Origin of the sequence: Rhodococcus sp. IEGM 1372 (assembly GCF_030056835.1) — a bacterium.
In the GTDB taxonomy this organism is placed as follows: domain Bacteria; phylum Actinomycetota; class Actinomycetes; order Mycobacteriales; family Mycobacteriaceae; genus Rhodococcoides.
In genome coordinates this window covers 1-55,673 of the sequence record NZ_JASHKS010000031.1, presented here as the reverse complement: position 1 = coordinate 55,673, position 55,673 = coordinate 1, and the positions used below count along the sequence as shown (strand labels likewise).

The window sequence follows — 55,673 nt, the reverse complement described above, 5'->3', positions numbered from 1 at the left end:
CGAAACGATCCGGCCACATCGCCTACCCCAACCCACCCGACAACCTTGAGCCCGACAACCACGAGACCGGACGCCACGAGGACACGAAGCCACCGTTCTAGAAGGTCAGCGCTGGCGGCGCAACAACTGTCCGGTCGACAACTCCGAGCCCGCGATCCACGACCGTCGCACCACACCCGATAGGCCCAGTCGATCGTAAGCAGTCACCGGGTTACGGTGGTACAACTGCGCAACGTCGACGCTGAACTCCTCCTCGGGTGCGAACACCACAAGGTCTGCAGCGCAACCGATTTCGATGCGTCCACGATCTGCCATACCCACCTGATCAGCCGTGTTCGTGGCCATCCACCGCACGATGTCGGTCAGCGCGAACCCACGGGCACGCGCCTCAGTCCACACCGCTGCAAGTGACACCTGCAGCGACGCAATCCCACCCCACGCATCGCCGAAGTCTCCGGTGTCGAACCGCTTCAGGTCGGGCGTACAGGGGGAGTGATCGGTGACAATGGTGTCGATCGTGCCGTCGGACAGACCCTGCCACAACAACTCACGGTTACCGGCCTCGCGGATCGGCGGGCAGCACTTGAACTGAGTCGCCCCGGCCGGAACAGCCTCGGCGTCGAAACACAGATAGTGCGGACAGGTTTCGACCGTCACCCGAACACCGTCCCGCTTGGCCGCCGCAATCATCGGCAACGCATCCGCGCTCGACAGGTGCAGAATGTGCACCCGACACCCCGTCCGCCGAGACAGCTCGATCACCTGCTCGATGGCCCGGTTCTCGGCCGCACGCGGACGCGATTCCAGAAATCCCGAGTACTCGCGGCCCGACGCGGACGGTGCCTCGGCGATCACCTCTGCGTTCTCCGCATGGACGATCATCAGCCCGTCGAACGATGCGATCTCGATCAGAGCCTTCTCGAGCTCCGGAATCGTCAGCGGCGGAAATTCGTCCACGCCCGACGCCAGCAGGAAGCACTTGAAGCCGAATACGCCTGCATCGTGCAGTGGCCGCAGCTGATCGACGTTCCCCGGCACGGCACCGCCCCAGAACCCGACGTTCACGACCGACTGATCCGCTGCCACCCGCCGCTTGATTTCCAGAGCTGCTACGTCGACAGTCGGCGGAATGCTGTTGAGCGGCATATCGACAATGGTCGTGATGCCACCCGCCGCGGCAGCCCGGGTGGCGCTCGCGAACCCTTCCCATTCGGTGCGCCCCGGCTCGTTGACGTGAACATGCGTGTCCACCAAACCCGGCAGCAACACCTCGTCCGAGCCGAGCTCGACCACGATGCCGGAGAGCACCGAAGCACCAGCATCATAGGAGTCGATCGCCACGATCCGGCCGTCCACCACCGAGACCGAAGCGGCGACCTCCCGTCCGCCGATCACCGCTCGCGAAGCGCGGACAACGAGATCCGCCGAATCAGACTGCACTGGAGGCACTCTGAAGCTCGGACGACTTCCACGCAACATCTGCCGCATCGAGAGCCTCGGCGTCGAGTTCACCGAACAATCTCAATCGGGACAGTCCGCCGTCGGGGTACACGTCCAATCGCAGGTGCGTGTACGCGTCGAACTCGTTCAGCAGGAAGCGATGACGCGTATCCGGCTGAACGGCGGTGCGGGGCAGAATCTCGCTCCATGCCGTCGGGTCCGTGATGTGTCGACGACGAGAATCGATGGCGCTGAGTCGAATCCACCCCGGCGCGTTTCCGACGTAGTAGCTGGTGTCGACCTCCACGTGCCGCGGAACACCGGGTGAAGCGAGGGCGAAGACTGCGAAGTCGTTGCCGCCGTTGCGTCGTCGCGAGTTTTCCCAACCTTCACCCATGTTGCGTGCCCGCCCGGGCAGGATGATGTTGGCCGGGGAGGAGTAGAACGCGTCGGAGCAGTCGATCAGCCGAGCTCCGTTCTCGGCGGCCAGCAGATCGACGGTGCCGGCGAGGAACCGCGGATCCTGCACCACCTGGCCGTGCACACGGAACCGGGCAACGCCGCCGTCGGGGTAGATCGACAGACGCACATGCGTCCACCGGTGCCGATCGTCCACCGCATACATGTTCGCAGTGTCACCGGCTGCGGGGGACTTGTCGACGATGCTGTGCCATTCCGCATTCTGCACGTCCTCGATGGACGGGTAGCCCTCGATCGATGCAGCCTCGACGGAGACGAACGGCGGGTAGTTCCCAGTGAAGTGAGCGGTGTCGACCACGACTCCGTGCACGATGCCGGGGGCTCCAAGTCGCACGATCGCCCAGTCGTGACCGCCTTCGTCGCGGCGACGCCGAGTCTCCCAGCCGTCGTACACCTTTCCCTTGTGCCCGAAGTCCTCGGGATCGAACAGCGGAGCGTCCGGCTTGATCAAGTTCTCGCGCTGGGCGAACAGCTCGTCGTTCGCTGCGGAGACGCTGCCGCCGAGCGCCCGAGAAGCAAGGTCGGTCAGCGTGGTGAAATCGGTTCCGGTCATGAAGTTCCTTCCAAAATGTGTGTGGTGGCCAACGTTCGACCTACCTCGTGCAACAACCGAGCCGCGTCACGCATGGAGATCTGCGGGTCCGGCTCCAGGTCGGTCAGCGAATAGGACGCGGTGATACCGAAGGGGCGCAATCGATCCAAGCCGACGACGCTGCGTCCCGCCACGGTGATCACCGAGACCCCCGCCGCGCGCGCTGCATGAGCGACTCCGATCGGTGCCTTTCCGTGCAGGCTCTGCTCGTCCAGCGAACCCTCACCGGTGACGACAAGGTCGGCCGACGCCAGAGCGCTGCCGAAGTCGATCAGCTCGAGCACGGTGTCGATCCCCGGCTTGGCCGCAGCACCGAGTACAGCCATGGCACCGAAGGCGGTTCCGCCGGCCGCCCCGGTGCCGGCGAGACCGCTCATGTCGCGACCGATTGCGTTGCGTACCAAATGCGCCCACTGCCGCATCCCGTGTTCCAGATACAGCAACTCCTGCGGCCCGGCACCCTTCTGTGGGCCGTAGACAGCCGCGGCTCCGGTGACACCGAGCAACGGATTATCGACGTCACAAGCCAGCTCGAACACCGCATTCCGAGCCGACGGCATTAGACCGCTCAGGTCGAGGTGGACTGCACCCCGCAGCGGACCGCCGCCGAGCGCAACGTCGTTGCCGTCGGCATCGAGGATGCGGGCACCGAGCGCGCTGAGCATTCCGGCACCGCCGTCGGTGGATGCGCTGCCCCCGAGTCCGACGACGAGATGCCGCGCACCTCCCTCCAGAGCGTGCCCGATGACGGTACCGAGACCGAACGTACTGGCCCCCAGCGCATCCGGCTGTCCATTCGGCAGCAGCTCGAGCCCTACCGCCGAGGCCAACTCGACGACCGCAGTATCACCACGACGGGCATACGACGTATCGACCGGCTCACCGGTCGGCCCCGAGCAGGTCACTGCCACTCGATCCCACCCGGCGGTGACGGCAGCATCGACGGTGCCGTCACCGCCGTCGGCGACGGGTAGGCACACCGTTTCGAGCGACGAGTCGACCGAGAGCATCCCCTCGGCCACCGCCTGCGCGACCTCCGCTGCCGACAGCGAGCCCTTGAACTTGTCGGGAGCGAGCAGAATGCGCGTCATCTCTAGTCCAGCAGGAGCAGCGCAGTGGGGGCATCGGCCGATGTGTTGGCCAGCTCCTCGAACTCGCCGACGTTGTCGATTTCGGTGCCCATCGAGATGTTCGTGACCCGCTCGAGAATGATCTCCACCACGACGGGGACCTTGTGCTCGTTCGCCAACGTCCTGGCCCGCACCAACGTCTCGCCGATGAGGTCGGGCTCGGTGACTCGAAGCGCTTTGCAGCCCAGCCCTTCTGCCACCTGCACGTGGTCGACGCCGTAGCCCTTCGGGATACCGGGCTGAGCGTCCAAGGTCTCCTGGTGGTTGATGTTGTCGAATCCGAGCTGCACGCAGAAGTCCATGTCGAAGGCGCGCTGCGCCTGCCGGATCAGCCCGAGGTACGAGTTGTTCACCACCACGTGCACGTACGGCAGGTTGAACTGCGCACCGACGGCCAACTCCTCGATCATGAATTGGAAGTCGTAATCACCGGACAGTGCAACGACATTCGCCGACGGATCGGCAGCCACTGCTCCCAGTGCCGCGGGAATGGTCCAGCCCAGTGGGCCGGCCTGACCGCAGTTGATCCAGTTGCGGGGAGAGTAGACGTGCAGGAACTGCCCGCCCGCGATCTGCGAGAGTCCGATGGTGCTGATGTAGCGGGTGTCGCGGTCGAAGACCTTGTTCATCTCCTCGTACACGCGCTGCGGTTTGATCGGCACGTTGTCGAAGTGCGTGCGCCGATGCATCGTGCGCTTACGCGTCGCGCAGTCATCCACCCAGCCCGAGAGATCACGCAGCGTGCCTGCCGCACGACGCTCCTCGGCGACGGCGACGAACTGCTCGAGGGCCGCCTTGGCGTCGGAGATGATGCCGTAGTCGGGTGCGAAGACACGTCCGATCTGGGTCGGCTCGATGTCGACGTGGACGAACTTGCGTCCCTTGCGGTAGGTCTCCAGCCCGCCGGTATGCCGATTGGCCCAACGGTTTCCGATGCCGAGTACGAAGTCCGAGGCCAACATCGTTGCGTTGCCGTAGCGGTGGGCGGTCTGCAAGCCGACCATGCCTGCGGCGAGACGGTGATCGTCGGGGATGGTGCCCCAGCCCATCAGGGTCGGGATGACCGGAACGTCGAGAATCTCGGCGAGCTGCACGAGCAGGTCGGAGGCGTCGGCGTTGATGATGCCGCCGCCGGCCACGATCAACGGGCGCTCGGCAGCCAGGAGCATGTCGATGGCCTTCTCTGCCTGAGCGCGCGAGGCAACGGGCTTGTGCACGGGCAGCGACTGGTAGGTGTCGGGATCGAAGTCGATCTCGGCCAGCTGCACGTCGATGGGCAGATCGATCAGCACCGGGCCGGGCCGTCCTGAGCGCATCAGGTGGAACGCCTGCGCGAAGGCACCGGGAACCTGGGCCGGTTCGAGCACCGTCATCGCCATCTTGGTCACCGGTGCGGCGATCGACGCGATGTCGACGGCCTGGAAGTCTTCCTTGTGCAACCTCGCGACGGGGGCCTGTCCGGTGATGGCGAGGATCGGAATCGAGTCGGCCATGGCCGAATACAGCCCGGTGATCATGTCGGTTCCGGCCGGGCCGGAGGTTCCGATGCAGATGCCGATGTTGCCCGGAGCAGCCCGGGTGAATCCCTCGGCCATGTGCGAGGCACCTTCGACGTGGCGGGCCAGCACGTGGCGGATCCCCCCGTGGTTGCGCATCGCCGCGTAGAACGGGTTGATCGCGGCACCGGGCAAACCGAATGCCGTTGTTGCACCTTCGAGTTCGAGGATCTTCACTGCGGCATCGGCCGCGCGCATCTTGGCCATGTCAGTTGTCCTTGCTCGAGATCGCGGAGCCCGAGAGCCGAGCGACACCGCGGTACAGCGCCGAATGGTCGAGACCGCCATCGCCGTTGGCGCGGGCCGAGGCCATCAGCTGCGCCAACACGGCACCCATCGGAATCACGACGCCCGCCTCACGTGCAGCGGAGGTGACGATGCCCAGATCCTTGTGGTGCAGGTCGATGCGGAAGCCGGGCTCGAACGAGCGGTCCAGCATCTTCTGCGCCTTCTGATTGAGCACGGCCGAACCGGCGAGGCCTCCGCCGAGAACCTCGACCGACGCTGCCAGATCGACGCCGTAGGCCTCGAGGAACGCGATCGCCTCGGCCAGCACCTGAATGTTGCCGGCCACGATCAGCTGGTTGGCTGCCTTGACCGTCTGCCCGGAGCCACTGGGGCCCACATGAGCGACGGTCTTGCCCACGACGTCGAGAATCGGCTTGGCAGTGGCGAAGTCGTCCGCGCTGCCGCCGACCATGATCGACAGCGTCGCGTTCTCGGCACCGGCCTGGCCGCCGGAGACCGGAGCGTCGAGGATACGGAAGCCGCGCGAGATCGCGTCGGCAGCCAACGTGGCGGTGACGTCGGGACGGATGCTGGAGAAGTCGATGATCAGCGCGTCGCGTCGAGCATTGTCGAACACCCCGCCCTCACCGGCGAGAACCTCCTGCACATCCGGAGAATCGGGGACCATGATCGCGATGACGTCTGCGTCGTGAACGGCCTTGGCGATGGAATCGGCAGCAGTGCCGCCTGCCTCGACCAAAGGACCTGTGCGATCTGGGGTCAGGTTGTAGCCGACCACCTGATGGCCCGCCTTGGCGAGATGAACGGACATGGGGCTGCCCATGATTCCGAGGCCGATGAATGCAATGGTGCTCATGAAAAATCCCTACTTGGTAGTGGTGGCCAGTTCGAGCCACGCGAACGGATCCGGCTGGGTGGCTTTGTATTCGAGTCCGACGTAACCGTCGTAACCCCGTTCGGCGAGGCCGGCGAGTTGTCCGCCGAGGTCGAGTGAGCCGGTACCCGGTTCTCCGCGGCCCGGTGAGTCGGCGATCTGCACGTGCCCGATCAGATCGTGGTGGGCATCGAGCGCCGCGGGCACGTCGTCTCCGTTGACGGCGAGGTGGTACAGGTCGGCAAGCAGACGCAGGTTGTGTACGTCCTGTTCACGCGCGACGCGGAGGATGGTGGCGACGGCACCGGCAGCAGACTTGATCGGGTAGGCGGGCGCGCCGCTGACGGGTTCCACCAGCACGACGGCACCGATCCTCGCTGCGGCCTTCCCTGCTGCCGCCAGGTTCTCGATCGCGACCTCGTCCTGGTCGAGCGGGTCGACGCCGTCGATACGATTTCCGTAGAGGGCGTTGAACGCGGTGGTGCCGAGTTGTTCGCCGATGCCGACCGTGGCGTCGATGTTGTCGCGGAACGCCTGCTTCTGCGCTGGATCGGACAGAATCCCGCGATCGCCTGAGGGCATGTCGCCGGCGGCGAAGTTCAGTCCCGTCAGCTGCACCCCGGCATCACGGACCGAAGACACGAACGCGGTGACATCGGCGTTGGACGGCACCGGATTCGAGAACGGCCACCAGAATTCGACGGCATCGAAGCCGGCATCGCGGGCTCGCTGCGGTCGATCGAGCAACGGAACATCGGTGAAGAGAATGGAACAGTTGACGGTGTAGTGGAGCCGAGAGTCAGCGAAAGTGTTCATGCACGGTGCCTTTCAGTTCTGAGGTTGCGGTAGTCCGCGGTAGCGACGCCAACTGCCGGCATAGGTGATGTCGGTCAACTCGTCCGGTTGCGCATCGAGCACCCCTGGCCGCAGGCCGACGCCCAGGACCGACCGCCCGTCCTCGAGCGCCACCACGGTGAGCTCGAGCTCCGGCGGTTCGTCCGGCAGGAAGGCCGTCCGGATGTCGTCGAGCGGAATGTCGTACAGCTCGCCTTCGATGGCCGCACCGGCAGTGTGATCGAGCAACAGCGCCGGGAATTCGTCCCGTACCGAGAAGAAGCGGTAATTCGGGGTGGTGCGCACCGTCCCCACGAACGGGTGGGACGAGACGTTGTGGTGCAGGCTGCCGCCACGCATCGCACCACCGTTGCAGAAAAGCTCCGTCATGAAGTCGTTCCTCTCGGGCTCGAAGGGCAGGACTAAAAGTCCGTATGGTGGAATATGTATTCCGGTCGATGGACCGAGTGTGGCGTGCACCACGTGGATCTGTCAAGACCCGAGTGCACGGTCCGCGCGACCGCAGTGTCCAATACCGCAGTGCAGCAACGCCGAACGGATCGACGTGGATGCCTCGAGATCGACCCTTGACACTGCATGTGATCGGTGTCACGCTCATTTGGTGGAATCAACATTTCGTATTGCGGAATCGGATACGGTCGCTGACTTGAACACGGCCTCCGAGGCCGACGCGGCACGCACACTCTCGCTGTGCCTCGACGTGCCCCGCTGGGTTCGGGAAGTTCTGAACGCCCGGCCGTTCACCGACGTGCAGGCCCTGCGCCACGCCATCCATCGCGCTGCCACACCATTGACAGCCGATGAGGTTCACCGCACACTCGCCGTACATCCGCGCATCGGCGAGACACCCGACGGAGACGACGCAAGCGCTCGGCACGCGAGTAACGAGCAATCCGGCGTCGACGTCTCGGATGAGGGCGTCGAACAGCGGCTGAGAGCAGGAAATCTGGCCTACGAGAACCGGTTCGGGCAGGTGTTTCTGATCAGGGCCGCCGGCCGGGATGCCCACGCAGTTCTCGACGCTCTGCACAGCAGGCTCGGCAACGACCCCGCGACTGAGGCCGTCGTCGTCGAGCACGAACTGCGGGAGATAGCCGAGATTCGTGCAACAGGAAGCCTCGGCGATGTCTGACCCGAGAAGCCATGTGACCGCTCACGTGCTCGACGCGGCGAGAGGCGTTCCTGCGCAGGGTGTCTCGGTAGTCCTCGCCGATCATCACGGTATCCACGTTGCCGACGCCGTCACCGATGAGCAGGGCCGGGTCGGGACGCTCGGCCCCGCCGAACTGGAACCGGGTACCTACCGACTCACCTTCGCCACCGGTGCGTACTTCGCGGCCCAGCACACCGAGTGCTTTCACCCCGAGGTCGTCGTCACCTTCGAGATCACCGCACCCGACCAGCACTACCACATCCCACTTCTGTTGAGCCCATTCGCTTTCACCACCTATCGAGGGAGCTAGAACCCATGACCATCGTGCTCGGAGCAAACCAGTACGGCAAAGCCGAATGCAGACTCGTCCGCATCGACCGCGAGACTCCTCGCCACCGCATCACCGACGTCAGTGTCACCTCGCAGCTGCGCGGCGACCTCGAGGCCGTCCACACCGAGGGCGACAACGCCCACGTCGTCGCGACCGACACCCAGAAGAACACCGTGTACGCCTTCGCACGGGACGGCATCGGCGCGATCGAGAGTTTCGCACTTCGTCTCGGGAAACACTTCACCGGCAACTTCGACTGGATCACCGGTGGACGCTGGGAGATCGAGCAGTATCAGTGGTCGCGGATCGCGAACGGTGAGGACGGACGCGACCACTCGTTCGTCAAGGCCGGCGACGAGAAGCGGAACACGATCGTCACGATCGACGGAGAAGACATCTCCATCGTCTCGGGCATCAGCGACCTCGTCGTGCTCAATTCGACGGCGTCGGAGTTCTGGGGTTACCCGAAGGACCGGTACACCACACTGAAGGAGACCACGGACCGCATCCTGGCCACGTCGGTCAGCGCCCGCTGGCGGTACCTCACCACCGAGCTGGACTTCGACAAGACCTTCGACGACGTCCGTTCCATCATGCTCGACGCCTTCGCGTCCACTCACTCTCTTGCGTTGCAGCAGAGCTTGTTCCAGATGGGTAAGCAGGTTCTCGAAGCCCACCCGGAGATCGGCGAGATCAAGTTCTCGATGCCCAACATCCATCACTTCCTCGTCGACCTCGAGCCCTTCGGACTCGACAACCCCGGTGAGGTCTTCTACGTCGCGGATCGCCCCTACGGTCTGATCGAGGCCACGGTGGAACGCGACGATGCCCCGGACGCGGGCCGCGCCTGGGATACCGTGCCCGGATTCTGCTAGGAGCGAGGCAACATGAAGCTGACGAAGCGCAAGCCGAACAACAACCGTGCGCCGCATGACCCCGCCCGTCCCGAGGACGAGCGTTTGTCGATCGGCAGGTCGTATGTCTATGGATTGCAGCACATCCTGACGATGTACGGCGGAGTCATCGCACCGCCCCTGATCGTGGGCGGCGCAGCGGGACTGACCGGAACCGAGATCGCGCTGCTGGTCTCGGCCGCGTTGTTCGTCAGCGGAGCGGCCACCTTGCTGCAAACCCTGGGAGTGCCTTATTTCGGGGCGAAGTTGCCGCTGGTGCAGGGTATTTCGTTCGCGTCGGTGTCGACGATGGTGGCCATCGCGAGCGGGCCGGGTGGCTTGAACTCGGTGTTCGGTGCCATCATCGCTGCCGGTGCCATCGGGATCCTCATCACCCCGTTCTTCAGCAAGATCGTGCGATTCTTCCCACCGGTGGTGACCGGCACGATCATCACCGTCATCGGTATATCGCTACTGCCCGTTGCGGTTCGGTGGGCGATGGGCGGTGATCAGCAGGCCGCCGACTGGGGCTCGATGTCCAACATCGGGCTTGCGGCCTTCAGCCTCGTGGTGGTGCTGCTGGTGAGCAGGCTGGTGCAGGGCACTCTCTCGCGCTTGTCGATCCTGATCGGCATCATCGTCGGCACGCTGTTCGCCGTTCTCGTCGGCAAGGCCGATTTCTCCGGAGTGGGCGACGGTGCCATCTTCAGCCTCCCCGAGCCGTTCGCGTTCGGAGCCCCGACCTTCCAGATCGCGGCGATCCTGTCGATGGTGGTGGTCATTCTCGTCATCATGACCGAGACCACCGCGGACATCCTGGCCGTGGGCGAGATCGTCGGCACCGATGTCGATGCTCGACGCGTCGGCGACGGACTGCGAGCGGACATGGTCGCCACCACCATCGCTCCCGTGTTCGGCACCTTCCCGGCCAGTGCGTTCGCCCAGAACGTCGGTCTCGTGGCCGTCACCGGAATCAAGAGTCGTTACGTCGTCGCGGCCGGCGGCTCGGTACTGCTGTTCCTCGGGCTCTTCCCCGTCCTCGGACTGGTGGTCGCCTCGGTGCCGCTGCCGGTACTCGGCGGTGCGGGCATCGTGCTGTTCGGCTCGGTGGCAGCCAGCGGCATCCGGACGCTGTCCAAGGTGGAATTCGAGGGCAACCTGAACCTCGTCATCGTGGCGGTGGCCATCGGCTTCGGCGTCATCCCCATCGCGGTGCCGGGCTTCTACGCGGCATTCCCGGACTGGGTCCACGTGGTGCTCGACTCCGGCATCAGCGCCGCGAGCATCGTCGCCGTCGTGCTGAACATCCTGTTCAACGTCATCACCATGGGTCAGAAACCCTCGCCCTCGGTGGTCACCGCTGCACCGCCGGTGGCGACGCGGCATCACCAGTAGTGTTCTATCGAGATCGGTAGAAGCTACGAGCATGCGAGGTGGGACTGTGGCGGCAGGTGGCGGGGTGCAGTCCGTGGAGCGTGCGTTCGAGTTGCTCGACATCATGGCTGCCTCGGGCGGATCCATCGGGATCAGCGAACTGGCCGAGGGTACCGATCTGCCGATGCCGACGGTGCACCGACTGATCGGAACCCTCGTCTCGCTCGGCTACGTCCGCCGGCTGCCGTCCCGCCGATACGCACTGGGCACCAAGCTCATTCGGCTGGGCGACAGCGCCTCGAAGTTGATCGGCGGATGGGCCAAGCCGTATCTGGCGGAACTGGTCCGGATCACGCACGAGACGTCGAACATGGCGTTTCTCGAGGACGACATGGCGGTGTACGTCGCGCAAGTCCCGTCCGAACACGCGATGCGGATGTTCAACGAGGTGGGTCAGCGCGTGTTGCCGCATTCCACCGGCGTCGGCAAGGCGCTGCTCTCGCAGTTGGACGACGACGCTGTCCGTGCGATCGTCGGCCGCCTCGGCATGGCTCCCCGCACCGTCAACACCATCACCACGCTCGACGCGTTGCTCGAGGACCTCGTGGTGATCCGCGAACGCGGCTATGCCATCGACGACGGCGAGCAGGAAGTGGGCGTCCGCTGCTTCGCCGTACCGGTACTCGGTGCCCCGACCCTCACTGCGATGTCGATCGCCGGACCGACTGCGCGCGTCACCCTCGAATCGGCCGAGCAGTTCGTGCCCCTGCTGATCTCGGCCGCCGAGCGACTGGCGAAAGACCTCGCGAGCAACAACCCAGCACCTTGATGTTGCAGCGCCCTAATCCCGCAACACTTTCGCATCACGCGCGAAGGACTGCACTTCCTCCGTCAACCACACGTGCGCCGGAACAGCGCCACCGAGAAGCTCCCGAGCCAGAGACGGCGAATCCCCGATCGGCACATCGCTGCCCGCAATGATGATGTTGCCGTAGCGCCTGCCCTTGAGCATCGCCGGATCCGCGACGATCGCGAGGTGCGGAAAGACACTGCGAAGAGTCGACGCCTCCTGCTTCGCGAGCGACAGATCCCGGCGGTCACCGCAATTGATGACGTACATGCCGCCGGGCGAGAGGACGCGTCGAACATGCTCGGTGAACTCGGCCGTGAGCAGCGGCTCCGGAGTTGTTGCTCCCGCGAACACATCTCGCACGATGAGGTCGCGACTGTTCTCGCTGAGCGTCTCGGTGACCGCCCGAGCTTCGCCGACGCGGATGCGCAGCAGCGGTGCTCGTGGCAGGTCGAACCATTCGCGCACCAGCTCTGAAAGCTTGCCGTCGAGCTCCACCACCACCTGACGCGCCCCGGGATATTCCGCGGTGAACGAGCGCGCCAGGGTGCACGCCCCGCCCCCGAGGTGCAGCGCCCGCAGCGGAAAGCTCGAATCCCACTGCGCACGAACGAGGCCCGAGATCCAGCGCATGTACTCGAACTCGAGCACCGTGGGGTCGTTCATGTCGATGTGCGAACTCGGGACGTCGTTGACGTTGACGACCCACCCGTCGTCCGAGAACGCGTCACGGACCAATTCACATGTGCCCGAATCGATTTGGAACACTCCGGGTTTCAGGGAGCCGGCCGGTGCCGATGCCCGCTTCCTACCCACGTTGGCCCTCGAGTCTGAAGTCCTCGAAATCGAATCCCGGGGTGACGGTGCAGCTGACCAGGCTCGGTTCGTTGCCCACCGGCCGAGCGCGCTGCCACACGGACGGCGGCACGATTTGCTGCGGAGATTCCGGCCCGACCAGCAGCGAAGTCACTTCACCCGGCTCGGTCCCTGAGCCGCCGAGATCGAGCTGCACCGGACTACCCCGGTGGTACAGCCACATCTCGGTGCCGCGGACGGTATGCCACGCCGGCTGCTGACCGGGCATGAGCAGGAACAGGATTGCCGTGCCTGCGGCGCGCGGGCCGGGATAACCGTCGGGCAGAGATGTCTGTGGAATCGTGACCTCGCTGCGCCAGGTCTCCCGGAACCAACCACCCTCGGGGTGGGGTGCGAGGTCGAGGGCCTGAGCCCAGTCGGGCAGCGACGTCATGTACGCAACCCTAGTCAGTCGAAACCTGAACCCGGAACCTGTCGCGTTCGGTGTGCAGGCTCCACAGCTGCTCGGCGAGTGCCTCGGGGCTCTTCTTCGGATCCTTGCCGTCGATGGCGCCACCGATGATCAACTGCGACACCTGGATTCCTTCGCCCGCCAACTCCTCGTTGAGCAGCTGCGCGTATGCGGCCTGGCCTGCGAACGCGATGGAGGTGCCGGTGACCGTACGCCCGGGCTTCACCGCAGAGCCGCCGTTGACGAACAGAATCGTGCCCTTGTTCTCGCCGAGGAACCGCATGCCCGGCAACACCTGATGGACGGCGGCGATCGGTCCGTAGATGGAGAACTCGACCGGCCCGACCATGTCGGCCGGGGTGGTCTCGAGCACGGGCCGCATGAAGTCCTTCTGCGGCAGCGGGCTGTACTGCAGCACCTCGATGGGTCCGAGTGTTTCGGTGACCTGCTCCAAGGCTGCGGCGATCGAGGCCGGATCGCGCACATCGGCGACGAAGCCCTTCGCGGACACGCCGTCGGCGACCAGCTGATCGGCGAGTGCGTCGACGCGGGACTGATTACGAGAGATGAGGCCGACCGAGAAGCCCTGCGCGCCGAACTTGCGCGCGACTGCTGCTCCGAGACCTGCACCTGCTCCGACTATTGCTATCGATGTCATGTCGAATGCAAGGACCGAGGCTCGAAGACTATTCCGACGACCGTCTCGAGCAGGGCCTCCGCAGTCCGATGCAACGCGGTGACATCCCCGGTCCAGCCGAGTACCCGCAGAGCGGCCTCGGCGATTCCGGCCGCGTCCGCCGTCGCGTCCCGGCGGCCGTTCTCCCGATCGGCTCGCGCGTTCACCACGGTCTCCACCAGGCGAAACGGTAGGTCCTCGGTACCCGGCCTGCGCTCGGAATCGAGCTGGACCAACGTGTCCGACGCAATGTCCGCATACAAGCTCATCAGCGTGTACCGATGGTCGCGGAAGGTCTCGAAGCGCTCGCTGCGCAGTTCGGGCAGTAGATAGAGCGCGCCGAGATTCCAGGTGGACGCACCGAGCTGTCCGGCGTCGAAGTAGGCCAGCGCGTACATCTGGGTCGCCGCCTCGGCTCCCGACTGCCGAATGCGCAGCGCGACGGCCAGCGGCGCATCGACCGTGCCGCTGAGCAGCGCGTCGAGTATGTCGTCCTTGGTGGCGAAGTGGTGATAGAGCGAGGCCTGACGCAAACCGACGGCGTCGGCTATGACGCGGGTGGAGGTATTTGTGAATCCGCGAGTGGTGAAGAGCTCGGCCGAGGCGTCGAGAATTTCCTCGCGAGCGGTGTCGCCCGGCCGCTTCTTCGTGCTCAGCCTTGGCCTGCCTGCTCCGGTCATGACTGCATCTTGTCAGGTCGACGTGACGGTGAGATTTCTGTCATCTGATCGAAATAGACGAAACGAGGTTGTTTCACGACGGACACCGCCAGGGAACGGCGGTGCCGAAAACTATCAACTGACAGAAACCCGCCTCGGCGATGCAGCGGGCGGTCACTCACCACCCACCTCGCCCGTAGGAGACTTCCATGAGCTCGACAACACTGCCGGCCCCGGGCTCGGGTTCGGAACCCTCGCCCACCACCGACCATTCCGATCTGGCTTCCCTCGGCTACGACCAGCAGCTGCACCGCAGCCTCGGCAAGTACGCGTCCTTCGCCGCCGGCTTCTCGTTCGTCTCGATTCTCACCACCATCTTCCAGCTCTTCGGACTCGGCTTCAGCTTCGGTGGCCCGGCCTTCTTCCTCACCTGGCCGCTCGTGTTTCTCGGGCAGTTCATGGTGGCCCTGAACTTCGCCGAACTCGCTGCCCGCTATCCCATCTCGGGCGCGATCTACCACTGGTCCAGGCGTATGGGCGGTGAGCTGGTCGGGTGGTTCGCCGGCTGGTTCATGATCATCGCGCAGATCGTCACCGCCTCCGCCGCCGCGATCGCACTGCAGGTCGTTCTCCCCAGCATCTGGGGCGGCTTCCAGCTGATCGGCGAGGACACCGCGCTCACCTCGCCGAGCGGAGCCGCGAATGCCGTTGTGCTGGGCTCGATTCTGCTGGTGCTCACCACCACGATCAACTGCATCGGCGTGAACTGGATGTCGCGCATCAACAGCATCGGCGTCACCTGCGAGATCGTCGGCGTCATCGCGCTGGTGCTGGTGTTCTTCACGCACGCCGAGCGCGGACCACAGGTGGTGTTCGATACCGGAAGTGCCGGAGCCGATCCCGGCTACATCGGTGCCTGGATCGTCTCGGGCCTGATGGCGGCCTACGTCATGGTCGGCTTCGGCTCGGCAGGCGAACTCGCCGAGGAAACCCGCAATCCCCGACGCGTCGCGCCGCGCACCATCCGTCTGGCCCTCTCCGCATCGGCACTGGGCGGTGGCCTGATGATCGTCGGCGCACTGATGGCCGCACCGAGCCTCACCGACGGTCAGCTCGCAACCCAGGGGCTTCCGTACGTCATCGACTCGATCCTCACCTCACCGTGGGGCAAGGTCCTGCTGGTCGACGTCGCCATCGCGGTGTTCATCTGCACCCTCGCCATCCAGACCGCGGCATCGCGGCTGATGTTCTCCATGGCCCGCGACGGACGCCTGCCCGCCTCGACGGCTCTCGCGAAGGTCAACTCGCGCACCGGAACTCCCATCGCACCCTCGGTCCTGATCGGTCTGGCCTGCGTGGCGATCCTGGCCGTCAACGTCGGCAACTCCGCGATCTTCACCACGCTCTCCAGCGTCTGCATCGTGCTGATCTACCTCGCGTACATGATGGTCACCGTCCCGCTGCTGATCCAGCGACTCAAGGGCTGGCCGCACGGCGGCGTGCAACACGACTCCGACGGCCAGAAGCTCTTCACCCTCGGACGCCTCGGCCTGCCGGTCAACATCGCCGCAGTTCTCTACGGCGGCCTGATGGTGGTCAACCTGTCGTGGCCGCGGGCCGAGATCTTCGACCCCACCGGCGAATTCCCACTGCTGCGCTGGGCCGCACCCCTGACCGTCCTAGCCGTGATCGTCGTAGGTATCGCCTGCCTACCCCGCGGCAAAGCCCACCCCAAGCCCGTCACGATCGGAGCCTGAACCAGTATGAGCACGGCAACTGCAACCACCCACTCCGCCAAGGAACACGCACGCTCCCAGGCGACGGTCGCACCGGCACCCACTGCACCGGAGGGCATCTCGGAGCTCACTTGGGCAGAATCGGTCCCCGGCGGCAGCTACACCACCAAGGTCCTCGCTCGCGGAACCCGGCTACGCCTCGTCGACGTCGACGGTGATGCCTGCGCCAATCTGCTGCTCTACCGCGCCGACGCCCCGTGGGAGCGACTCAACACCGCCGACACCGTCAAGGTGCCGTGGCAGGCGTATCTGAGTGCCGGCCATCCTCTGCTCTCGGATCAGGGGCGCGTGCTGGCGACCATCGTCGACGACACCTCCGGCCACCACGACGCCCTGTGCGGCACCACCTCCACCGCTACCAACACCGCGAAATACGGAGTCAGCGGACCACATTCGTCCGCTCCCGCAGGCCGCGAACTGTTCACCCTGGCCGCGGCGAAGCACGGACTGGAACCACGCGACGTCGCACCGTCCCTGTCGTTCTTCCACGGCGTGAGAGTCGACGCCGACGGGGCTCTTGTCGGCACCGGCTCGGCGGGAGCGGGGAAGTCGGTGGACCTGCTGATCCACCTGCCGGTGATCGTGTTGCTGGCCAACACCGCTCACCCGCTCGACCCGAGGTCCGAGTTCCCTACGACGGCCCTCGACGTGCTGGCGTGGCGAGCACCCGAGGAACTACTCACCCTCGACAACACCGAACCGGAATACCAGCGCGCAGTACAGAACACCGAGAACGCATGGAAGGCAGCGCAATGACCGCCAGCACCCTCGAGACCACGATCGTTCGTGACGAGATCGCCCCCGCATTCGGCCCGTGGTCCGCCGTCGTCGAAGCCGGTGACGTACTGACGATCGTCGATCTGTACGGCAATCAAGCCGTCGACACCCTGATGTACGGCGCGCACGATCACTCGATCCGTTACTCCGCCCCCGCCACCGTCACCGCTCAGCAGAACCTGTTCCTGACCACCGGAACCGTTCTGCGCAGCGATGATTCGACTCCGATCATGACGATCGTCGACGACGAGGTCGGCAACCACGACACCGTCGGAGGTGCGTGCTCCAAGGAATCGAACACCCTGCGCTACGGCCACCACACTCAGCATCAGCACGCGTGCGTCGAGAACTTCCTCATCGAGGGATCCAAGTGGGGACTCGGCAAACGGGACCTGGTGCCCAACATCAACTTCTTCATGAACGTCCCCGTCGACGCCGACGGCACGCTCGGCATCGTCGACGGTCTGTCGGCTCCCGGCAAGAAGCTCTCCTTGCGTGCCGAGATCGACACGCTGGTACTGGTGTCCAACTGCCCCCAGATCAACAACCCCTGCAACGGATTCGACCCCACCGCGGTGCGGATGATCGTGACGCGAGAGCCGGGCGGTCGAGCATGAACGCGACCAAGATGACCGTCCAGCGACCCGGCATGATCACCACCGTGCAGGACTGGCCGGGTCGCATCGGGTACTGGAAGGTGGGCGTACCGCCGTCGGGGCCGATGGACGACCTGTCGTTCCGGCTCGGCAACGTCGCGCTCGGCAACCCCGAGGGTGCCCCGGGCCTCGAATCCACCATGGCCGGGCCGGCATTGACGTTCGACGCCGACACCTACGTCTGCGTCACCGGCGCAGCGGTACCGGTTCGCATCGACGGCCGATCGGCCGCGCAGTGGAAGCCGGTGCTGGTTCCCGCCGGCGCCACCCTCGATGTCGGCACCACCACCGGGCACGGGCTACGGGTCTACGTTCTGATCCAGGGCAGCCTCGAGGTCGACGACTATCTCGGCAGCGCAGCAACGTTCACTCTCGGTAAGTTCGGTGGACATCGCGGCGGCACCCTCGGTGAGGGCGACGTCATCGGCCTGGCCGGACGCTCGGACAACTCCGAGATTCTCGGTCCGATACCGATGGAACACCTGCCGGTGCTGACGTCGAACTGGGACATCGCCGTCACCGAGGGCCCCCACGGCGCACCGGAGTTCTTCACCCGCGAGGACATCGACACCCTCTACGCCACCCGCTACGAGGTGCACTTCAACTCCGATCGCACCGGGGTCCGGCTCATCGGGCCGAAGCCGCAGTGGGCTAGGACCGACGGCGGCGAAGCCGGACTGCACCCGTCCAACATTCACGACAACGCCTACAGCGTCGGCGCACTGGACTTCACCGGCGACACCCCGATCCTGCTCGGACCGGACGGCCCGAGTCTGGGCGGATTCGTCTGCCCCGTCACCGTTATCGCCGCCGAGCGGTGGAAGCTCGGCCAGCTCCGCCCCGGGGACACCATCCGCTTCGTACCGGTGCGAGCCGCGGCCACCGCGCCGTTGGGATCACTCGGACTCGCTCGGCGCGCTTCTCTGCCTGCAGTGTTCTCCGCAGGCGGCGACGGGGACGACGGCGTCCTCGCTCGACGCGACGCCGATACGTGCGTCACCTACCGGCGCTCGGGAGACGACAACGTCCTCGTCGAGTACGGCGACATGAAACTCGACCTGGCCCTGCGTGCCCGAGTCCACGCCCTGCACCAGCGCGTCGAGGCACTCGCCCCGCGCGGGTTGGTGGACCTGACCCCGGGCATCCGCTCGTTGCAGGTGAAGGTGAATCCCGATGTGCTGTCCATCGACTCGTTGATGGGTCTGCTGTCCGAGGTGGAGGACGATCTTCCCGCGGCCTCGGAGCTCGTGGTTCCCAGCCGCCAGGTTCGGCTTCCGCTCTCGTGGGACGACCCCTCGACCCGCGAGGCGATCCAGCGGTACATGCACGGTGTGCGCGCCGACGCTCCATGGTGCCCCTGGAACATCGAGTTCATTCGGCGCATGAACGGACTCGACTCGGTGGCAGACGTGTTCGACACCGTCTTCGCCGCCGACTACATGGTGCTCGGACTCGGCGACGTGTATCTGGGCGCTCCGGTGGCGACACCACTCGATCCGCGACACCGCCTGGTGACGACGAAGTACAACCCGGCGCGAACCTGGACGCCGGAGAACGCCGTCGGCATCGGTGGGGCATACCTGTGCATCTACGGCATGGAGGGTCCCGGCGGATACCAGTTCGTGGGTCGCACCACACAGGTGTGGAACCACAGCGCCGCCTACAGTGACGGCCCGTTCGAGGAGGGCACCCCGTGGTTGCTCCGGTTCTTCGACCGAATCTCCTGGTACTCGGTCGAACCCGAGGAACTGATGGATCTGCGCGCCGATCTGGCGGCCGGCCGCGGCGGCGGCGTGGACATCACCGACGGTGAATTCTCGCTGGCCGAGCACGAGAACTTCCTGGAGACCAACGCGGACTCCATCGCCGAGTTCCGCGCGACGCAAGCCGTTGCCTTCGGTGCCGAGCGCGATGCGTGGTCGGCAGCAGGCGAATTCGATACGACGAAGGGCAAGACCGATGCAGCCTGAGGTGCGAGAGCGAGTTCTGCAGGCCTACAAGCGGATCGCCGAGGTGGATCGGCCCGAGGTCTGGATCACCCTGCGTGACGAGAACGACGTGCTGGCCGAGGCAGTCGCCCTCGAGGAGGCGCTCGCGGCCGGTGCGGAGCTACCGCTCGCGGGCACACTGGTCGCGGTCAAGGACAACATCGACGTGGCCGGTCTGCCCACCACCGCGGCCTGCCCCGAGTTCGCCTACACCCCTTCGGCATCTGCTGTCGCCATCGAACGACTGACCAGCCAGGGCGCACTGATACTGGGCAAGACCAACCTCGACCAGTTCGCCACCGGATTGGTCGGCACTCGCAGCCCCTACGGCGCGGTGCGGTGTGCCTGGGATCCCACGCTGGTCTCGGGAGGCTCGAGTTCCGGGTCCGCCGTCGCGGTGGCACTGGGCATCGCGGACATCGGAATCGGAACCGACACAGCAGGATCGGGTCGAGTACCCGCAGCCTTCCACGGAATCGTGGGCATCAAGACCTCACTGGGTATCGTGCCGAACACCGGTGTCGTTCCCGCCTGCGCCGACTACGACTGCGTCACCGTCCTCGCCCGTGATCTCGACAGTGCCACTGCGGCCATGAAAGTCATGACCGGCCCGACTGCCACCGATTCCCGCAGCCGGGCCTGGCCCGCCGACGTCGGACTGGCCGCATCCCCGCAGCCCCGTGTGGCCGTCCCACGAGGTGAGGATCTGACGTCGCTCAGCCCGGCGTACCGTCGAGCATTCGAGGAGACGGTCGCCGGCCTGGCCGACAAGGGAATGTCCTACGCCGAGGTCGACATCTCGGCGCTGCTCGACGCGGCGACACTGCTGTACGACGGAGCGATTGTGGCGCAGCGCTATTCGGCCGTGGGGGAGTTCCTCGACACCGCGCCTGCCGGTGCCGATCCCACGGTGGCCGCGATCGTCCGCTCGGCCGCAGGGCCGTCCGCGCACCGATACGTGGATGATCTCGACACCCTTGCGCGAACGAAGACAGCAGCCCGCACATTCCTCAGCGAGTTCGACGGCCTGCTGTTACCCACCACCACCGAACATCCCACTATTGCAGCGGTGCAGTCGGATCCGATGAGCATCAACCGGCGACTGGGTACGTTCACCAACTTCTGCAACCTGCTCGACATGGCCGCAGTCGCCGTTCCCGGAGCTCCGACGGCGGACGGCACTCCGTTCGGAGTCATGGTCGTCGTACCCGCGTTCGAGGATCAGATCGCAATCGACCTGGCGGCACAGTTGAGCGGAATCGAGTCACCGTCGTTGATCGACGACGGCATCGAGGTACTGGCCGTCGGCGCACATCTGCGCGGTTTTCCGGTGCATCACCAGTTGACCGATCGCGGTGCGCGATTCAGCGGCGAGGTGACGACCACGGCGGACTACCGGCTGGTGGATCTGCACACCACCCCGCCCAAGCCCGGCCTGATACGGCGGGCAGGCGACGGCGCTCCCATCTCCGGAGAGCTCTATCGCATGTCCGCTGCGGCGCTCGGGACCTTCCTCGCGGGGTTGCCCGCGCCGATGGGTCTGGGTCCGGTCGAATTGTCCGACGGTCGCTGGGTCACCGGATTCTGCTGTGCGCACGACGCGGCCGAGGCGGGAACCGACATCACCGAATTCGGCGGCTGGCGCGCGTACAGAGCTCACGCCGGGACCGGTTTGCCCCCGTCGGTCGCCACTCGTACCGCGAGCAGCCCGAGCACCGTGCCCATGACGTAGCGCTGCACCCGCAGCCACGTCGGGCGAACGGCGAGGAACCGCGCGATCGATCCGGCGAGCACCACGATCGCCAGGTTGACCGCTACGGCCACGGCGATCTGCACCCCGCCGAGCGTGAATCCCTGCAGCAGAATGTGTCCCGCTGCAGGGTCGACGAATTGCGGGATGACCGAGATGTACATGATCGCGATCTTCGGATTCAGCAGGTTGGTCACCAAGCCCGTCGTGAACAGCCGGCGGTTCGAATCCTGTTGCAGCTCGGTCGGTTCGAATGCCGACACCGTCCCGCGCACGGCCTGCACCGCCAACCAGGCGAGGTAGGCCGCGCCGGCGAGCTTGACCGCCGTGTACAGGGCGGGCACGGCCGTGAACACCGCGGCCAGGCCGAGATTGGTGGCCGTCAGATAGATCAGGAATCCGATCGCGACGCCGGCCAGCGATACGAATCCCGCCCGTCGGCCCTGCGAAATACTGCGCGAGACAAGGTAGATCATGTTCGGCCCCGGCGTCAGAACCAACGCGAGAGCCACTGCGAACACACCGAGAACTGCGGAGTACGAGACCATGCGGTCAAGACTTCACGTCTACCGGCCTGCAGGAGAAGAGCCAGTTACGGTGTCGTGGTTCCCTTATCCGGCACGCACTGCCGAGGCCACCGCGGCACCGATCGCCGCCATTCCCGCCGCCGTCGGATGCAGGGGTGCCGCAGGATTCTGCGGGACGACCCCCTCGAAGTACCGCTGATCGGCAGCCACGCACACGTCGTGGCCGACACTCAACGGCTCGGTGTCGACGAACTCTGCACCGTGTTCTTCGGCCTGGGTCTGCAGGGCGTCGTTCATGGCGGTGATGCTGCCCTGGATGTAGTCGGCGTCCTCGGGCAGCATGGGTTGAGTGGGGAAGCAGCCGCCGTCCGGCAGATAGGTGCCGTAGCCGACGACCAGAATTCGAGCATCGGGCGCACGCTCGCCCACCGCGTCGAGCATGGCACCCCAGCTGGGGGCCTTGTCTTCGATGGCAGCGGCGACGGTATCCACGCCACCTGCGGTGAGCCGGTCCTTGCAGACGTTGGCGGCGGAGGTGTCCGCGAAGGTGAGGCATTGCACGGCTGTCGAGACCAGCCCGATGTCGTTGCCGCCGATCGTGACGGTCACCAGATCGGTTTCAGGGGTCAACGCGTCGAGTTGCACAGGAACCTCACCGCTGGAGGTTTCCTGCGGAGTGGAGAGGATGTTCTCGGTGACGGCACCCGAGCAGGTGACGTCGACGAACGAGCCGACCGCCAGATCCTCGGCGAGTACGTGCGGGTAGTTGGCATCGGACTGCTGGCATCCCGGTACGCCGACCTGGTTGGGGATTCGCGGGCCCGATGCGGCCGAGTCACCCAACGCGACGTAGTTCACCGAAACCGGGGCCTCCGACGGCTGAGCGGGCGCTTCCGATACCGAAGACTCCGACGAACAGCCCGCCAGTACGCAGGCGGACACAGCAAGACCGACGAGAATTCCCTGGCTCCTCACAGCTTCGACGCTACAGCTGCCGGTAACCTCGACCGGGTTGTCCAGGACAGAGCGTCCATCGCATCGAACAGAGGAATTTTCATGATCACCGCGTTCATCAACCAGATCCTCGGCGGCTTCGGCTCCATTTCCGCTGGCAGCAGCGGCTTCGAGCTGGCACCGGGAACGCTGCCCTTCGGGCTGTAGAGACCTCCGGAACGCCCGCCCGTGCGGGGCCGACGATTGCATCGGTTCCGCGCGGGTACCCCGGGGTCATGACTACCCACAACAACGACTCGAAGAACGACGACACCGCTCCCGACGCCAAGGAAGACGTGACCTCCGATCCGGCCGCGGCGGCGGAAGACAACGATTGGTCGAGCGAAGGCGGAGCAATCGAAACCGGTCCCGCGACCGACGACGAGCGAACCGACAGCAACTAACCGATCAGACGGCGGGGAGCGGCCCGCAACGTGCGGACGTCGCCGTCGGCGACTATATGCTCCACCGTCTCGCCTCGGGTGCGCATCGACTCGCCGACGGTGAAGCTCACGCGAGCGTCACCGAGCCAATCGACGCCGACGACGATTCCCACGGTCCCTTTGGGAATTCCGCTACGCCATCGCACATGTCCCAGGTTGCGGACCGTGATCACGGTCTCGCCGATCTCGAAGTGCCCCACACGCCCCCCCGGCTCGATTCTTACCGACCAGTAGACCTCGAGTGAACGCCCTGTTCAAGCGGTAGATCCGCGCTTACATCGACCGCTGGCCGCCTCGATGCCAGTCGGCACGATCACAATTCGGCACTAGGCCGGGTATGGGCGTTCGATCCCGTCGTGCGGTATTTTTCGATTCCACCATTTGCTGTTGTGGCAAGTTTTCTTGCCAACTGTTGGGCTGTGTCGGACACTCTCCCCATGACTACAGACACCGATCGACACACTCCGGTCGACGCGATCATCGTCGGCGGCGGAGTCGCCGGACTCAGCGCCGCCGTGGCCCTCGGCCGTTCCCGACGATCCGTCGCGATCATCGACGCGGGCGATCCCCGCAACGCTCCGGCAGCGCATTCACACAACTACCTCACCCGCGACGGCGAGTCGCCTCTCGAGCTGGTTCGCCTCGGCCGAGACGAGGCGCTCCACTACGGCGCACGCATCGTCGAGGGTGTCGCGACGTCCGCGAGTCGAACCGAAGCCGGGTTCGAGGTGACTCTCGCCGACGGTTCCGTCGTCCGCGGACGCCGCCTCCTGGTCACCACCGGCCTCACCGATGTACTGCCCGACATCCCCGGCCTCGCCGATCGGTGGGGGCGCGACGTACTGCACTGCCCGTATTGCCATGGCTGGGAGGTACGCGATCGCAGGATCGGCATCATCGGCAGCGCCATGATCGGACATCAGGCACAGATGTGGCGTCAGCTCACCGAGCACGTCACGGTGTTCGCCCACACGGCAACACGATCGGCCACCCAAGAACGCGAGCGACTTGCCGCACGTGGCATCGAGGTCGTCGACGGGGAGATCGCTCGGGTCGATGTCGAGGGCGACGCGATCGTCGGAGTGACGCTCGCGAGCGGCACGCAGATCCCGGTCGACGCATTGGTCGTCGGACCCAACTTCACCTCCCGCGCAGACGTCCTGTTGTCGCTGGGGCTGGCCACGACCGAGATGGTCATGAACGACCATGTTCTCGGCACGTACGTCGAGGCCGACCCCGTCGGTGCCACATCCGTGCCCGGCGTGTGGGTTGCGGGCAACGTGTCTGCACCGATGGACACCGTCGTGGCGGCGTCCGCGGCCGGAGTCAAGGCAGGCGCGGCGATCAACGGTGACCTGATCGAGGAGGAGGTTCGCCTCGCCGTCGAACAGGCGAAGGCCATCGCCTCCTGAATGCCCGGAGACTGGCGCCTGTGCGCTGTCACAACATCTGTTGAGCTTCTCCGGCCTCCGGGTCGTCTTCGGCCCCGTGTGCGCTGCGCAAAGACGTATATTCACCCATGGAGGCGCCGCGAACAGGCACGCGAACGCTACGAGCGAGAAGGAAGTAGGTCCTTCGATGAATACGAAGGTCGCTGCGCCCTTCGCCATGCACACCGTACGAACCGTCGGCCTGGGTGCAGTGGTCGTCGTCGCGGGCACCGTCTTCGTTCTCGGCGACGCCGGAGTGCGGGCCGGTGTGCTGGCCACCGTCGCAGTCGGATCGGTACTGGCCATCAGCGCCGCGATCCGTAGATACCGTCCCGACGACTCTCGATGCTGGTGGGCACTGTTCGGTGCCTCGGTGCTGTTCATGTTCGGGGTCTCGCTCCGCAGCGATCCCACCGCTCTGAACCATTCGTTCCCGCTGCTGCCGGATCTGTTCACCCTGACCGGGTACGCACTCGTCGGGTACGCACTGTCGCGGTGGATTCGAGATCGCCGGTCGATCGACGACATCACTCCGCTCGTCGACGCCGGCCTGATCTTTCTCGGCACCCTGTTCCTGTCGTGGTTGCTGTTCATCTCTCCGGCCCTGGGATCTCCCCGTTCGTCGGCATCGACGGTGTTCAACGGGCTGTATCCGGCGATCGACGCGGCACTGATCACCTTGACCACCTACCTGCTGTTCTCGTCCAAACCCCGTACCCCAGCGCTGCAGTGGGCTCTGATCGCACTCGTCGCGACACTCGTCGGCGACATCTCGTACGCCTTCGCGGCCACCACCGACGACGCGCCGTCCTCGGGATTGCTCGACGGCATCTACCTGTTCGCGTATCTCGCCCTGGCGATGGCCGCCCTGGATCCGTCGATGCGCACCGTCTCCCAGCGGCAGACTCCTGCACCGGCGCACAGCAGCCGCCGCGTCGTGTTCGTGGTGACGCTGCTGGTCGTCTGCGCCACGGTCCCGCTGCTGGGCTCGGCCGTGTCCACCGGAGATCTGATCGTGCGGTCCCTGTTGCTCGCCTCGATCCTGGTGGGGGCCTTCCTGCGCGGCGAACGCGCACTGACCCGAGTGCAGGTCGGCGAGGAGCACGCGAAATACCTTGCCGCTCACGATCTGTTGACCGGCCTACCGAACCGCACGATGCTCGACGAGGAGTTCACCCGGCTCGAGCGCACCGAGACTCCGGGGCGCACGTGCGTCCTGTTCGTCGACCTCGACAACTTCAAGATGGTCAACGACTCGTACGGTCACCGCGTCGGTGACGAACTCATCGTCGCCGCAGCGCGACGCATCCGCGCCGCCGTCGGTGCCGCCGACACCGTGGTCAGGTACGCCGGTGACGAGTTCGTCGTGTTGACCCGCCGCGATCGCGGCGGAGCAGAAGCGTTGGCCCGCCGCATCATCGATCGGACCAACGAGCCGTTCCCTCTGAGCGCCGCAACGGCATACGTCACGGCCTCGGTGGGAATCGCGGACGCGGACCGACTGCACGACGCCATCCGAGAGGCCGACACCGCGATGTATCACGCGAAATCTCTCGGCGCGGCGCGCTACGCGTCCTTCGACGAATCCCTGCGGGCCCGAGCGACATCCGCGATCGAGACCGCCACCGCGCTGCGCGGCGCGATCAGACGCGGCGAGCTCGAGGTGTACTACCAGCCTATCGTCGAGACGACCTCGCGCACCACCGTCGTCTACGAGGCACTCCTGCGCTGGAACTGGCAGGGGCGAGTGCGTACCCCCAACGAGTTCATCCCGATCGCCGAATCCACCAATCTCATCAAGGAAATCGGCGAATGGGTGCTGCGCACCGCGATGTCGGATCTGGTGACACTTCGTTCCAACGGGCAGGACGTCACCATGTCGGTGAACGTGTCCCCGATGCAGTTGCGTGACGATTCGTTGCCGGTGATCGTCGCGCGACTGCTCGACACGTACGGCCTCGACGGAGCAGATCTGGCCCTCGAGATCACCGAGAGCGTGCTGATCGACGACATGGGTACGGCGAAAAGCGTTCTCGACCGACTCGCCGCGATGGGTGTGCTCATCGTTCTCGACGACTTCGGTATCGGCTACTCCTCGTTGAGCAGGCTGCGCGCGATGCCGATCGCACTGCTCAAGATCGACAAGTCGTTCGTCCACCAGATCGGCACTTCGGAATCCGACACGCAGCTGATTCGCGCGATCGTCGCCATGGCGTCGGCGCTGCCGGTGGCCACGGTCGCCGAGGGCGTCGAGACCGAGGAGCAGGCCGCGATCATCGAGGCTCTCGAATGCCGCTTCGCGCAGGGCTTTCTGTTCGGTAGACCGGCACCCGTCGCGCATTGGCTTCTCGAATCTGCCGAGACCCGTGCCGGCAGGTGAGCCGGGTGTTAGCGTCGGGCGGTGTCTGTAATCGGAGTGCACCGCTCGACTGTCCTTGCGTGTGCCCTACTGCTGGTGCCGCTCGCCGCGTGCAGTAGCAGCGAGAGCACCGATCCCGACCCCGCGTCCGAGAACAGCTGTGTTCTCGGTGCCAGCGGCGGCACCCCGGTAGAGGGGACGCCGAGTGCGAGTTCGGGTGACATCTCCACCAATCCCGAAGTGGCGACCGGGTATCGATCCGACATGGCTCCGGTGGAGACGGCCTCGTATTCCGTCTCGACGGCCAACCCGGTCTCCACCGAGGCCGCGTGCGCGGTCCTGCGTGACGGTGGCACCGCGACCGACGCGCTGATCGTGGCGCAGACGGTGCTCGGCCTCGTCGAGCCGCAGTCCTCCGGCATCGGCGGCGGGGCCTTCCTGATGTACTACGACGCGGCCACCGGTGAAGTACAGAGCTACGACGGCCGCGAGACCGCCCCGATGAGTGCGACCGGCGACTACCTGCGGTACATCGACGACGTCGATCGCACTCTGCCGCAACCCGATGCCCGTTCGAGCGGCCGATCGATCGGCGTCCCCGGGGTGCTGCGGATGCTCGAGCAAGCCCACGACGATCACGGCACCAAGCAGTGGGGTGAGCTGTTCGACCCCGCAATCGGTCTCGCCGACAACGGAATCGAGATCAGCCCGCGCATGGCATCGTCCATTGCCGACTCGGCACCGAAGCTCGCCCTCGACCCCGCGTCCAAGGACTACTTCCTGCAGCCGGACGGCACCGGCAAGCCGGCCGGGACGGTGCTGAACAACCCGGCGATGTCGAAGACGCTCTCCGCCATCGCAACCGACGGTGCGGACGCCTTCTACACCGGTGACATCGCGCAGGCCATCGTCGACGCCACCGCGGACACCACCGCCGGCCGTACCCCCGGACAGATCACGCTGGAGGATCTCGCCGCGTACGAACCCAAGACCCGCACGGCCGTCTGCACCGAGTATCGCGACCACGACATCTGCGGTATGCCCGGCCCGTCCTCGGGCGGTATCGCGGTGGCGTCGGCGATGGGAATTTTGTCGAATTTCGATCTCGCGCAGTACGCCCCGACGGGAATGGACGCCAACGGCGGAACCCCGACGGCCGAGGGCGTGCACCTGATCGCCGAGGCCGAGCGCTTGGCCGACGCCGACCGCGACAAGTACGTCGCCGATCCGGACTTCGTACCACTGCCCGGCGGATCCCCCGATGCACTGCTCGATCCCGAATACCTCAGTGAGCGAGCGGGACTGATCGACGAGGGCAGATCCATGGGCACAGCGCAGCCCGGCGACTTCGGCCCGGTGCAGTTCGCCTCGTCCACCGATCCCGAGTTCGGCACCAGCCACATCTCCGTCGTCGACAGCCAGGGCAATGCAGCCTCGATGACGACGACCGTCGAGTCGGCCTTCGGCTCCTTCCACATGGTCGACGGCTTCCTGCTCAACAATCAGCTCACCGACTTCTCGGCATCGCCGGTGGCCGAGGACGGTACGCCGGTGGCCAATCGCGTCGAGCCGGGGAAGCGTCCGCGTAGTTCGATGGCACCGACCCTGGTCTTCGACCGAAACGACGACGGCACGCGCGGAGATCTGGCGCTCGTCGCCGGCTCTCCCGGCGGTTCGGTGATCATCCAGTTCGTCGTCAAAACACTGGTGGGACTGCTCGATTGGGGCATGGATCCGCAGCAGGCGGTGTCGATGGTCGACTTCGGTGCGGCCAACACCCCGTCGACCAACTATGGCGGTGAGCACCCGAACGTGATGGGCGAGAACGATCCGGTGGTCGTGCAGCTCCGCGAGATGGGCCACCAGGTGTCGGTCGCCGACCAGTCCAGCGGACTGAGTGCGCTGCAGCGGACCGACGGCGGTTGGATCGGGGGAGCGGACCCACGCCGCGAGGGTGAGGTACTCGGTGGATAGGTGCGAGCGCGGTCAGCTCACAAACCGGTAGCCCATACCGGTTTCGGTGATCAGATGCACCGGGGAGGCCGGATCTCGTTCGAGCTTCTGCCGCAGTTGGCCGAGATAGATTCGCAGATAATGCGTTTCACGCTCGTGCCCGGGTCCCCACACGGTACGCAGTATGTCCTTCTGCGACACCAGCTTGCCCTCGTTGCGCACCAGTAGTTCGAGAACCCCCCATTCGGTGCGGGTCAGGTGCACGTTCTCGCCCTGCCGTACAACGGTTTTGGCGGCGAGGTCGACGGTGAAGTCCTCGGTGACGACAACGGGGTCGGCGACGGAGTGCGGTCCACGGCGCAGCGCGGCGCGCAATCGGGCCAGCAACTCGTCCATGCCGAAGGGCTTGGTGACGAAGTCGTCGGCACCGGCGTCCAACGCCTCGACCGTATCGGCCGAATCGGTGCGAGCCGAGAGCACCAGGATCGGTACGTCGGTCCAGCCGCGCAGACCGCCGATGACGTCGATTCCATCGATGTCGGGCAGTCCGAGGTCGAGAATCACGATGTCCGGGTGGAAGTTCGCGGCCACCCGCAGCGCCTCGCCGCCACTCGCCGCGCTGACCACCTCGAACCCACGGACATTGAGATTGATCCGCAGTGCCCGCACGATCTGCGGCTCGTCGTCGACGACGAGCACCCGCACCTTCACCTACTCGCCGCCTTCAACTCGACCGTCATCGTCAGCCCGCCGCCGACGGTGTTCGATGCCGTGACGGTACCGCCCATGGCCCGAACGAATCCGCGCACCACCGACAACCCCAGCCCGACGCCCACCGAGTTGTCGCGATCACCGAGGCGTTGGAATGCGTCGAACATCGTCTCTTCGGCTCCCTCGGTGATGCCGGGGCCGTGGTCGGCGACGGAGATACTCGCCCACTCGTCGTGCACCGCCGCACTGACGATGATGTCCCCGGTGGGTGCGTAGCGGGCACTGTTGTGCACCAGGTTCGCCAGCACCCGCTCGAGCAGACCCGGGTCCGCCAGCACTTCGACATCGCCCACGTCCACTCGAACCCGATCGTCGGCTCCGATCAATGCGCCGCCCAACACGTCGTCGACGAAAACGGGTCGCAGAGTCGGCTGAACCACGCCCGCCTGCAGCCGCGAGGAATCGAGCAGATTGCTCACCAGAGCGGTCAGCTGATCGGCTGATTCGTCGATGGTGGCGAGCAATTCGTCGGTGTCCTCGGGCGAGAACTGCACGTCGGTGCTGCGCAGAGACGAGGACGCCGCTTTGACCGCCGACAGTGGCGTCCGCAGATCGTGGCTGACGGCGGAGAGCAATGCTCGACGCAACGCGTCGGCCTCGGCGAGCGCGTTGGCTCGGCTGGCTTCCTCGGCGAGACGCGCCTGCCGGACCATGCCGGCCGCCTGATTGGCCACCGCCGCGAGTACCCGCCGATCGTGCGCGCGGGTACGTTCGCCGACGAGCAGCAACGTGAAGTCGCCCGCGTCGACCTCGGTATCGGCTGCGGCACGATCAACAGGAGCCTGCGCACCGGCGCTGCCCACGATGGATCCGGACTGGTTGTCCCACAGCGCAACGCCTGTCTGCCGATAGGTCTCACGGGCGCGTTCGAGGAGTGCGGTCAGATCCGCTCCGCGGAGTACCGATCCGGCGAACAGCGTCAACAGCTCGGCTTCCTGGGTGGCCCGGCGTGCCTGACGCGTCCGCCGGGCGGCGGCGTCGACGAGGGCGGCGACGGCAACGGCGACGAGGAGCAGCACGACGGTGACGACGAAGTTGTCGGGCTCGGCGATCGTCAGGCTGTACCGGGGTGTGGTGAAGAAGTAGTTGAGCAGGAAGCCCGCGATCAACGCCGAGAGTGCCGCCGGCGCAACCCCTCCCAGCAGCGCGACGCACAGCACCACCATGAAGAACAGGGCGCTCTCACCGCTGGAGTCGAAGTCCGGTCCGACCGTGCTCAGTACGGCCGCGGCCAGGCACGGCACCAGGACGGCAGCGACCCACGCGATGATCCGTCGACGACCCGAATCGACCTGCATGCCCCTGCGGGTTGCCTGCTCGGCGTGGGTGACCATGTGTACGTCGATCTTTCCCGAGTTCTGCACCACCGCCGCGCCGATGCCCTCGTCGAGGATGCGGGCGGCACGTGACCGTCTCGAGGTGCCGATCACCAGCTGCGTCGCATTCACCCCGCGGGCGAAGTCGAGCAGCGTGGTCGGCACGTCGTCGCCGACTACACTGTGCACGCTGGCACCCAGCCCGGCGGCCAGCTTGCGAACCGAACCCATCTGCGGTGCCGAGACACCCATGAGCCCGTCGCCGCGGACGATGTGCAGCACCATCAGCTCGGCACTGGACTTCGAGGCGATGCGACTGGCGCGGCGCAGCAACGTCTCCGATTCCGGGCCACCGGTCACCGCGACCACCACGCGCTCGCGGGCCTCCCACGTGTCGGTGATGCGATTGTCCTTGCGGTACTTCACCAGTGCCGCGTCGACCTGATCGGCGATCCACAGCAGCGCGAGCTCGCGCAGGGCGGTGAGGTTGCCGCCGCGGAAGTAGTTGCTCAGTGCGGCGTCGACCTTCTCGGCGGCGTAGACGTTTCCGTGCCGCAATCTGCTGCGCAGCGCCTCGGGGGTGATGTCGACCAACTCGACCTCGTCAGCGGCTCGAACGACGCTGTCGGGCAAAGTCTCTCGCTGCGGCACTCCGGTGATCTGCTGCACCACGTCGTTGAGCGATTCGAGATGCTGGACGTTGAGGGTGGAGATGACGTCGATGCCTGCGTCGAGCAGCACTTCGACGTCCTGCCACCGCTTGCCGTGCACGCTGCCCGGGGTGTTGGTGTGCGCCAGCTCGTCGACGAGCACCACCTGCGGCTTTCGGGCCAGGACGGCGTCGAGATCGAGTTCCTGCGCCGAGGACCCCCGGTACTCGACGGTCGCCATCGGCAGCACTTCGATGCCGTCGAGCGCGTCGATCGTCCGCGCTCGGCCGTGTGTCTCGACGACCGCCGCCACGACGTCGCAGCCCCGGCTGCGCAGTCGATGCGCCTCGCCGAGCATGGCGAAGGTCTTGCCGACGCCCGGTGCTGCGCCGAGGTAGATCCGCAGCTCACCCCTGTCCGCCACAGCCTGTCTCCTCACCCGGCCGGTATGTGTCCCGTAGTGCCAGGTTCAACTCCGGAACGTTCACCGCTTCGGCACCGAGTACACCGTACTGCGGCCCGTGCGTGTACTCGGCGACCAGAGCCTCGACGTCGCTCACCGACGCCCCGTTGGCCTGAGCCACTCGCGCGATCTGGATGGCCGCGTAGGCGGGGCTGATGTCGGGATCGATCCCCGAACCGGACCCGGTGACGGCATCGGCCGGTACCGCAGCCGGATCGACGTTCTCCCGGGCCGCGATGGCAGCGCGGCGCTGCTCGACGAACGACGCCAGCACCTCGCTCGACGGCCCCTGGTTGGTCGGCAGCGCCGCAGCCGGATCCCCTGGAGCGAACGCGTCGTCGTCTGACACCGAGCCGGTGACGCGGGTGTGGAAGAACGGATCCGGCTCTCCCGGAGCCACCTGCGGATCGACGCCGATCAACGAGCTTCCGACGACGCAGCCCCGGGCGTCGCGCAGCGGCGAACCCTCGGCGGAGTCGGTCCCGATACGGCTGATGCCCCAGACCACGGCCGGGTAGCCGATGCCGAGAACGACCGTCAATGCCAGCAGCACTGCGAAGCCGGCCACGACCTGGCGAAGAAATCCCTGTACGAAGCGCATGATCAGCCAATCCCTGGAATGTGTCGAACGAGGAGGTCGATGAGCCATATGCCGACGAACGGGCTGATGACGCCGCCGACGCCGTACACCAGCAGGTTCCGGCGCAGCAATGCTGCCGCCGACGCCGGGGTGTAGCGAACACCTTTGAGCGCCAACGGGATCAGTGCGACGATCACCAACGCATTGAAGATCACCGCAGACAGGATCGCCGATTCCGGCGTCGCCAGACGCATGATGTTGAGCCCACCGAGCTGCGGATAGACGGTGGAGAACATCGCCGGCAGAATCGCGAAGTACTTCGCCAGATCGTTGGCCAGCGAGAACGTCGTCAGCGCGCCGCGGGTGATGAGGAGCTGCTTGCCGATCTCGACGATCTCGATCAACTTGGTCGGGTCGGAATCGAGGTCGACCATGTTGCCGGCTTCCTTGGCGGCCGAGGTGCCGGTGTTCATCGCGACACCGACGTCGGCCTGGGCGAGAGCCGGGGCGTCGTTGGTCCCGTCGCCTGTCATCGCGACCAGCCTGCCGCCCTCCTGTTCCTGCCGGATCAGCGTGAGCTTGTCCTCGGGCGTCGCCTCGGCGAGGTAATCGTCGACCCCGGCCTCGGCGGCGATGGCCTTGGCGGTGAGCGGGTTGTCGCCGGTCACCATGACCGTCCGAATTCCCATGGCGCGCAGCTGTGCGAACCGCTCGGCGATGCCCGGCTTGACCACGTCGGAGAGCTCCACGACACCGAGAGCACGAGCAGCAGAACCGGTTTCGCGTACCGCCACCACCAGCGGCGTACCGCCGTTCTGGGCGATGTCGTGCACGGTGGCGTCGAGATCCGCCGTGCCGCCGCCCTCACGGATCCAGCTGTAGACCGAATCCGCTGCACCCTTACGGATCTCCATGCCCGGAAGGTCCAGCCCGCTCATCCGAGTCTGCGCCGTGAAGGCCACGAACTCGCCGCGCTCGGATTCGCCTTCTGCCATCGAAGATTCGAAGTCACGCTCGACCAGTTCGACGATGCTGCGACCCTCGGGGGTGCCGTCGGCGAGTGAGGACAGTCGGGCTGCCCGAGCCAGTTCGACGGCGTCGACGCCTGTGGCCGGGTGCAGTCCGGTCGCGCGTCGATTTCCGAACGTGATGGTGCCGGTCTTGTCCATCAGCAACGTGTCGATGTCGCCTGCCGCTTCCACTGCGCGTCCGGACATCGCCAGCACGTTGCGTTGCACCAGGCGGTCCATGCCCGCGATGCCGATCGCCGAGAGCAGCGCGCCGATCGTGGTGGGGATCAGACAGACCAACAGTGCGATCAGCTGGATCGGATCCTGCTGCTGCCCTGCGTAGTTCGACATCGGACCGATGGCGACGACGGCGAAGAGGAACACGATCGTCAGGGACGCGAGCAGGATGTTCAGGGCGATCTCGTTCGGTGTCTTCTGCCGAGCCGCGCCCTCGACGAGTGCGATCATTCGATCGACGAACGTCTCACCCTGCGCTGCAGTGATTTTCACGACGATCTCGTCCGAGAGCACGATGGTGCCGCCGGTCACCGCCGATCGGTCGCCGCCGGACTCGCGCACCACGGGGGCCGATTCTCCGGTGATCGCCGACTCGTCGACGGTGGCGATACCCTCGATGACGTCGCCGTCACCGGGAATGACCTCACCTGCCGAGACGATCACCTCGTCGCCGACGAGCAATTCGGCACCGGCGACCTCTTCCACTCCGGATGCAGTGCGACGTCGGGCAACAGTGTCCTGCTTGACCTTTCGCAGGCTGGCGGCCTGGGCCTTGCCGCGGCCCTCGGCCACGGATTCGGCGAGGTTGGCGAACAGCACCGTGAACCAGAGCCATCCGGTGACGAACCAGGCGAACACCGACGGCTGGGCGATCGAGAGGACGGTGGTGACGATGGAGCCGAGGAAGACGACGAACATGACCGGGTTGCGGGCCAGGTGCCTCGGGTCGAGTTTGCGGAACGCGCCGGGGACGGCCGTTCTCAGTGACAGGTTCATTGCATGGCCTCTGCTATGGGTCCGAGAGCAAGTGCGGGGAAGAACGTGAGGGCAGCGACGAGAATCGCGGTGCCGATCAGCAATGTGCCGAACAGCGGCCCGTCGGTGGGGAGCGTGCCTGCGTTGGGTGCGCTGCGTTTGGTCGTCGCCAGCGATCCGGCCAGGGCCAGCACGAAGACGATCGGCAGGAAGCGGCCGAGCAGCATCGCGACACCGAGGGAGATCTGGAACCAGTCGCTCGTCACCGTCAGTCCACCGAAGGCGCTGCCGTTGTTGTTGGAGGCCGACGCGTAGGCGTAGAGCACCTCGGTGAAGCCGTGGATGCCGGGATTGCCCTGATAGCTGGTCGTCGATTCGAGCATCACGGTGATGGACGTGCCGACGAGCACGAGGATCGGCATCACCAGTACCGACAGTGCGGCCATCGTGATGGCGCGTCGACCCAGCTTCTTGCCGAGGAACTCGGGAGTGCGGCCGACGAGCAGGCCACCGACGAACACGGCGATGACCGCGAGCACGAGCAATCCGTACAGGCCGGTGCCGACGCCGCCGGGCGCGATCTCGCCGAACAGCATGTTCAGCAGTACTGTTCCGCCACCGAGTGCAGACATACTGTCGTGCGCGGAATTGACTGCACCGGTGGATGTTCCGGTGGTGGACACGGCGAACAGCGCCGACGCCGGAATGCCGAAGCGGACTTCCTTGCCTTCCATCATCGCGCCCGCAGCGGTGGCTGCGACGCCCCGGGTTCCGGACTCGGCGAACAGCGTGACCGTCAGCAGCGTGGCCCAGAGCGTCGCCATGACCGCCAGCAGCGTCAGGCCCTGCTTGCGGTTGCCGATCATGGTGCCGAACGTGCGGGTGAGCGCGACCGGGATCAACAGCAGCGAGATGATCTGCACGATGTTGGTCAGCGGGGTCGGGTTCTCGAACGGATGCGCCGAGTTGGCTGCGAGGATGCCGCCGCCGTTGGTGCCGATTTCTTTGATCGCCTCCTGAGAGGCAACGGGCGCAAGCGCATTGGTGACCGTCTGCCCGTCCAGTCCGGTGGAGGTGAATCCGGTCGAGAACGACATGATGGTGCCCTGAGTCAGCATGATCACGGCCACCAGCAGCGCCAGCGGCAACAGAATGCGCAGTGTCCCGCGAGTGAGGTCGACCCAGAAGTTGCCGAGCTCACCGCCGGTGGAGACACGCACGAAGCCACGGATGACGGCGATCGCAACCGCGAGACCGACTGCGGCAGAGACGAAGTTCTGCACCGCGAGACCCAGCGGCTGCGTCAGGTTGGACAGCGTGGTCTCGGGGACGTACGACTGCCAGTTGGTGTTGGTGACGAACGACGCGGCGGTGTTGAACGCCATCGCCGGGCTGACTCCGGACAGGCCCCCGTTCAGCGGCAGCACACCCTGAATTCGCTGCAGTACGAACAGGAACACGACGCCGGCGAACGAGAACCCCAGCAGACTGGTGGAGTAACCCACCCACGTCTGTTCGGAGGCGGAGTTCACCCGAGCCACCCGATAGAGCAGACGTTCGACGCGCGTGTCGTGGGACGAGTCGAACACTCGGGCCATGTAGTCGCCGAGCGGTACGTACGCCGCAGCCAGCACGACGATTACCACCGCGATCTGCAGGCCCGCGACAAGCGCAGGATTCATGGCGGCGTCAGAACCTCTCCGGATCGAGGAGAGCGACGAACAGGTACACCGCAACACATGCGGCAACCACGAGACAGAGCAATTCGGTCATTGCTCGATCCTGAATCCCGCGACCGAGCCGAACCGCGTTCCTTACGCTTTCTTACGCCGTCGACCAGCGGTCATGACGCAGTTTTTACGTCAGCGCTCCTCGATGTCGTCGACGCGGATCTCCACGACATCGCGTCCGAGGGTGGTGCCCAGCAGATCCGACACGGTGTCGATCGCGATGGTCGCCAGCTCGTCTCCCGCGGCCTGCAGGTCGTCGCCGTACACCCCGATCACCGCGACGAACAGGCCGATACAGGCATGGTCGTCGAGGTCGAGGTCGATCTCGGTCGGCTGCGCGCCGCGTACGCCTGCGAGTGCCCGCCGGAGCGTCGTCTTGACGATGTGATCGCTGATCCGCAGCGAGTCCGCCGGTCCCGCCGTGGAGCCGAGCGGATACGCGCTGTCGATAGGCCACGTACGCCTGGTGGTGTTACGTACTTTCGTGAGGATGGACGCGCTGATGTCCACCCAATTCGGTTCCTGCGGTGCGTCCCGAAGTTCGGTGGCAGCACGCGCGAGAACCGAATCCGGATCTACTGGGTTCGCCATGTTGCCAACCTTTCGCTCAATGTTGCTCGTGCTCTGGTCAACTGACCACGTACTGCGCCTGCGGACAACGTCATGATCGCGCCGATCTCGGGATGCGTCAGGCCCTCGACCTCGCGAAGCAACCAACAGGCCCGCTGGCGGTACGGCAGCTCCGACAGCGCGACGCCCAGCTCGGTCATGAAGCTGTCGGCCTCGACATCGGCCTCTGGATTGCTGCCCGCGCCGGTGCTCTTGCGCTCGAACAACCAATCTTCGGCGGGTGGAACGCTGCGCTTGCGGCGATGGTCGATCACCTTGTGCGAGACCAACGAGAACAACCATGTTCGCAGAGCCGAGTCCCCACGGAAATTGTCGAGGCCCTTCCACGCTGCCACAAAAGCGTCCTGCACCACCTCCTCGGCGGCACCTTGATCGGACAGCATGTTGCGCGCATAGCGGAACATCTCCGGGCCGTAGCGCCGGACGATCTCCTCGAACGCATCGGTCTCGCCCAGCGCCGCAGCGCCGACGAGAACGCGGTCCGACGCGTCAACCCACTCCATCGGGCCCCCAGTTCGCTTCATCGTGGTCATCGATCACGCAAGTCTTTCGATACCGGTTTACCAGTGGACGTAATCTATGACGTAGGTCACTTTATTCGGACGTGCGTTTCACCGATCGAGCTACGACCAACTCCTGTCACACACTCTGCACCGAAGACACACAACGAAGAGAGGCATTCATGAGCTCCACGACGGACACCAAGGCAACCGTATCCGCAGCAGGCGAAGGAAAGACCGACATCACCACCAAGTCGGACTCCGTGCTCGTCAGCTCGCAGGGCCGCACCACCATTGCCGATACCGTCGTCTCCAAGATCGCCGGCATCGCCACCCGTGAGGTCCAGGGAGTGCACGCCGTCGGCGGCGGAGCCAGCCGCGCAATCGGCGCTCTCCGCGAGCGCATCCCCGGTGCCCGCGTCAACCAGTCGCAGGGCGTGTCGGTCGAGGTCGGCGAGCGTCAGGCAGCGGTCGACATCGACATCGTCGCCGACTACGGCGTTTCCATCGCAGACCTCGCAGCGGGCATCCGTCGCAACGTCATCAACGCCGTCGAGCGCATGACCGGCCTCGAGGTCACCGAGGTCAACATCGTCGTTCACGACATCTACCTCGACGACGGCTCGGACGACGAAGACACCACCAGCGAGCCCGCCACCACCCGAGTGCAGTGACCGACCCGCACATGACGGAACGTGACAGGTCCGAGGACATCGCCGACGCCGTACTGGCGATCGACGGTGTCGTCGGGCTGCACGGCGGCATGTTCGGTGAGGCCGCTACGTATCTGCCCGGGCGTCGTATCGCCGGCATCCGAATCGGTGAGGACGGGACCGAGGTCCACGTATCGCTGGAGTTCGGAGTCGCAGTCCGCGAGACGGCCGACGCAGTACGACGCACAGTGGCGACGATGGTCGACGGGCCCGTGCACGTCACCGTCGAGGACATTGTGCGAGTCTGACCAGGTGAACCAGCACGCAGCGCACGACCGAGCCGCCGAGTACAAGGCGGCTCGGCGCGCTGTGGCACGCGAACACCACCCCGACATCGGCGGCGACCCGGCCCGGTACATGGCCGCACTCGCAGATGTCGACCGAAGATTCGCGGTGCTGCCCTCGGCCCCTGTCAACGCAGCGAGCACACCGACGGTATTCCGTGCGTCCTCGATTCCGTCCCCGCTACGCACACTTCCCAAGCGGATCGCTCGTATCCGCAAACGCGTCACCAGGCGCAACTACTTCGAACTCTGAGTGGAGATCAAGACCATGACCACTGCAACCATCGGTTTGTTCGTGGGACTTCTGCTGGCCATCGCCGCAGCGGCAGGCGGCTTCACCGGCTTCCTCATCGCCATCGTTCTCGGCGGCCTCGGATTCTTCGTCGGCCGCTACATCGACGGCGAACTGGACCTGAACTCGATCATGCGTGGTCGCGGTCGTGACTGAGACAGCTGCGACCGACACCCCCGAGGACGCCGGCGAACGCGGATCACTGGAGATCAAGCACAAGGCCGTCGAGCGCCTGGCAGTACTCGCTGCCCGCAGCACCGACGCCGTTGCCGATCCTCAGCCGGGCCTGCGCGTCCTCGGTGGGCGTGACCTACCCAAGGCCGACGTGACGATCAACGGCTCCCGCGTTCGCGCCCAGGTCGCGGTGGCGGTCACCTGGCCATCGCCGCTGGCGAAGGTGGCCGCTGACGTTCGTGCCGCCGTGGCCCGGGATCTGTCCGAGCTGGGCATCTACACCGTCGATCGAGTCGACGTCACCGTCCAATGCGTACCCGCCGAAGCCACCGTCGAAGAAGGGAGAGTGCAATGACCGCGAAAGCGACGAAGAAGCCGGTAGCCAACCCCGCCGCCGCCGTACCCGCAATCCTGTTCGCACTCGTCCTCATCGGAGCCGGTGTGGTCCTCGGCCGAGAAGCGTTGCTGAACCTGGGTGCCATCGACGGCCCCGAGTGGGTCGGTCCCGCTGCCACGAACCTGGACGGGCTCACCGCGCAGAGTTGGATGCTGCCGGCCGGGATTGCCGCTGTCGTCGTCGGATTCATCCTCGTCCTGCTCGCCGTCAAGCCACGCCGGCGGACCCACCGTGCCCTCACCGAGCAGGACGTCTGGCTCCGCAAGGGTGACGTCGCCGCTGTTGCTCGCACCGCCGCTCTCGACAACGCCGGAGTCGACTCCGCGACGGCCAAGGCCGGCAACAAGAAGGTCACCGTCGCCGCGTCGACCGTGACGGGCACCGACACCGCAGCGCTGAAATCGTCGATCGCCACCTCCGTCGACGACGCTCTCCGCCCACTCGCGCCGGCACCGAAAGTCCGCACGCGAGTGCGAACGACAGGACAACCATCGTGAAACGCGCAACTGCCTCGGTCGACCGAACCAGTACGGCGGTCGTCGGACTCGCACTGATCGCCCTCGGCGGCGGAGCGATCGCGTGGGAACGTGGCCAGTTCCCGGGCCGCGAGCGCATCGATGCCGCGTTCGTCGACACCACCGTCGACGCCGGCTGGTGGCCCTGGGCTCTCGGAGCAGCCGCGATCGTTCTCGTACTTCTCGGATTGTGGTGGTTGCTCGCGCACCTGCCCCGCCGTTCGGTCGGCACCGTCGCGTTTTCGTCCACTGCAGACTCGGATGTCGACGGCAGGCTCAGTGTCGATCTGACCACCGCCGCCAAGAGTGCTGCCAAGTCCCTGGCAGCCCACGAGGGCGTCGTGTCTGCACACGGCCGATCGGTGTCGGACCGCGGTCAGCGAGTCGTCGAGATCACCGCGACCATCGATCCGGCCGTGACGACACTCGACAAGGTCTCCGCGGTCGCGGCACAGACGCGCAACGACATCGTGACGTCACTGGACGGTACTCCCGCCGCAGTGCGGATCCTGTTGCAGTGCGGAAAGTCTCGAAAGCAGTCCGTTCGCGTGAGCTGACTTCCGCTCGAACGCTCAGGAGAACTCGATCTCCCCGATCAGGCCGTGATGGTCCGATCCGGGGAGATCGATTCTTTCCAGCGACCGCGCATGGCCGGAGTTGGTGAGGATGTGGTCGATCCCGACGACAGCGGGCGTGCCTTTGTCCGTGGGATAGGTCGGGATCAGGCCCTTGCCCAATTGTGCTGCGGCGTCCGAGTATCCGACGTCGAGTAGGTTGCGGAACTTCTTGTGCGAGTACGTGGTGTTGAAGTCCCCGCTGACGATCACCCGGCCGGTGCCTGCCACCGCCTCCAAATCGTTTCGGAGCGTGTCCAATTCAGCGGTCCAGATGTCCGCCGGGGTGATGTAGGCGGGACCGGGATGCACGGCCAGCAGCGTGACCGGCTCGGAACCGGGGACCTCGACCTCGGTGGCGAGATTGACCGGGCCGTATCCGTCGAGCTGCCGGTTGTCCGAGATCGGGAATCGGCTGTAGATTCCGGCCCCGCCGCCGCCGGTCACGTGCGGCTCGAGGTAGCTGTAGGGAAAGAGTTCGTCCATACCGGCGTCACGGAGACCGACCACCGACGCGTCGGTCAGTTCCTGGATGGTGACGACATCGACGGCACTGTCGCGGGCCTGACCGACCACGGCAATGGGATCGGCCAGCCCGATCATCAGATTCGCCTGCATGACGCGCAACCGCACGCCCTCGCTGCCCGTCGCGTCCTCGGGTGCCGCGTCCGCCACGTAGAGCGGTGCGTAGGCCACTGCGCCTGCAGCGAGAACCAGTGCGGAGACTCCCGCCAGAACCCAGCGTCGACCGATCAACGCCACCAGGGCACCGACCACCACGGCGATGAACATCAGCGGAACGAACGACGCGAGCGCGATCAGGACGTTGACCCGGGTGTCGGTGTAGTAGACGCCCAGTGCCACGAGCCCAGTAGCGATGCCCAGAATGGCGATCGAGCCGGTGAGTATTCGTATCCAGGTTCGCTGCATCCGCCCTAGAGTAGCTACGCTCGCACGCCGCCGACCAACGCTCGGATGGTCGTCCAGGTCATCGACAACAAACCGCGAACCGCCGCGAACGAGAACGCAATGGACCACACCGTTCGTGTCGACGGTTCTTCGACCGGCACTCCGGCGAATCGATCGGACAACCAGTTCAAAGTCAGAGGCGCACCGATCGGGTGCAGCGACAGGTGTTCGCTCAGCCGATCCCGCAGATAGGTCACGTGGGCTCCGGCCTCGATGTACCGATCCACCTGCCCGTCGACGTCGTCGACGGCGATGATCTGATCGTGCACCGACTGAATGACCAGCAGCGGTGCCGTCGGGGCGGTGCGCCCGGGCTGAATATCCAGGAACACCTGCACGATCTCGGGCAGTGCCAACAGATCGGCCAGCGGAACGTCGATGTAGTGGTCCAGGTCGTGCCTGGCCAGTTTGGTCACGGCGCGCACTGTCGTCATCGACTCCACGGAATCGAGAATGCGCATTCCGTCCTCGTCGACGTGCTGACGGATCACCCGATCGAGCTCGGGGTAGGTCCGCCGCAGGCCGGCCACCACCAGTGTCGGCAATGCTGCGTGCAGCGTCGCATTGAGCCGGGTGAACGCCGAACCCGGATCGCCGACGGGGGAGCCGAGGGCGGCACCGACCAGCTCGATCTCCGGTGCGTATTCCGGAGCCATCTCCGCTGCCCAGGATGTTGCGAGCCCGCCGCCCGAGTAGCCCCACAGCGCGACCGGCGTGCTGTCGTTCAATTCGAGCGGCTCGAACGACAACGCCGCGCGGATGGCGTCGAGCGTGCAGAACCCGGGTTCCTGCGGCGAACCCCAGTGGCCGTCGGGTCCCTCGTGATCCGGGATCGAGATGGTCCACCCTCGGCGCAGGGCGTGCAGTACCAGCAGGAACTCGAACTGTGGGACCGCGCCGAACGCCCGCGAGCCACGCCGAAGCGCGTAGGACGGGAAGCACGAGGATGCGACGCCGTCGATCGCACACTGATACGACAGAAGTACCGGCTCCGCGTCCCGCGGGCGCAGCACCGTCGTGACGCTGGCCTGGGGATACCCACCGAGATCAGCGGTTCGATAGAGCAGCTGCCATGCATCGACTCGCTGGCGCACACGACCGAACATCGCGACCTCGACCGGCCGTACCTTGAGAATCGTCCCCGGTGGAGCCGCTTCGTACCCATCGGGCGCGGCGTAGAAGGGGTCGTCCTCCGGCCTGGTCGCGTCGCTCCGGCTCGGTGCTCGTTCCACCGGCCAGGGCTGTTCGTCCTCCATCGATCTGTCGACGCTCATGTCCCACCGCTTCTTGTCCGAGTCTCGCCGTCACACTAACTTGCCCTCAACGACTCCATTTCATGCAGCCTGCTGCCAATTGGTGATCAGGACGTCGGTCGCGTAGCTGAGGTCGAGGCCCTCCCCACCCCAGTTCGGGATTATGGCGTCGGGCGCGATGCCTTTGTGTCGCCGCCTGAGTTCGTCCGCGTCGCCGGACATCGTCGGCGCGTGAATCATCTCCATTCCCGAAGGATGGTGAAACGAGAAGCGTTGATCGTCGAGGGCTTCGATGAAGAAGTAGCCGTCGTGCAGCGCTCGATGGTGTTCGCCGCACAGCAGGACCAGGTTGTCGAGCGTGGTCTTGCCTCCCTGTGAGCGGTAGGTGACGTGATGGGCATGCAGAAATCGAGTGCGCCCACACCCGGGCACCGTGCAGCATCGATCCCGAATGATCAACTGCCGCAATTGGGTTCGGCTCGGCGCTTTCGCAGTCGAACTCCACCGCACAGTCTTGCCGAGGCGGCCGTGGCCGACCGTCCGCATGACCGCAGAACACAGCACCTGAGCCAACGTTTCGTCGTCCAGACCCGGGCCGTCGTCGAAATGGGCATGATCGTGACCCGCCTCGTCGATGCCGCCGAGGTGGACCAACACTTCCGCTGCCGGTGAGACCACCGGCGAATCCATTCCGGCACAGACCATCTCGGCCATGGCAATCATCGCCGGCACCGGGTTCGACGGTGCCGGAGCCGCCCGGTCACCCTCGGATTCGCCCTCGGTTCGGGTGCGCTCGTACTCCGCCCTGGTCAATGCAGCCAGAAACCGCTTGCCGTCCTCGGGCCGAAAGCGCGCCGTCAGCACGAGCGAGCCGTCGTCCTCGTCCCAGCGCCACCGCCCCACGGACGGATCGGCATCGACTCCGTTACCCCTGGTCGGACGCATCGCTTTCTTCAGGCCACGGCACAGACGCTCGATGTGGGCAGCAGGTGCATCGAGCGCCTTCTGCAGCAGCGACGCCTCGTTGTCGACCGTGGCCACCCTCGTCATCGCCCGAACCTTCGAGTAGGAAACCGTGCCGCTCAGGTACGCCGAGGTGATCAGCGGCAACTCCCGCATCGCCTTGGCCACCCGTACCTGCTCACGGGCCGTGTGCAGGTCGACTCCCGCACGCCACGACAACCAGTGCGCACAGGACCGCACTTCCCATCCCGCCCATCCGCGTCGAGCATCGAACTCACCCACCAGAATCAGATACTGCGCCGACGCCGCAGCGATCTGACCGGCCAGAGCGCAGATCTCGGTCTCGATTTCTCTCGTCTCGATCCGTCCCGCCTCGGATCCTGCCTCTTGCATGTCGCTCATGAACGCCCCCATTCATCGAATGCATGTTCGACGAAGCGTACGACGCGGTACCGACAAGAACTTCTCGACGAGGTCCGACGCGTCCCCGCGGGGACGTTCCGGGCTTGCTTTCTCGCTGTCCGGCCCGATACTGACACCGGATGCTGGTTCCGAGCGGAGGGCGGTAGGCGCACGTGAGCGACGACCCGCCGGTACCCGAGCAGGCCACGAGACATCCGGCACCGACTGGGCAGCGAATGCCCTACATGGCCGACGTCCGCAATCCTCTCGCGCGCTTTCGCAGTCCGCTGCGCAGCACGTGGTTGACGTCGCTGTTCGGTGCGGTGCTGCTCGTCGCGCTGCCGATCATCACGGTGACGGGGCTGCTCTCGTACAGCGCCTACGGACCGCAGTTCGGCCAGGCCAGACCCGGAGCCGTCGGGTGGCTGCGGTTGCCGTACTTCGACTGGCCCACCAACCCTGCCTGGCTGTACCAACTCACCCAGGGCCTGCACGTCGGGCTCGGGCTGATCATCGTGCCGCTCGTCATCGCCAAACTGTGGTCGGTGATGCCCAAGCTGGTCGAACTACCACCGGTCCGATCGCCGGCACATGCGCTCGAACGACTGTCGCTGTTGGCACTGGTCGGTGGCCTGCTGTTCGAGATCGTCACCGGCGTTCTCAACATCCAGTACGACTACGTGTTCGGTTTCGACTTCTACGCCGCTCACTACTTCGGTGCCTGGGTGTTCATCTCCGGATTTCTCGTGCACCTCGGTCTCAAGGTTCCGCTGATGTGGCGCACCCTGAGGTCCGAGTCCCTGATGGACGTGTTGCGGGCCCGCAACGAAGCTCCGGACCAGCAGTGCGACGACAGCCCCCCGTCGACCATGAGTCGACGCGGTGCCATCGGATTGGTCGCTGCCGGAATGGGTTTCGTCGCGGTGTTGACCGTCGGCCAGACGCTCGGAGGAGTGCTGCGCAAGGCCGCGATTCTGCTGCCTCGCGGACGCTCGTACGGTGACGGCCCCAACGACTTCCAGATCAACCGAACCGCCGAAGCTGCGGGGATCACCGAGGCGCAGACCGGGCCCGACTGGCAACTGACGATCAGCAGCGCAGCCGACGACGCCGTCCCGGTGGTGCTGTCTCGGGGCAGGCTGCTGTCGATGCCGCAGCGCACTGCCGAACTTCCGATCGCGTGCGTAGAAGGATGGTCGACCACGCAGACGTGGACCGGCGTCCCGTTGGCCGAACTCGCCGCGCTCGCAGGCGTACCCGCACCGCGATCGGCCGAGGTCACTTCGCTCGAGCAGAACGGTGCATTCACGCGCGCGGTACTACAGGGAAATCAAGCGAGCCATCCGGATTCGTTGCTCGCGTTGCAAGTCAACGGCGTGGATCTCTCGCTCGATCACGGATTTCCCGCGCGCGTGATCGTGCCTGCGCTGCCGGGCGTACACAACACCAAATGGGTTGCCACCATCGTGTTCCGTTCGTGACTTCCGGCTGTGCGCTTTTCAAACCTCCGTGAATGGTAAAGAATCTTTCTTCGGTGGCCCGTGGGGCTGCCGACGAGGGTGTGTTCTCTCGCCTCGATGAGTTCCGAAGGTCATGCCACGATGCTTGCTTTGTCCAGAGGCCTCCTCGCCGCAGGTGCAGCGCTCACGCTGCTGTTCGCCGCAGGATGCTCGTCGTCCGAATCGGGCAATGCCGTTGCCGCAGACACCACCACCTCGTCCTCCACGTCCGCCGCGGCCGGCACCACCGATGACGTATCCGGCCAGGAAGGCATCGACGCCGGCGGCTCCACCGACATCGACGTCGAGATCGGTCAATGCGTCCAACTCGGCGGAACGATGACGGCCGCCACCATCGAGAACGCCGAATGCGGCAGCATGGAATCGAACTACAAGGTCATCGCCAAGGCCGAGCAGAACGAGCAGTGCCCCACCGACGTGAATCAGACCTACTACGAGACACTCGACGGTGTGGAGCAGGGGGCACTGTGCCTCGACGTCGACTGGGTCGTCGACGCTGCATGAGCGTGCCCACCGTCGGTATGGACGAGCCCTCACGAGTCGACTGCAACGACCCCACCGCGACCGACGTCGAACAGGTCACCGAGATCAAGACCGGTACCGCCGATCCCAACGAATGCCCCGAGGGTGGATTCGCCTACGATTCAAGGCAATTCGTCGTCTGCACCACGACGATCTCCTAGTCGAGCTGCGCCGTCACCATCTGCGTGACGTAGCGGTAGTCCACGTAGCTGTGGCGGGCGATGGCCGCGTGTACTGCGCCCAGGACCTCGCCGCGGCGCACGTCGTCCAGGGCTAGATGGCTCGAGTACGTGGCGGCCATGGCGCAGAATTCATCTGCGGAATAGCGCTGAACCCATTCGTATGTCGAGGTCGTCCACGGACCGAAGCCGGCAGCGCGGGGCACGTTCGACTCCGGTTGCGCACCGAGAGAGTGCGCCAACAGTGGTGCCGCTGCCGGCTCGGTTGCGTCGTAGGCCGCCCTGACCGCTTCCCATGCCGGGCCCTCTAGGTCGCCCGGCATGTTCCACCACAACCGAAGGACGCCGCCGGGGACCAACGCGCGGGCCGCTACTGCAGCTCCTTGCTCGTGGTTCACCCAATGCCAGGATTGGGCGGCAACGACTACATCGAACGACGCCGCCGGGACTGCACAATCCTCGAACCGTGACACCTGCACTTCGACGGCGAGATTCGCGGTGCGACGCTCGACGATGTCGGCCATACCCAAATCCGGTTCCACCGCAACGACGGACGCACCGAGTTCGGCCAAGGCGACGGTGGCTTTACCGGTACCTGCTCCCGCCTCGAGCACTCGCAGCCCGTCGCCGGTCATGATGTCCGCGTACAACTCGGCGGGGTAGCCGGGACGGGCCCGGTCGTAATTCCCGGCAACCTTGCCGAAGCTCAGTGCACGCGATGACTGCTGTCCGTCGGTCACCGTATCGACGGTACCGAGCGCTGACTTGCCAGGAACCGTACGTTTCGTAAAGAGTGAGACAGGTCACTGAGCAACCCCCGGCGCACGAGGAGAATCGATGACCGAGACCACTGCACCTCCGAAATGGAAGGTGGTCGGCCCCGGACTCGTGGTCGCCGCAACCGGCATCGGGGCTGCCGACCTCGTCGCGACTCTGGTGGCCGGCTCGCGCTACGGCTACGCACTGCTCTGGGTCATCATCGTCGGCGTCGTCATGAAAGTCGTTCTGGTGGAAGGTGCCGGCCGCTACACGTTGGCGTCGGGCAACACGATCTTTCAGGGCTGGCGTTCGCTGGGTAAGTGGACGACGGTCTATTTCGCGCCGTACATCGTGATCTGGGGATTCGTCTACGGTGCTGCGGCGATGTCGTCGAGCGCGTTGCCGATCGTCGCGCTGTTCCCGGCCTTGGATCTGAAGGTTGTCGCCATCGCGTCCGGGCTCCTCGGGTTCGCGTTGATCTGGCTCGGTAGCTACGGGTTCTTCGAGAAGATCATCACCGTCTTCGTGGGCATCATGTTCGTGACCGTGATCGGTGCTGCGGTAGTAGCGGTTCCGAACGTTCCCGCCATCGTCAAGGGCATCGTCCCCACCATCCCCGACGGCTCCATCGTGTACGTCCTCGGCCTCGCAGGTGGCGTCGGCGGCACCATCACGCTCGCCGCATACGGCTACTGGCTGCGCGAGAAAGGCTGGATCACACCGAAATTCATGCGCGTCATGCGCATCGACAATTCGATGGCCTACGTCATCTCCGGAATCTTCGTCCTCGCCATGCTCATCGTCGGTGCCGAGCTGCTGTACTCGTCGCAGATCGCGATCTCCACCGGCGATCAGGGCCTGATTCAACTCTCCGACGTGCTCGCCGAGCGCTACGGCACGGTGTTCGGGTACGTCTTCCTCATCGGATTCTGGTCGGCGTCGTTCTCGTCCCTGATCGGGGTGTGGAACGGAGTGAGCCTGATGTTCGCGGACTTCGTCGGCAATCTGAAGGGGCTCGAACAGGGCCACCCCGAAACACGCGTGGGCGGTAAGTACTTCCGCTGGTACGTCGCATGGTTGACGTTCCCGCCGATGGCGCTGCTGTGGCTGGACCAACCGATCGGACTCGTGCTCGCATACGGCGTCCTCGGGGCGGTCTTCATGCCGTTCCTGGCGGTGACGCTGTTGATTCTGCTCAACAGCGATCGGGTGCCACAGCAGTGGCGCAACGGCTGGTTCACCAACCTGACGCTGGGTATCTGCGCATTCCTGTTCGCGTGGCTCGCCGTCGACCAGGTCTTGGACGCACTCGACAAATACGTGTACTAGTCGGCCGCTTCCAGGCGGGCGCGCAGCGTCGACTCCGTGTGCTTGATCGCCTGACCCACAACGGGTTCGACCACAGCGCCGAGCACCTTGCCTGCAATTCCGCCGGGAAGGCTGTAGCGGAACACCACATCCAGACGGGTACCGCCGTCCGCCGTGTCGGAGAACGACCACGTGGACGAGTTGGACAGGCCCTCGACCGATTCGAGCGTGAGCCTCTCGTTGTGGACCCATTCGGTCACGTGCACAACGGAGGTGAGAGCCTTCGGACCGATCTGCATCGTCGCGTCGTACGTGGCTCCGAGACCGGACAAAATGTCGCTCCTCGGCTCGAACCGGGTGATGCCGAACATCCACTGCGGGACGTTTCTGAAGTCGTCCATGTAGGCGAATGCCGCATCACGACTGGTCGACGCCACGGCCGAACGATTGATTTCACGCACTCGTGCACCCTAGTACATGCTACGGCGTGTTACGCATACTTTGGCGGTCCGTTTCAGCGGCGTACGTATCCCGCCTGCATATCAACCACGTTGACCAATGCCGAACCGCGGACGTATCGCTGCAGATTGTCCTCGAACAGTGCCCACAGACGCTCCGCGAAATCGTCGGAGTCGCCCGCCAGATGCGCGGTCAGGATGACGTTGTCCATGTCCCACAGCGGGCTCGTGTCCGGCAATGGTTCGACCTCGAACACGTCCAACACGGCCCACCCGATCGCTCCGGATCCCAGGGCATCGCACAGGGCCCGCTCATCGACGACGGGACCGCGGGCGATGTTGACCAGGCCTGCATCGGAACGCATGGCCGCCAGCACCGCCGCGTCGACGAGTCCGCGCGAGGCATCGGTCAGCGGTGTCGCCAACACGATCACGTCGTATTCGCCTGCATACGAGGGCAATTCTCGAAAGTTTCGGATCCGCGAGAACTCCGAATCGCCCGGTCGCTCGGACGTTGCCGCCGCCTCGACGCGCATACCGAGCGCGCCGAGTACGCGTCCGATCTCGCGTCCGATCGAACCGGGACCGACGACGAGGGCGGCGCGACCGTGAATTCCGCCGGCAACTCTGTGCTCCCACACCCGCTCGCGCTGACGAGCAAGCGCCCGGGGCAGCTTCTTGACCGACGCCAGAATGCCGGCTGCGACGTACTCGGCGATGGCACGGTCGAGGATGCCACCGGAATTGGTCAGCGTCCACGGACTCTCGCGCAGAACCGGATCCAGCAGTCGATCGACTCCGGCACTCGACGCGTGGATCCAGCGAAGATTCTCGGCACCGGGCCACACGCCCCGCAGATCGGCAGTCTCGAAGGTCCGAAACAGCAGCACCTCGGCCCACGACACCGCGTCGGCGAGTTCGTCCATGAGGCAGCTTCGGAAGTCGACTCCATCGATCAGGGGGAAGGTCCTCCGGTCCGAACCGCTCTCGACCACAAGCACGTTCACCACAGAACTCGCCACCTCCGTACCATGGCACCGTGCTCACCGTGGAACCCGCAACTGCCGCCGACGCGGCAACGATACTCGGCCTCCGGCACGCCGCCGAGGACTGGCTCTCGGATCGAGGAATCGATCAGTGGACGCCACGCGAGGTGCCCCTCGGCACTGTCGCAGCGCAGATCGAGGCAGGAGAGTTCTACGTCGCCCGACGCGATCCCGGCGGCCCGATAGTCGGAGCACTGCGCTTGATCGGATCCGACCCGACCATCTGGCCCGAGCACGACGAACTGGCCTGCTACGTACACGGATTGGTGATCGACAGAAGCGAGGCCGGTACCGGCCTCGGCGCGTCGCTGCTCGAGTGGGCGTCGGAGCAGACTCGCCGGGAAGGACGCTCGCTGCTGCGTCTGGACTGCGCCGAGACCAACGGTGCGTTGCGCAGCTACTACCTCGATCAGGGGTTCCGCTACGTCGGCCGCCGCGAGTTCGCCGAGGGCAGTGCATGGTTCAGCGTTGCCCTTTTCGAGAAGCCGACCGATCGGTAGTGTCTCGTCCATGGGCGAGAACCGGGATCGTATGCTGCGCGGAGAACTGTACCGAGACAACGATCCCGAACTGGTGGCGTCTCGGGTGGCGTGCGGCAGGCTATTGGACCGATTCAACGCAACCGACGCAGACCGGAACGAAGAGCGTCGGGAGATTCTCGGCGAATTGCTCGGATCCTTCGGAGACGATTCGTGGATCATGCCCAGGTTCCAATGTGATTACGGCACAAACATTTCCATCGGATCGAACAGTTTCCTCAACTACGACGCGATCCTGTTGGACTGCGCGCCCATCACCATCGGCGACGATGTGTCGATCGGACCACGGGCACAACTACTGACGCCGCTGCACCCCATGGAGGATCACGAGGCGCGCCGAACACGCTGGGAGAGCGCTCTTCCCATCGTCATCGGGAACAACGTCTGGCTGGGCGGCGGAGTCATCGTGTGCCCGGGCGTCACGATCGGCGACAACTCGGTGATCGGTGCAGGCAGCGTCGTCACCCGGGACGTGCCGTCGCGCACCTTCGCTGCCGGCAACCCGAGTCGGACCATTCGCGCCCTACCGTGAGATCACCTCGTGCAAGATCTTGTCGGAGTCACCGACGAGGGTGCCGACGGCCATCCGGGCGCCCCACCAGATGCCCAACCACCCGATAGCCGCGGCCACGGGAACGGACAGGTACGCGAACGCACCGGGCAGGAGCAGTGCCAGCAGCAGACCGGGCACCACCGACACTCCGAGTACGACCATCGACAGCAAGATCAATGCGAACGAACCTCCGTTGAACGACCCTCGGGTGTTCAGCGAAAAGGCCTTGGTGGGTTCGGGGACCGGGTAGGCGGCACGGACCGAGATCACGACGATGAGCCCTGCACTGACCCCGAGCATCGACAGCGTCACCGAAATGGGGACCGCCAGCCGGTCGAGCCCGAGGTCACCGAACACTCGGACCACCGTCGTCGACACGATAGCGAACGGTGCCGCAACCATCAGCCACGCGATCTGCCGACCACGGACGTCGTCGCGCAGAGCCTGCGGAATCATCACCAGATGCCACATCGAACCGCCGTCGAGGCCGTACAGATTCGATCCCGCGCCCATCGCCATGTAGATCACCATCCACGCACCCCACTCTGCGGTGAACGGAATCGAGTCGGTCAGCAACGGCTGAGACATCGCCACGGTGACCACCCTGGACAGCGTCACGAAGAGTACGACGGTCGCAGGCCAGGCCACCAGGGCAAGCGGAAGTGCTGCGAGAGAACGGGACACGGCATAGATCGGGATCGACGCGGTCGCGATGGCTGTCAACGGCACGAGCATCCCGTACGCCGAGGTGGCCAACAGGGCACGCGCCAGGCGTGAGGGTTTCACCGACAGCATCTGGAAGTGGCGGGGCTGGATGTTGTCGTCGGAGATACCCGAGAGCACCGGGAACAGCACCCAGCTCAGACCGATCAGTGTCAGCCCGAGGCTCACGGTGCCGCCGACCAACACCTGCGAGGCTCCACTGCGCGCAGACAACACACACGCCAATACCGCGAAGACCAGCCCCAGCAACCCGAACACGCTTTTCACCACTGCTTGGCCGCCCCTGAATTGCCTGCGGTAGAGCGTGATTCGCATCTGAAAGACGGTTCGACCGAGAGACGTCACGAGCGCATCCAGGACAGGCCGTCGGGGTTCTGTTCGCGGGTACCGACCAGGCGAACGAAGGCGTCGTCCAGACTTCCGCCGGCGCGGACCTCGTCCACCGTGCCCGCAGCCACGACTCGGCCACCGGTGATGACGCCGACGTGGGTACAGAGCTGCTCGACGAGTGCCATCACGTGACTCGACAGGATCACCGATCCGCCGGACCGGACGAACTGGACCAGAATGGTGCGAATGGTGGTGGAGGAGATGGGGTCGACCGCCTCGAAGGGCTCGTCCAGCACCAACAGCCGGGGGCCGTGCAGCAGCGCCGAGGCCAGCCCGATCTTCTTGGTCATACCCGCTGAATAGTCGGCGATGACGGTTCCCCCGGCGTCGGCAAGATCCAATGCGTCCAACAGCTCGTCTCGACGCTGCGCAATCACGTCCTCGGGCATTGCGCGCAGTCGTCCGAAGTAGGTCAGAAGCTCGTGGCCGGTGAACTGGGATGGCAGAGCGAGCCCGTCGGGCAGTACTCCGAGTAGCTCTTTCGCGGCGATGGGGTCGGCCCAGACGTCTCGTCCGAACACCAGACTTCGGCCGTACTGTGGCCTGAGCAGACCGACTGCCATGGACAGACACGTCGTCTTGCCTGCGCCGTTGGGGCCGACGAGCCCGAACATCGAACCGGGTGGAACCATCAGCGACAGGTCGTCGACTGCAACTTTGGGGCCGAAAGCCATACAGAGGTGCTCGATCAGCAGGGCAGCAGAATTCGTTTGCACGGGTAACAGACTAACCGGTATGGGACGGTTCGTCATCCGGTATCGATCAGCCGTCCCGGTACCATCTGGGCATGAATCGCACGGCAGTGGTCACCGGAGCTTCGTCGGGTATCGGACACGCGGTTGCGCAGGCGCTCCTCGCCCGGGGGTATCGAGTGATCGGCACCTCCCGCAATCCGGACTCGATGACCGACGCGCAACGGGCCACCGGCGTCGAGTATCGCGCTCTCAACCTCACCGATGCCGACTCGATCCGGAACTTCGTCGCCGATCTCGGTGTCGTCGACGTGTTGGTCAACAACGCCGGTGAGAGTCAGTCCGGGCCGTTCGAGGAGCTGCCGACCGATGCCATCGAGCGGTTGTTCCAGTTGAACGTCTTCGGTGCAGTGACGCTGTCCCAGGGCGTCATTCCCGGTATGCGCGAGCGTGGCTACGGCCGCATCGTGATGATCGGATCGATGCTGGCGAGCTTCCCGCTCGCCTACCGCTCGTCGTACGCGTCGACGAAGGCCGCCATCAAGGGCTTCTCCGATGCCGCGCGCCTGGAACTCTCGCCCTTCGGCGTGTGGATGACCACCGTCGAGCCGGGCTCGATCAACACCGGAATCAGTGAGCGTCGGACCAAATACATCGCACCGGATTCGGTCCACCGAGACGACTTCCACACCGCGATCTCGTCCCTGGACCGCAAGGAGGGAACCGGCATCTCCGCCGAGCAAGTCGCGGAGGTGGTGTTGAAGGCCATCGAGGCAGACAAGCCGAAACCGTTGTACGCCAGAGGAAGCAACGCACCGGTCGTGTTCATGGCGCGGCGATTGCTCCCGGCGACCTTCATGGAGAAGACAATTGCGAAGATGTTCGGGCTGAAGAGATAGTTTGAACCTCTGACCTGGTGGAATACAGCCGGGTGAACTATTTCCCTCTCGACTTACCGTGATAGAAACTCTCGGCTTGGTCCTGGCCGCCACGGGTCTGATCGTCGCCGCACAGGTGATCTCGAAGAAGACGACGCTGCCCGCGGCCGCGTTGCTGACCCTCGCCGGCCTGGCGGTCTCGGCATCGGCGTTGCCCGACATCGTTCTCGACCCCGAGGTCGTTCTGACCCTGGTAATTCCGCCGCTGCTCTACAGCGCTGCGCTGAACTCTTCACTGATCGCCATCCGCCGCAACGTATGGACGATTCTGAGCTTGTCCGTGGCCTTGGTGGTGGCCACGGCAGCACTGGTGGGAGTGGGCCTTTGGCTGCTCGTGCCCGGCATCACGTTGGCGGCCGGTATGGCGCTGGGTGCTGCCGTGGCACCACCGGACCCGGTGGCGGCGCTCGCGGTGGGTCGACGCGCGGGCATCCCACCGAAGCTGGTGACGCTCATCGAAGGCGAGGGACTGCTGAACGATGCGACCGCGCTGACGATGCTGACCGTGGCGATCGCCGCGATCTCGAGTCAGGACATGACAGCCGCCCATGCCGCGGGATTGTTCGTGCTCGCCGCAGCAGGCGGCATCGTCGTGGGCCTCATCGTTGCACTACTGATTCGATTGGTGCAGAGGTTCGTTCACGATTCGCTACTGCTCAATATCGTGTCGCTGTCGACGCCGTTCGTCGCGTACCTCGCGGCCGAAGAAGTGCATGCGTCCGGGGTGTTGGCGGTCGTCGTTGCAGCATTGGTGATCGGTCACCACACCCGTCACGCCATCTCCGGAGCCAGCCGCCTACAGACCAGCGCGGTGTGGCGATTGATCGATCTTCTGCTGGAAGGCTTTGTGTTCCTGTTGATCGGCGAGCAGTTGCCCACCGTGGTGGGCGGCCTGTCGGCCTACTCGGGGACGACCATCGCCCTGGCAGTCACGGTCACGCTCGCCGGCGTCCTCCTGCTGCGGCCGCTGTGGTTGCTGACCACGGGGCTGTCCGCCCGCGAGGCGGTGGTGATGAGTTGGGCAGGCACTCGCGGAGTCATCACCGTCGCCGCCGTCTTCACGTTGCCGCTCACCATCGACTCGGGCGAGCCGTTCGAGAGCCGAGATCTGCTGCTGTTCTGCGCATTTCTCGTCGTGCTGGTGACGGTGATAGGTCAGGGGCTGACATTCGCGCCACTGGTACGCAGGTTGAACGTCGTGGCCGATCCCGCAGAGGAGGCGCGACTACGGAACGAAGCGCGCGAGGGTTCGACGAAAGCTGCTCTGTCACAGTTGGATCGAATAGCCGACGAGGAGAACCTGGACGACGAGGGTCGGGAGATATTGCGGCACGAGTTGGAACACCGCATCGACCGCTACCACCGCCGGCTCGATCACCTCGACGAATCCGAAGTGGGCGATTCGGTAATTTCACCGGAGCAGATCGCCGCGATGAGTACCCGGCGACGCATCCTGGCCGTCGAGCGTGAGGAGTTGCTGTGCTGGCGAGACGCCGGCCGGTTACCGGACAACAGCATGCGCAGCCTCGAACACGAACTCGACCACGAGGAGCACTCCTTCCGCCCGCACCGAGAAACCGACTAACCGGCGATCGCCGCGTGCATTTCCCACACGATCACTTCGGCTCCGGTTGCGGTGCTCAGTTTCTGCCCGCCGCCTCCGGAGATCCGCACGGCGTCGCCCTCGGCAAGTACGCCGACACCCTCGAGCATCGCTTCACGACGGGTTCACGTGGTCGTCGCAACGAGCAGTCGTTTGTTGTACTCCTCGAGTGG

At 65.4% G+C, this 55,673-nt stretch carries 57 protein-coding genes and 2 pseudogenes; 28 read left to right on the top strand and 31 right to left on the bottom strand.

The window, feature by feature from the left end:
* Positions 1-105: 105 nt before the first annotated feature.
* The 7 genes from allB to QM590_RS20235 are packed head-to-tail and all read right to left on the bottom strand — an operon-like array spanning position 106 to position 7,545.
* Positions 106-1,479, bottom strand: a complete 1,374-nt coding sequence (gene allB / locus QM590_RS20265) for an allantoinase AllB (RefSeq protein WP_394855282.1) — start codon at positions 1,477-1,479, stop codon at positions 106-108.
* A complete protein-coding gene (gene alc, locus QM590_RS20260; protein ID WP_269596138.1) occupies positions 1,430-2,473 on the bottom strand; it encodes an allantoicase in 1,044 nt (347 codons plus the stop codon). Before alc ends, allB begins: the two co-directional genes overlap by 50 nt.
* Positions 2,470-3,603, bottom strand: coding sequence for a glycerate kinase (locus tag QM590_RS20255; RefSeq protein WP_269596139.1), 1,134 nt, complete (start codon positions 3,601-3,603; stop codon positions 2,470-2,472). Before QM590_RS20255 ends, alc begins: the two co-directional genes overlap by 4 nt.
* Positions 3,604-3,605: 2 nt before the next feature.
* Positions 3,606-5,405: a glyoxylate carboligase gene (gene gcl, locus QM590_RS20250; protein WP_149406803.1), complete on the bottom strand. Its 1,800-nt coding sequence runs from the start codon at positions 5,403-5,405 to the stop codon at positions 3,606-3,608.
* A 1-nt stretch (position 5,406) separates the two neighbouring features.
* A complete protein-coding gene (locus QM590_RS20245; protein ID WP_149406802.1) occupies positions 5,407-6,303 on the bottom strand; it encodes a 2-hydroxy-3-oxopropionate reductase in 897 nt (298 codons plus the stop codon).
* A gap of 9 nt (positions 6,304-6,312) precedes the next feature.
* Positions 6,313-7,137 (bottom strand): hydroxypyruvate isomerase family protein, encoded by an 825-nt coding sequence (locus QM590_RS20240; RefSeq protein ID WP_269596140.1) that lies wholly within the window; start codon positions 7,135-7,137, stop codon positions 6,313-6,315.
* A gap of 12 nt (positions 7,138-7,149) precedes the next feature.
* Positions 7,150-7,545, bottom strand: coding sequence for an allophanate hydrolase-related protein (locus QM590_RS20235; protein WP_032385160.1), 396 nt, complete (start codon positions 7,543-7,545; stop codon positions 7,150-7,152).
* Between QM590_RS20235 and uraD the strand changes: the two genes are divergently transcribed.
* From uraD to QM590_RS20210, 5 genes are read left to right on the top strand one after another with little or no spacing between them, the layout of a single operon-like run.
* Positions 7,544-8,308, top strand: coding sequence for a 2-oxo-4-hydroxy-4-carboxy-5-ureidoimidazoline decarboxylase (gene uraD, locus QM590_RS20230; RefSeq protein WP_149406800.1), 765 nt, complete (start codon positions 7,544-7,546; stop codon positions 8,306-8,308). The two genes, QM590_RS20235 and uraD, sit on opposite strands and share 2 nt — an antisense overlap.
* On the top strand, positions 8,301-8,639 hold the full coding sequence (gene uraH, locus QM590_RS20225) for a hydroxyisourate hydrolase (RefSeq protein ID WP_149406799.1): 339 nt from the start codon (positions 8,301-8,303) through the stop codon (positions 8,637-8,639). Before uraD ends, uraH begins: the two co-directional genes overlap by 8 nt.
* A 5-nt stretch (positions 8,640-8,644) precedes the next feature.
* Positions 8,645-9,535, top strand: coding sequence for a factor-independent urate hydroxylase (pucL, locus tag QM590_RS20220; RefSeq protein ID WP_149406798.1), 891 nt, complete (start codon positions 8,645-8,647; stop codon positions 9,533-9,535).
* Positions 9,536-9,547: 12 nt separating this feature from the next.
* Positions 9,548-10,948, top strand: a complete 1,401-nt coding sequence (locus QM590_RS20215; protein WP_149406797.1) for a nucleobase:cation symporter-2 family protein — start codon at positions 9,548-9,550, stop codon at positions 10,946-10,948.
* A gap of 31 nt (positions 10,949-10,979) precedes the next feature.
* Positions 10,980-11,756 carry an IclR family transcriptional regulator gene (locus tag QM590_RS20210; protein ID WP_411741348.1) on the top strand — a complete coding sequence of 259 codons (777 nt, stop codon included), beginning with the start codon at positions 10,980-10,982 and terminating at the stop codon, positions 11,754-11,756.
* 12 nt (positions 11,757-11,768) lie between these two features.
* On the opposite strand, the gene QM590_RS20205 is transcribed toward QM590_RS20210, so the two are convergent.
* From QM590_RS20205 to QM590_RS20190, 4 genes are read right to left on the bottom strand one after another with little or no spacing between them, the layout of a single operon-like run.
* On the bottom strand, positions 11,769-12,593 hold the full coding sequence (locus QM590_RS20205) for a spermidine synthase (protein WP_149406796.1): 825 nt from the start codon (positions 12,591-12,593) through the stop codon (positions 11,769-11,771).
* On the bottom strand, positions 12,586-13,026 hold the full coding sequence (locus QM590_RS20200; protein WP_269596143.1) for a cupin domain-containing protein: 441 nt from the start codon (positions 13,024-13,026) through the stop codon (positions 12,586-12,588). The genes QM590_RS20205 and QM590_RS20200 overlap by 8 nt, the downstream gene beginning before the upstream one ends.
* A gap of 10 nt (positions 13,027-13,036) precedes the next feature.
* Complete coding sequence (locus QM590_RS20195) at positions 13,037-13,702, bottom strand: SDR family NAD(P)-dependent oxidoreductase (RefSeq protein ID WP_149406794.1); 666 nt, start codon at positions 13,700-13,702, stop codon at positions 13,037-13,039.
* Positions 13,699-14,400, bottom strand: coding sequence for a TetR/AcrR family transcriptional regulator (locus QM590_RS20190; protein ID WP_149406793.1), 702 nt, complete (start codon positions 14,398-14,400; stop codon positions 13,699-13,701). The genes QM590_RS20195 and QM590_RS20190 overlap by 4 nt, the downstream gene beginning before the upstream one ends.
* 188 nt (positions 14,401-14,588) lie before the next feature.
* Between QM590_RS20190 and QM590_RS20185 the strand changes: the two genes are divergently transcribed.
* Genes QM590_RS20185 through atzF form a run of 5 tightly spaced genes read left to right on the top strand, consistent with a single transcriptional unit; the run spans position 14,589 to position 21,328 of the window.
* Entirely contained in the window at positions 14,589-16,136 is a 1,548-nt protein-coding gene (locus QM590_RS20185) for an amino acid permease (RefSeq protein ID WP_068049473.1), read from the top strand.
* Positions 16,137-16,142: 6 nt separating this feature from the next.
* Positions 16,143-16,931 carry an urea amidolyase associated protein UAAP1 gene (locus QM590_RS20180; RefSeq protein WP_149406792.1) on the top strand — a complete coding sequence of 263 codons (789 nt, stop codon included), beginning with the start codon at positions 16,143-16,145 and terminating at the stop codon, positions 16,929-16,931.
* Positions 16,928-17,569 carry an urea amidolyase associated protein UAAP2 gene (locus QM590_RS20175; protein WP_149406791.1) on the top strand — a complete coding sequence of 214 codons (642 nt, stop codon included), beginning with the start codon at positions 16,928-16,930 and terminating at the stop codon, positions 17,567-17,569. Before QM590_RS20180 ends, QM590_RS20175 begins: the two co-directional genes overlap by 4 nt.
* A complete protein-coding gene (locus QM590_RS20170; RefSeq protein ID WP_121871507.1) occupies positions 17,566-19,578 on the top strand; it encodes a 5-oxoprolinase/urea amidolyase family protein in 2,013 nt (670 codons plus the stop codon). Before QM590_RS20175 ends, QM590_RS20170 begins: the two co-directional genes overlap by 4 nt.
* Entirely contained in the window at positions 19,568-21,328 is a 1,761-nt protein-coding gene (atzF, locus tag QM590_RS20165) for an allophanate hydrolase (protein ID WP_259468088.1), read from the top strand. Before QM590_RS20170 ends, atzF begins: the two co-directional genes overlap by 11 nt.
* Here the strand turns inward: atzF and QM590_RS20160 are convergent.
* Positions 21,253-21,894: a LysE family translocator gene (locus QM590_RS20160; RefSeq protein ID WP_121871509.1), complete on the bottom strand. Its 642-nt coding sequence runs from the start codon at positions 21,892-21,894 to the stop codon at positions 21,253-21,255. The two genes, atzF and QM590_RS20160, sit on opposite strands and share 76 nt — an antisense overlap.
* A 63-nt stretch (positions 21,895-21,957) precedes the next feature.
* Positions 21,958-22,848 carry an SGNH/GDSL hydrolase family protein gene (locus tag QM590_RS20155; protein ID WP_269596144.1) on the bottom strand — a complete coding sequence of 297 codons (891 nt, stop codon included), beginning with the start codon at positions 22,846-22,848 and terminating at the stop codon, positions 21,958-21,960.
* Between the two features lie 254 nt (positions 22,849-23,102).
* Here QM590_RS20155 and QM590_RS20150 point away from each other — a divergent pair, with 254 nt between their 5' ends.
* Positions 23,103-23,270 carry a hypothetical protein gene (locus QM590_RS20150; RefSeq protein WP_269596145.1) on the top strand — a complete coding sequence of 56 codons (168 nt, stop codon included), beginning with the start codon at positions 23,103-23,105 and terminating at the stop codon, positions 23,268-23,270.
* Here the strand turns inward: QM590_RS20150 and QM590_RS20145 are convergent.
* Positions 23,267-23,509: a hypothetical protein gene (locus QM590_RS20145; RefSeq protein WP_269596146.1), complete on the bottom strand. Its 243-nt coding sequence runs from the start codon at positions 23,507-23,509 to the stop codon at positions 23,267-23,269. The two genes, QM590_RS20150 and QM590_RS20145, sit on opposite strands and share 4 nt — an antisense overlap.
* 237 nt (positions 23,510-23,746) lie before the next feature.
* On the opposite strand from QM590_RS20145, the gene QM590_RS20140 reads away from it, so the two are divergent.
* The 3 genes from QM590_RS20140 to ggt all read left to right on the top strand — a co-directional run bounded on the left by QM590_RS20140 (position 23,747) and on the right by ggt (position 29,072).
* The gene (locus QM590_RS20140) at positions 23,747-24,721 is read left to right on the top strand and encodes an NAD(P)/FAD-dependent oxidoreductase (RefSeq protein ID WP_269596147.1); all 975 of its coding nucleotides are present in this window, start codon (positions 23,747-23,749) and stop codon (positions 24,719-24,721) included.
* 166 nt (positions 24,722-24,887) lie between these two features.
* Positions 24,888-27,119 carry a putative bifunctional diguanylate cyclase/phosphodiesterase gene (locus tag QM590_RS20135; protein WP_269596148.1) on the top strand — a complete coding sequence of 744 codons (2,232 nt, stop codon included), beginning with the start codon at positions 24,888-24,890 and terminating at the stop codon, positions 27,117-27,119.
* Between the two features lie 30 nt (positions 27,120-27,149).
* On the top strand, positions 27,150-29,072 hold the full coding sequence (gene ggt, locus QM590_RS20130; protein WP_411741349.1) for a gamma-glutamyltransferase: 1,923 nt from the start codon (positions 27,150-27,152) through the stop codon (positions 29,070-29,072).
* A gap of 12 nt (positions 29,073-29,084) precedes the next feature.
* Here ggt and QM590_RS20125 read toward each other — a convergent pair whose 3' ends face one another.
* The 8 genes from QM590_RS20125 to QM590_RS20090 form a co-directional block, all read right to left on the bottom strand.
* Positions 29,085-29,762: a response regulator gene (locus QM590_RS20125; RefSeq protein ID WP_269596150.1), complete on the bottom strand. Its 678-nt coding sequence runs from the start codon at positions 29,760-29,762 to the stop codon at positions 29,085-29,087.
* Positions 29,759-32,212, bottom strand: a complete 2,454-nt coding sequence (locus QM590_RS20120; RefSeq protein ID WP_269596151.1) for a DUF4118 domain-containing protein — start codon at positions 32,210-32,212, stop codon at positions 29,759-29,761. The genes QM590_RS20125 and QM590_RS20120 overlap by 4 nt, the downstream gene beginning before the upstream one ends.
* Positions 32,196-32,852, bottom strand: a complete 657-nt coding sequence (locus QM590_RS20115; RefSeq protein ID WP_149406782.1) for a potassium-transporting ATPase subunit C — start codon at positions 32,850-32,852, stop codon at positions 32,196-32,198. Before QM590_RS20115 ends, QM590_RS20120 begins: the two co-directional genes overlap by 17 nt.
* A gap of 2 nt (positions 32,853-32,854) precedes the next feature.
* Positions 32,855-34,855, bottom strand: a complete 2,001-nt coding sequence (kdpB, locus tag QM590_RS20110) for a potassium-transporting ATPase subunit KdpB (protein WP_269596152.1) — start codon at positions 34,853-34,855, stop codon at positions 32,855-32,857.
* The gene (gene kdpA / locus QM590_RS20105; protein WP_269596153.1) at positions 34,852-36,516 is read right to left on the bottom strand and encodes a potassium-transporting ATPase subunit KdpA; all 1,665 of its coding nucleotides are present in this window, start codon (positions 36,514-36,516) and stop codon (positions 34,852-34,854) included. The genes kdpB and kdpA overlap by 4 nt, the downstream gene beginning before the upstream one ends.
* A gap of 7 nt (positions 36,517-36,523) precedes the next feature.
* Positions 36,524-36,607: a potassium-transporting ATPase subunit F gene (locus QM590_RS20100; RefSeq protein ID WP_082898670.1), complete on the bottom strand. Its 84-nt coding sequence runs from the start codon at positions 36,605-36,607 to the stop codon at positions 36,524-36,526.
* An 89-nt stretch (positions 36,608-36,696) separates the two neighbouring features.
* Complete coding sequence (locus QM590_RS20095) at positions 36,697-37,155, bottom strand: hypothetical protein (protein WP_269596154.1); 459 nt, start codon at positions 37,153-37,155, stop codon at positions 36,697-36,699.
* Positions 37,140-37,697, bottom strand: a complete 558-nt coding sequence (locus tag QM590_RS20090; RefSeq protein ID WP_176460455.1) for an RNA polymerase sigma factor — start codon at positions 37,695-37,697, stop codon at positions 37,140-37,142. The genes QM590_RS20095 and QM590_RS20090 overlap by 16 nt, the downstream gene beginning before the upstream one ends.
* A 179-nt stretch (positions 37,698-37,876) precedes the next feature.
* Here QM590_RS20090 and QM590_RS20085 point away from each other — a divergent pair, with 179 nt between their 5' ends.
* From QM590_RS20085 to QM590_RS20055, 7 genes are read left to right on the top strand one after another with little or no spacing between them, the layout of a single operon-like run.
* Positions 37,877-38,368 carry an Asp23/Gls24 family envelope stress response protein gene (locus QM590_RS20085; RefSeq protein ID WP_068049443.1) on the top strand — a complete coding sequence of 164 codons (492 nt, stop codon included), beginning with the start codon at positions 37,877-37,879 and terminating at the stop codon, positions 38,366-38,368.
* An 11-nt stretch (positions 38,369-38,379) separates the two neighbouring features.
* On the top strand, positions 38,380-38,655 hold the full coding sequence (locus QM590_RS20080) for an Asp23/Gls24 family envelope stress response protein (RefSeq protein ID WP_068049455.1): 276 nt from the start codon (positions 38,380-38,382) through the stop codon (positions 38,653-38,655).
* Between the two features lie 4 nt (positions 38,656-38,659).
* Positions 38,660-38,944, top strand: coding sequence for a hypothetical protein (locus QM590_RS20075; protein WP_269596155.1), 285 nt, complete (start codon positions 38,660-38,662; stop codon positions 38,942-38,944).
* Between the two features lie 15 nt (positions 38,945-38,959).
* On the top strand, positions 38,960-39,139 hold the full coding sequence (locus QM590_RS20070) for a hypothetical protein (protein ID WP_027495126.1): 180 nt from the start codon (positions 38,960-38,962) through the stop codon (positions 39,137-39,139).
* Positions 39,132-39,512, top strand: coding sequence for an Asp23/Gls24 family envelope stress response protein (locus tag QM590_RS20065; protein ID WP_068049453.1), 381 nt, complete (start codon positions 39,132-39,134; stop codon positions 39,510-39,512). The genes QM590_RS20070 and QM590_RS20065 overlap by 8 nt, the downstream gene beginning before the upstream one ends.
* The gene (locus QM590_RS20060; protein WP_094638314.1) at positions 39,509-40,051 is read left to right on the top strand and encodes a DUF6286 domain-containing protein; all 543 of its coding nucleotides are present in this window, start codon (positions 39,509-39,511) and stop codon (positions 40,049-40,051) included. The genes QM590_RS20065 and QM590_RS20060 overlap by 4 nt, the downstream gene beginning before the upstream one ends.
* Positions 40,048-40,626 (top strand): hypothetical protein, encoded by a 579-nt coding sequence (locus QM590_RS20055; protein ID WP_094638315.1) that lies wholly within the window; start codon positions 40,048-40,050, stop codon positions 40,624-40,626. Before QM590_RS20060 ends, QM590_RS20055 begins: the two co-directional genes overlap by 4 nt.
* A gap of 15 nt (positions 40,627-40,641) precedes the next feature.
* Here the strand turns inward: QM590_RS20055 and QM590_RS20050 are convergent, their stop codons facing one another.
* Genes QM590_RS20050 through QM590_RS20040 form a run of 3 tightly spaced genes read right to left on the bottom strand, consistent with a single transcriptional unit; the run spans position 40,642 to position 44,270 of the window.
* Positions 40,642-41,613: an endonuclease/exonuclease/phosphatase family protein gene (locus QM590_RS20050; RefSeq protein ID WP_269596157.1), complete on the bottom strand. Its 972-nt coding sequence runs from the start codon at positions 41,611-41,613 to the stop codon at positions 40,642-40,644.
* 14 nt (positions 41,614-41,627) lie between these two features.
* Complete coding sequence (locus QM590_RS20045; protein WP_269596158.1) at positions 41,628-42,926, bottom strand: lipase family protein; 1,299 nt, start codon at positions 42,924-42,926, stop codon at positions 41,628-41,630.
* A 60-nt stretch (positions 42,927-42,986) separates the two neighbouring features.
* A complete protein-coding gene (locus tag QM590_RS20040) occupies positions 42,987-44,270 on the bottom strand; it encodes an HNH endonuclease signature motif containing protein (RefSeq protein ID WP_269596159.1) in 1,284 nt (427 codons plus the stop codon).
* A gap of 236 nt (positions 44,271-44,506) precedes the next feature.
* On the opposite strand from QM590_RS20040, the gene QM590_RS20035 reads away from it, so the two are divergent.
* Both QM590_RS20035 and lppU read left to right on the top strand, forming a co-directional pair.
* On the top strand, positions 44,507-45,751 hold the full coding sequence (locus QM590_RS20035) for a molybdopterin-dependent oxidoreductase (RefSeq protein ID WP_269596169.1): 1,245 nt from the start codon (positions 44,507-44,509) through the stop codon (positions 45,749-45,751).
* A 120-nt stretch (positions 45,752-45,871) separates the two neighbouring features.
* Positions 45,872-46,473 (top strand): annotated as a pseudogene (gene lppU, locus QM590_RS20030) (LppU family putative lipoprotein).
* Here lppU and QM590_RS20020 read toward each other — a convergent pair.
* Entirely contained in the window at positions 46,470-47,231 is a 762-nt protein-coding gene (locus tag QM590_RS20020) for a class I SAM-dependent methyltransferase (RefSeq protein WP_269596162.1), read from the bottom strand. The pseudogene lppU and the gene QM590_RS20020 overlap by 4 nt on opposite strands.
* 97 nt (positions 47,232-47,328) lie before the next feature.
* On the opposite strand from QM590_RS20020, the gene QM590_RS20015 reads away from it, so the two are divergent.
* Entirely contained in the window at positions 47,329-48,579 is a 1,251-nt protein-coding gene (locus QM590_RS20015) for an Nramp family divalent metal transporter (protein ID WP_068049426.1), read from the top strand.
* Here QM590_RS20015 and QM590_RS20010 read toward each other — a convergent pair.
* Together QM590_RS20010 and QM590_RS20005 are read right to left on the bottom strand one after the other, a co-directional pair.
* The gene (locus QM590_RS20010; RefSeq protein ID WP_082898666.1) at positions 48,576-49,019 is read right to left on the bottom strand and encodes an SRPBCC family protein; all 444 of its coding nucleotides are present in this window, start codon (positions 49,017-49,019) and stop codon (positions 48,576-48,578) included. The two genes, QM590_RS20015 and QM590_RS20010, sit on opposite strands and share 4 nt — an antisense overlap.
* Positions 49,020-49,072: 53 nt before the next feature.
* A complete protein-coding gene (locus QM590_RS20005; RefSeq protein ID WP_269596163.1) occupies positions 49,073-49,942 on the bottom strand; it encodes a D-2-hydroxyacid dehydrogenase in 870 nt (289 codons plus the stop codon).
* Between the two features lie 113 nt (positions 49,943-50,055).
* On the opposite strand from QM590_RS20005, the gene QM590_RS20000 reads away from it, so the two are divergent.
* Positions 50,056-50,562 carry a GNAT family N-acetyltransferase gene (locus QM590_RS20000; protein WP_269596164.1) on the top strand — a complete coding sequence of 169 codons (507 nt, stop codon included), beginning with the start codon at positions 50,056-50,058 and terminating at the stop codon, positions 50,560-50,562.
* Positions 50,563-50,572: 10 nt separating this feature from the next.
* On the top strand, positions 50,573-51,133 hold the full coding sequence (locus tag QM590_RS19995; protein ID WP_269596165.1) for a sugar O-acetyltransferase: 561 nt from the start codon (positions 50,573-50,575) through the stop codon (positions 51,131-51,133).
* Here the strand turns inward: QM590_RS19995 and QM590_RS19990 are convergent.
* Both QM590_RS19990 and QM590_RS19985 read right to left on the bottom strand, forming a co-directional pair.
* Positions 51,125-52,192, bottom strand: coding sequence for a hypothetical protein (locus tag QM590_RS19990; RefSeq protein WP_269596166.1), 1,068 nt, complete (start codon positions 52,190-52,192; stop codon positions 51,125-51,127). The two genes, QM590_RS19995 and QM590_RS19990, sit on opposite strands and share 9 nt — an antisense overlap.
* A 26-nt stretch (positions 52,193-52,218) precedes the next feature.
* On the bottom strand, positions 52,219-53,019 hold the full coding sequence (locus tag QM590_RS19985; protein WP_149406766.1) for an ABC transporter ATP-binding protein: 801 nt from the start codon (positions 53,017-53,019) through the stop codon (positions 52,219-52,221).
* Positions 53,020-53,054: 35 nt separating this feature from the next.
* On the opposite strand from QM590_RS19985, the gene QM590_RS19980 reads away from it, so the two are divergent.
* The gene (locus QM590_RS19980) at positions 53,055-53,858 is read left to right on the top strand and encodes an SDR family oxidoreductase (RefSeq protein ID WP_269596167.1); all 804 of its coding nucleotides are present in this window, start codon (positions 53,055-53,057) and stop codon (positions 53,856-53,858) included.
* 58 nt (positions 53,859-53,916) lie between these two features.
* Complete coding sequence (locus QM590_RS19975; RefSeq protein ID WP_269596168.1) at positions 53,917-55,482, top strand: Na+/H+ antiporter; 1,566 nt, start codon at positions 53,917-53,919, stop codon at positions 55,480-55,482.
* Here the strand turns inward: QM590_RS19975 and QM590_RS19970 are convergent.
* Positions 55,479-55,622, bottom strand: a pseudogene (locus tag QM590_RS19970) (pirin family protein); the annotation flags it as partial. The gene QM590_RS19975 and the pseudogene QM590_RS19970 sit on opposite strands and share 4 nt — an antisense overlap.
* Between the last annotated feature and the right edge of the window lie 51 nt (positions 55,623-55,673).

Coding starts and splice junctions, on each gene's coding strand:
- QM590_RS20185 (WP_068049473.1), top strand. CDS start 14,589: ATGAGCTCGACAACACTGCCGGCCCCGGGCTCGGGTTCGGAACCCTCG.
- pucL (WP_149406798.1), top strand. CDS start 8,645: ATGACCATCGTGCTCGGAGCAAACCAGTACGGCAAAGCCGAATGCAGA.
- QM590_RS20085 (WP_068049443.1), top strand. CDS start 37,877: ATGAGCTCCACGACGGACACCAAGGCAACCGTATCCGCAGCAGGCGAA.
- atzF (WP_259468088.1), top strand. CDS start 19,568: ATGCAGCCTGAGGTGCGAGAGCGAGTTCTGCAGGCCTACAAGCGGATC.
- alc (WP_269596138.1), bottom strand. CDS start 2,473: ATGACCGGAACCGATTTCACCACGCTGACCGACCTTGCTTCTCGGGCG.
- QM590_RS19995 (WP_269596165.1), top strand. CDS start 50,573: ATGGGCGAGAACCGGGATCGTATGCTGCGCGGAGAACTGTACCGAGAC.
- QM590_RS20180 (WP_149406792.1), top strand. CDS start 16,143: ATGAGCACGGCAACTGCAACCACCCACTCCGCCAAGGAACACGCACGC.
- QM590_RS20090 (WP_176460455.1), bottom strand. CDS start 37,697: ATGGAGTGGGTTGACGCGTCGGACCGCGTTCTCGTCGGCGCTGCGGCG.
- QM590_RS20140 (WP_269596147.1), top strand. CDS start 23,747: ATGACTACAGACACCGATCGACACACTCCGGTCGACGCGATCATCGTC.
- kdpA (WP_269596153.1), bottom strand. CDS start 36,516: ATGAATCCTGCGCTTGTCGCGGGCCTGCAGATCGCGGTGGTAATCGTC.
- kdpB (WP_269596152.1), bottom strand. CDS start 34,855: ATGAACCTGTCACTGAGAACGGCCGTCCCCGGCGCGTTCCGCAAACTC.
- QM590_RS20135 (WP_269596148.1), top strand. CDS start 24,888: ATGAATACGAAGGTCGCTGCGCCCTTCGCCATGCACACCGTACGAACC.
- QM590_RS20070 (WP_027495126.1), top strand. CDS start 38,960: ATGACCACTGCAACCATCGGTTTGTTCGTGGGACTTCTGCTGGCCATC.
- QM590_RS20050 (WP_269596157.1), bottom strand. CDS start 41,613: ATGCAGCGAACCTGGATACGAATACTCACCGGCTCGATCGCCATTCTG.
- QM590_RS20100 (WP_082898670.1), bottom strand. CDS start 36,607: ATGACCGAATTGCTCTGTCTCGTGGTTGCCGCATGTGTTGCGGTGTAC.
- QM590_RS20170 (WP_121871507.1), top strand. CDS start 17,566: ATGAACGCGACCAAGATGACCGTCCAGCGACCCGGCATGATCACCACC.
- QM590_RS19980 (WP_269596167.1), top strand. CDS start 53,055: ATGAATCGCACGGCAGTGGTCACCGGAGCTTCGTCGGGTATCGGACAC.
- QM590_RS20045 (WP_269596158.1), bottom strand. CDS start 42,926: ATGAGCGTCGACAGATCGATGGAGGACGAACAGCCCTGGCCGGTGGAA.
- QM590_RS20240 (WP_269596140.1), bottom strand. CDS start 7,137: ATGAACACTTTCGCTGACTCTCGGCTCCACTACACCGTCAACTGTTCC.
- uraD (WP_149406800.1), top strand. CDS start 7,544: ATGAAGTCGTTCCTCTCGGGCTCGAAGGGCAGGACTAAAAGTCCGTAT.
- QM590_RS20015 (WP_068049426.1), top strand. CDS start 47,329: ATGACCGAGACCACTGCACCTCCGAAATGGAAGGTGGTCGGCCCCGGA.
- QM590_RS20160 (WP_121871509.1), bottom strand. CDS start 21,894: ATGGTCTCGTACTCCGCAGTTCTCGGTGTGTTCGCAGTGGCTCTCGCG.
- QM590_RS20115 (WP_149406782.1), bottom strand. CDS start 32,852: ATGCGCTTCGTACAGGGATTTCTTCGCCAGGTCGTGGCCGGCTTCGCA.
- allB (WP_394855282.1), bottom strand. CDS start 1,479: ATGTTGCGTGGAAGTCGTCCGAGCTTCAGAGTGCCTCCAGTGCAGTCT.
- QM590_RS20255 (WP_269596139.1), bottom strand. CDS start 3,603: ATGACGCGCATTCTGCTCGCTCCCGACAAGTTCAAGGGCTCGCTGTCG.
- gcl (WP_149406803.1), bottom strand. CDS start 5,405: ATGGCCAAGATGCGCGCGGCCGATGCCGCAGTGAAGATCCTCGAACTC.
- QM590_RS20215 (WP_149406797.1), top strand. CDS start 9,548: ATGAAGCTGACGAAGCGCAAGCCGAACAACAACCGTGCGCCGCATGAC.
- QM590_RS20060 (WP_094638314.1), top strand. CDS start 39,509: ATGACCGCGAAAGCGACGAAGAAGCCGGTAGCCAACCCCGCCGCCGCC.
- QM590_RS20200 (WP_269596143.1), bottom strand. CDS start 13,026: ATGACGTCGCTGCCCGACTGGGCTCAGGCCCTCGACCTCGCACCCCAC.
- QM590_RS20035 (WP_269596169.1), top strand. CDS start 44,507: ATGCCCTACATGGCCGACGTCCGCAATCCTCTCGCGCGCTTTCGCAGT.
- QM590_RS20005 (WP_269596163.1), bottom strand. CDS start 49,942: ATGGACGAACTCGCCGACGCGGTGTCGTGGGCCGAGGTGCTGCTGTTT.
- QM590_RS20195 (WP_149406794.1), bottom strand. CDS start 13,702: ATGACATCGATAGCAATAGTCGGAGCAGGTGCAGGTCTCGGAGCAGCA.
- QM590_RS19990 (WP_269596166.1), bottom strand. CDS start 52,192: ATGCGAATCACGCTCTACCGCAGGCAATTCAGGGGCGGCCAAGCAGTG.
- QM590_RS19985 (WP_149406766.1), bottom strand. CDS start 53,019: ATGACGAACCGTCCCATACCGGTTAGTCTGTTACCCGTGCAAACGAAT.
- QM590_RS20080 (WP_068049455.1), top strand. CDS start 38,380: ATGACGGAACGTGACAGGTCCGAGGACATCGCCGACGCCGTACTGGCG.
- QM590_RS20210 (WP_411741348.1), top strand. CDS start 10,980: ATGCGAGGTGGGACTGTGGCGGCAGGTGGCGGGGTGCAGTCCGTGGAG.
- QM590_RS20150 (WP_269596145.1), top strand. CDS start 23,103: ATGACTACCCACAACAACGACTCGAAGAACGACGACACCGCTCCCGAC.
- QM590_RS20235 (WP_032385160.1), bottom strand. CDS start 7,545: ATGACGGAGCTTTTCTGCAACGGTGGTGCGATGCGTGGCGGCAGCCTG.
- QM590_RS20190 (WP_149406793.1), bottom strand. CDS start 14,400: ATGACCGGAGCAGGCAGGCCAAGGCTGAGCACGAAGAAGCGGCCGGGC.
- QM590_RS20175 (WP_149406791.1), top strand. CDS start 16,928: ATGACCGCCAGCACCCTCGAGACCACGATCGTTCGTGACGAGATCGCC.
- uraH (WP_149406799.1), top strand. CDS start 8,301: ATGTCTGACCCGAGAAGCCATGTGACCGCTCACGTGCTCGACGCGGCG.
- QM590_RS20095 (WP_269596154.1), bottom strand. CDS start 37,155: ATGGCGAACCCAGTAGATCCGGATTCGGTTCTCGCGCGTGCTGCCACC.
- QM590_RS20245 (WP_149406802.1), bottom strand. CDS start 6,303: ATGAGCACCATTGCATTCATCGGCCTCGGAATCATGGGCAGCCCCATG.
- QM590_RS20040 (WP_269596159.1), bottom strand. CDS start 44,270: ATGAGCGACATGCAAGAGGCAGGATCCGAGGCGGGACGGATCGAGACG.